Raw genomic sequence first — 57,671 nt, 5'->3', positions numbered from 1 at the left:
GGAGGCCCGCCGCGTGGAACACACCGCACAGCGGCGGCATCGCTTCGTCTACCCGAGCCAGCGCCCGCGCCACGTCCCCAGGGATCGCGACATCGGCCTGGAAGGGCTCCACCCGGGCGCCTGCCTGGCGCAGCTCCGCGAGCGTGCGCTCGGCCTCCGCCGATGGGGCACGGCGCCCGAGCAGCAGCAGGTGACGTGCTCCATGCGTGACGAGCCAGCGCGCCACCTCGAGACCCAGACCGCCGAGCCCTCCCGTGATGAGGTAGGTGCCGTCGGCGCGGAGCAATGTCGCCGGATCCCTGGCGGCCAACGCGTCCGCCGCCCGAGCGAGCCGCGCCACGAGCCGCGTGCCACCACGCCATGCGACCTGATCCTCGAACGCCGTGGACGACAGCTCCCGGAACAGCGCGTGGGCGCACGCGTCCGCGTCACCCTCGAGATCCACGCGGGTGCAGCGCAGCTCGGGCTGCTCCAGGGCCAGCACCTGCCCCAGACCCCAGAGCGGAGCCTGGGCCACATTGACCCGCTCCGGCGCCTTGCCGACGGAGCGCGCGCCGCGCGTGGCCAGCCAGAGCCGGGGTGGATCCCTCCAGCCGGCCCGCGAGAGCGCCTGCACCAGGTGCAGCACGCTGGTGGTGCCGAGCCGCCGCGCGGACTCCAGCGTCGACGGCGTGAGCGCGTCATTCGAGGCGCAATCGAGGCTCCACAGGTGCACCACTCCGCGGCACGGAGGCGCTCCCGCCCCCAGCGCGTCCCCGAACGACTCGCCCGGGGAAACGAGCACGCAGGTCTCGCCACGCTCCCGCAGCAACGCGGCCAGTCGCCGGCCCACGCCACCGCCATCGCCGAGAATCAACCAGTTCCCCGGCGAGCGAGCCGTCCACTGCGGCTCCGCCGGCAGCGGCTGCGCCTCCCATTCCACCTGGTAGGTCCACTCGCCGAGCTCCTTGCGTACCGCGGCGCCCGCCTCGAGCCTGTAGACCCGCAGCCCCTCGAGCTCCATCAGCACATGGCCCTGCTCATCCAGGAGCCGGATGTCGAAGGCGTGCTCCCGCTCGCTCGCGGACGCATCACCCAGGGCCTTCACCCACACCCAGGCCGCACGCCCGGGCCGCTGGAGGAGCCGCATCCGCCCGAGCCCCACCGGCACGTGGGTCCCCACCTTCGCCGGCACCGCTTCCGCCGGAGAGACCAGCTCCACCGCGACCTGGAGGCAGGCATCCAGGAGCGAGGGATGGAGTCGATACGCCCCGCTCTCGGAGGACACCTGCTCGGGAAGCTCCAGGCGCCCCACCCCCTCGCGCGCGCTCCGCCAGAGCTGCCGCAGCGATTGGAACGCGGGGCCGTACTCGAGGCCCTGCTCCTGCCTGCGCTGGTAGTGCACTTCGGAGGAGACCTCCACCTCCAGGCGCTCCCGCAGCACCCCGGGCGCCGCGGTCAGCTCCAGGGCGGCGCCCTCCTCCCGGCGCAGACTTCCCTCCGCGTGCTTGCGCCAGGTCTTGTCACCCGCGGCCCGGCTGGAGATCTGGAAGGAGGCCCGGTCCGCGCCCTCCTCGCTCAGCACCACCTGCACGCTCCGCTCCCCATCCGGCGCGAGCGTGAGCATCTCGCTGAGCGAAACATTCTCGAGCACGAGCCCCGTCTCGCCCAGCACCTCCGCTCCGGCGCAGAGGGCCATCTCCACGTAGCCCGCGCCCGGGAAGACGATCTCACTCCACACGCGGTGGTCGGAGAGGTACGGGAACGCCTCCGTGCTCACGGCCCGCTCCCAGAAGTAGGTGCCGGGCTGCACGGATGAGGAGAGCGAGCCACCCAGGAGGGGATGCCCCGGACCGCCCTCGCGCGCGGCGCTCACGTGCCGTGAAGCGGCCGCCGCGTCGTCCACGAGCCAATACCGCTCCCGCTGCCACGGGTACATGGGCAGCGCGACGACGCGCCCCCCCGAGGGGTGCAGCTGCCGCCAGTCGACGGAGCCGCCCCGCGCGTACAGCGCCGCGAGTGACTCCAGCAGACTCCGCCGCTCCTGCGCCTGTCGCCGCAGCGAGGCGAGCGCGAGCCCGTCCCGCTTCGACTCGCGCAGTGTCTCCTCGATGGGGGCGAGCAACACGGGGTGCGGGCTCACCTCGAGGAGCACGCCGTGGCCGTCCTCCAACAGCCGCTCGACGGCGCCATGGAAGAGCACCGGCTCGCGCAGGTTGCTGACCCAGTAGGACGGATGGAAGTCGCTCCCATCGCCCGTCCGCCCCGTCACCGTGGAGTAGATGGGCACCGCCGCGCGCTGGGGAGAGATTCCCTCGAGCGCGCGCAGGAGATCCTCCTTCAGCGGATCCATCTGCGGGCTGTGGGAGGCGACGTTCACCTTCACCCGGCGGCAGAAGACGCCCTGGCCCTCGAGCCGCCGCAGCAGATCCTCCAGGGCCTCGGTGTCTCCGGAGAGCACCGTCGAGCGGGCGCTGTTGCTCACGCCAATGGAGAGCCTTGCCTCGTAGCCGGCCAGCGCCTCGCGGGCCTGCTCCAGGCCGAGCTCCACCACGGCCATGGCCCCCTGCCCGCTCATGCGGCGCAGAAGGAGGCTGCGACGGCAGATGATCCGCGCCGCGTCCTCCAGACCGAGCACGCCCGCCACGTGCGCCGCGGCCACCTCGCCCATGCTGTGGCCCACCACCGCATCGGGCTCGACGCCCCACGAGCGCCACAGTGCCGCCAGCGCCACCTGCATCGCGAACAGCACCGGCTGCACGACGTCGATCTCTTGCAGGCGCGAGCACTGCTCGTCCGCGCCGAGCTCCTCCGTGAGGGACCAGTCCACGTGGGGCCGCATCGCCCGCTCGCAAGACTCGATCGCCGCCCGGAAGACCGGTTCCTCGCGCAGGAGTTGGCGGCCCATCCCGAGCCATTGCGACCCCTGCCCCGGGAAGACGAAAGCGACCCGGGCCCGCCCCTCGGGACCCACCCGGCCCTGACTCACACCGGGACGGGCCTCGCCCCGTGCGAAGGCATCCAGTGCCTCGGCCAGCTCCCGCCGCGAGCTGCCCACCACCGACAGGCGATGGGCATGATGGCTCCGCCGCACCGCCGCCGTGTAGGTGATGTCCTCGAGTGTCGCGCCCCGCGCCGCGCCGTCACCCAGGAAGTCACGGTAGGCCGCGGCCAGCGACTTCAGCGCCTCGGGGCTGCGCGCCGACAGCGGCAGGACCCGCACCGGCTCCTCATGGGCGGGAGCGGTCCCCTCCTCCGTGCCTCCCGTGAAGAGCGCCTCCCACCGGACGTGCTGACCCCGGGCATACAGGACCCCCAGCGTGTCGAACATCACGCCCCGCTCGTCCTCCTGCCGGCGGAGGGTCGGCACGACGAGCCCTTGCTGGCCGGAATGCCGCAGGGTCGACTCGATGGAGTGTTTGACGATCGGGTGCGGGCCGACCTCCAGGAAGGTGCGGTGCCCCTCGCGGAGCGCGTGGGAGAGCGCGCCCGTGAAGAACACGGGCTCCGCGAAGTTCTTCGCCCAGTGGGCAGCATCGAAGCTTTCGCCCTCGAGCGGCGAGCCCGTGACCGTGGAGAGAATGGGGATGAGCGCGCGGCCGGGACGGAGTCCCCGCAGGGCCTCTGAGAGCTCGCCGCGCAGCACCTCGACCTGCGGGCTGTGCACCGCCACGTCGGTCTCCACCTGGCGGCAGAACACGCCTCGCCGCCGCAGGGTGGCGAACACCTCGGCGAGCGCGTCCGGCTCACCGGCCAGCACCGTCGAGTCCACGCTCGCGTCGATGGCGCGGCACAGCCGGCCCTCGTAACCGGCCAGGAGCTCGGCGGACTGCTCCCAGGAAAGCCCCACGAGCCCCATCGCGCCCCGGCCACTGAGCCGGCTCAGCAGCCGCCCCTGGGCGCAGATGACACGCATGGCGTCCTCGAGGCTCAGGATGCCCGCGACGTGCGCGGCCGAGACCTCGCCGATGCTGTGGCCCACCACCGCGGCGGGCTCGATCCCCCAGGAGCGCCAGAGCGCCGCCAGCGCGATCTCCAGTGCCACGACCGCGGGGAAGGCGACGTGGATGCGCCCCAGCCGTGCCGCCGCGTCATCGGCGCTCAGCTCGGCCAGCAGGGACCAGCCCAGGTGCTCCCGGACGAGCCGATCGCACCGCTCCAACGCGGCCCGGAACACCGGCTCGGTCCGCAGCAGCGCCCGGCCCATGCCGGGCCACTGCGAGCCCTGCCCCGAGAAGACGAAGACCGGCTTCCGGGCGTGCTCGGACTCCACCTGCCCCGTCGACAGCCCCGCCCTGGGCTCACCGCGAAGGAAGCCCGTGAGGTGCTCCCGGAGCTCCTTTCGAGAGCGGACGGTCATCGCTAGGCGATGCGCATGTCCGCCGACGTGGGCCACGGCCGAGCGGCACAGCTCGGACAGGGGCACCAGCTCCCCGGGGCCGTCGAGGCGCTCGAGCAGCCGCCGCGCCGCCTCGCGAAGGGCTTCCGGAGTCTCGCCCGACAGGGGCACGAGCTCCGCCCGGGGCGCGTCCGGCTCCTCGACCACGACGTGACAGTTCGTGCCGCCGAAGCCGAAGGAGCTGACTCCCGCGACGAGCTTCCGCTCCGGCTCGGGCCAGGGCCCGAGGGTGCGCTGGACCTCCAGACGCAGCTCCGCGAAGGGGATGTGCGGGTTGGGAATCTCGAAGTGGAGACTCGGTGGGAGCGCGCGGTGCTTGATGGACAGGGCGACCTTGATCAACCCCGCGATGCCCGCGGCGGCCTCCAGGTGGCCGATGTTCGTCTTGCAGGAGCCGATGTGCAGCGGCCTGTCGGCGGGCCGCCCCGCTCCGAGCACCTCGCCCAGGGCCCGGGCCTCCATCGGGTCTCCGAGCTGCGTTCCGGTGCCATGCGCCTCGACGTACTGCACCTCGGAGGGCTCGATGCCCGCGCGCGCATAGGCCTGGCGGAGCATCTCCTCCTGGGCCTTGGGGTTGGGCGCGGTGAGGCCGTTGCTGCCGCCGTTGTTGTTGATGACGCCGCCGCGGATGACGCAGTAGATGGGATCGCCATCCGCGATCGCCAGGGAGAGGGGCTTGAGCACGACCACGCCCGCCCCCTCGCCGCGCACGTACCCATTGGCGCGCGCATCGAAGGTGAAGCAGCGCCCATCGGGCGAGAGGGCACCAACTTTGGACATGCCCACCGTGCTGTCGGGCGCGATGTTCAGGTTCACGCCGCCCGCGAGGGCGAGCGTCGACTCGCCCCTGCGCAGGCTCTCGCACGCCAGGTGCACCGCCGCGAGCGAGGAGGAGCACGCCGTGTCGATGGCGAGGCTCGGGCCCCGGAGACCCAGCACATAGGAAACGCGGTTGGCGATGATGCTGTGGTGGAACCCGGTCGCCGTGTGCTGGGAGATGCGCCGCAAACCGAGCCGCTGCAACAGCGTCTCGTAATCCGTCCAGATCACCCCGAAGCAAACGGCCGTGGGCGAGCCCTGCAGGCGCTCCGCGGCGATCCCCGCGTCCTCCAACGCCTCCCAGGTCAGCTCCAGCATGAGCCGCTGTTGCGGATCCATGTGGAGCGCCTCCTTGGGCGAGATGCCGAAGAAGAGGGGATCGAACCCATCCACCCGCTCGAGGAAGCCACCCCAGCGGGTGTTCGCCTTGCCGGCCGTGGAGAGGTCGCGATCATAGAGCCGCTCGGCGTCCCACCGCTCGGGAGGGACTTCCGTGATGGCATCACGCCCACCCGCGAGCAGACGCCAGAACGCAGAGGGATCCGGTGCCTGGGGATAGCGGCATGCCAGACCGACGATGGCGATGGGCTCATCCGCCGAAGAAGCACGGGAAATGGGCCGCGCGGCCGAGGGACCCTGCTCTCCGGCGAGATACCGGGCCAGGGACTCGAGGGTTGGATACTCCCAGACGAGTGTGGGAGACAACGAGCGCCCGAGCATCGCACCGACCTCGGCGATGAACCCCGTGGCCTTCAGTGAGTCGAGCCCATACCGGCTGAAGCGCTCGCACACGTCGAGCGTACGCGCATCAATTCCCAACCGCTGAGAAAGTGCAGCGGTCAGACGCGCCCGCACCTCAGCCAGACCATTCCTCAACGACCCGTCTTGCGCCGACACCTGAACCTCGTCCCAAACAAGCCGACGACCTCAACGTGACTCTTGAACACGAGAACCGTGGAAAATCCGGTCTCCCAGCAAGCCCACCCAGCCCTTGAAGCGCAGCCTGAGTGTCAAATTCAGCACGCATTGTCCAGCGAAACATTTGCGCGAGATTGTCCGTTACAGGTTGCAACAGCTTCGGTGCCGAGCCTCCTGACTCGAAACCTCGGGGCTCCCGAGATCACCGCGAAAGTAAGCCCATCACGCCAATGGCTTGTCGGCCTGGAACACGATGTATTCCAGTGTCTTATTCATCTTTTGAATGGCCCCCCAACCTGAAACTGCTTGCACAACGAGAAGCTGCGACTCCCTATCCTGAGTGACGGCAGCCTCCGGTGAAAACCCGGTGACGTCCGAGGTTCGGATGGACGGGTGAGGACGAGGTGTATGCCCAGGTGGGGAAGCTGATGGAAGAGATGGTGAAGCACGGTCGCCTCGGACTGGCGGCGACCCGGGCGGGGATGAACCGCAAGACGGCTACAAGCCGAGGCAGCTGCGGACGCAGCAGTGGCGAGTGCGCCACTGGAGAGCGCGGCAGGGGCCGGAGAGATCAGTGGGCTCTGCATGGCCAGCAACTGCCGCTGCACGAAGCCCTCAATCAACGCGACTCACGGAAAGCACCAACCCGAGGAGCACCACACAGCTCGCGGTGAGAATCGCAGCCAGCGGTCCGTCAAGGCGTGGCAACAAGCGTCGAACCAACGCGAAGACCACCGCACCCGCGAGGGCACCGAGAACGAGCCCCGGCCCCACGCCCCAGGGCTCACTCTGACGCGCAGCCCAGCGGAGCGCGTCATAGGCAAGAGAGCGCTCGCGATGGTAAGCGCCGACGAACGCTCCAGAGGTGGCTCCGGGCAGTACTCCGTACACCAAAGTTCTCAGCCAACTGGTCGTCATGGTGAGCGCCTCTCGTGCCTGCGGGACATGCACGCCAGTCACTTCGATACCGCCCCTTCCCTTCTAAAACACCCATTTTCCGGCACCCGACCAAAGCAACAAGACACCTCCACCGTTGTTGGGCCCCATCCGTGCCCTCAAATCCATACAGACACTGCCTCCTCGATCAAATCCGCGACACGCAACCACAATTCAGCCATCTGCACATGCCACCAAGGATCCTTGCGCTGCATCGAATAATCTCGAGAGAGCCATTCATGGGAATCCTGATCGCGCTCGCCTTTCTCTCTCGCAGCAAATGCTCGCATCGCCATTTTCTCTCGAACCAGCCACCGAAGTGGATCTTTGCTGGCTTGACGCACAATAAATTCAGCCATCACGACGCTACTCAACGCTGCCGCAACTTGCTCTGCAATCAACTGCAAAGAAACATCACCCAAAGCAATCCAAAACTCCTCAATTGCATTGATGAAATTACCCGCCCCCGGGAATGCATACCGGTCTTCCTCTTCAGCGAAATTTGCCGGTTTTTTTGGCTTTGCCTGCCCAAACAAAGTGGGCTGACTCAGAAATTCTCTGACCCACGTCACACCAGAGGTATTCCGCTCGAAGTACGGAACAAAATCCAACAGGCATCTCCGGGCCACCTCTAGAGCAATAGCAGGAGGCAACGACTCCAAGAGTTGGTGAAGTGGCTCTTGACGCCGTAGCCAAGAATCGTCACGCCGGATCGCATCACGCCAGTCCTCGAGAAGGGAATGAATATCTTTCATCGGCAACCCCTATGCCTTACCGGCAAACAAACCCTTCGGGCCTCGGTTCGGTATGGATGCATGTCAGATATCGAGCCGCGCTCACCCGAAAGCAAGGAACCCCCAGCCCCTCCAGGAACATCCGCTCCAGCGCCGCATCAATGAAACTCCATGCCCCATGGCTCACTCCAGGCCATACCGACACCTTCAATTCATCCATATTTTTGCCTTGGCTGTTGCTCAGTCCATCCTTCCTCCTGTCTCGAATGGCCGCCAAATAATCCCCCACCTCTTACGCATATAAGGACGCAATCTCCCCATGGCATCCCGCTCATAGAAAACCGACTTTATTCTCACATACTCAATCCCACATCCACACTTGAAAACAGAGCCTCCGTCCTGCCAACCCAAGTACGCATAATCACCAGAGCGGCAGCGGCCTTTACTACAGACCGGCCGAACTGGCAGAACCCCATAGGACATGAGGAGCGCGCTATTGCCCATTCGCAACACAAGAAACCACAAAGCCCCAGCAACAACAAACGCTGCTGCACCAGCACCAGGACCCCAATGTTGGCTCGCAACAACGGCTGCCACGACCGCAACAACCAAGCCCATCACCCAAAAAGCCAGTTCAAACAAATCCATGGCGCGCCATCAGCACAATCGACCATGCGGCAAGTCAGAGCCCATACCAGGACATCTCCTCGGCATGGGCCCTGTTCAAGCTCCCGATCAACCTAAAGAGCGTATCCAGCCCTGCTGTCACTTTGATACCGTCTCTCCCTTTCTAAAACACCCCTTTTCAGGCACCCGACCAAAGCAATAAGACACCTCGACCGTTTTCTGGGCCTCATTCGAGTATGTTCCGCCAAAGCATGAAGGCTCAATGCGTCGGCGCTCCGCTCCCACTTGCATCCAGAATTCGGATCTCAGCCCCTCTCCCCAGCGGGGTTGGGTTGCGGTCTTGATTACGCCTCCTTCGGGCACGACAAGCAGGTACCAGCCATCCTCCATAGGTAGAGGCGGAGCACCGCCTACTTGAAAATGCGCATCAACACAATCATTGAAGTTCTCCGGCAGAACCCATCTAAGCCCTGGTCGTGATTCGCTACAAGCAATCAACACACTGAGAGCCGACAGTCTCCAAGCACTCACCATGAGTCCCCCTACATGCCGTCCACCCGTCCACGAAACCGGAACCCCAAGCAGCGCAGACATTCAACGAAGCCTCACGAATGACCAACGTTCGCTGCGTCAGAATTCAACGCAGCGAACATCCATCCCAAACCAACCATCATGAAGACATCTGATTCACCGTGAGCTTGGATTAGACTCAAAAGAAACGTCACCACTGGGCTCGATCGAAGCCACGATGTTGCTGGATATCCCTCCGGCAACGTAAACATCAAGCCGTTTCGTGATCACTCCGCCACTCGGCGTTGAGTATTCCATAACAACATCGGAATTGCGTGATGGCACAACAGTACAGCTGAATGCTGCACCGGCATCTACCTGCTTGGCATCACACCCACCTCCACCGAAGCTCAGCTTCAGATTGCTGATCGCATGCTCCGTCTTGTTTCGGACCTCCACCGTCGTCGTATTTGAGCGACACCCCACGGACACGAGCAATCCAGCAATCAGCACAAGAAACAAGCTTGAGCCCTTGCCGAGCTGGTAAATTCTATCAGTCATCACCTTAGTACCTCTGGTAAGGCGGATCATTCGCGGGCGTGATGGTAGTCAAGTCGTCTGACAAGGCCGCATCGCGGCATGCTTTCTCGCACGTCTCAAGAGACATTACTCCCAAAGTGCGACCACACAAGTTGTTGTTCAAATCCATCTTTCGCTCGTCCTCCGGCCCTCCCCGATTGTCAATGAACTCGTGACCAAGACCAATAAACCAAGCAGGGTAGCCGCCTATTTGGCGAGTCATTCTGCAATTCCAAAGGCAGTGTCTATACGCGTCGGCGACGCCATTGTGCAGTCCAGGCAATCCCGAGCGCTCTGCATCAAACAGAGTGTCTTCTGCCAACTTTTTGCCCTTCCAATAGGAGTAGCCAGCATAACCAGCCAAACCAACGCCAATGGCGACGAAGATAGGGCTCCTTCCATCGGGATCCACGAATGCAATTGAATTGCTCCCAGCATAGGAGTACGCAAAAACGCCATGCCCCTGTCGCGCCATCTTTATGAGATATAGCGACTCTGCCGCCAACGGCTCTGCCTGCAAATACCTGCCAATGCTTGGATCGTAGTAGCGATTCCAGTTCTCGAACAGGTCCGTTTCTGCATCGTAGTACTGTCCTGGGAAACGCAGCGGCGTCCAGAAAGGCTGCGCCCCCGCTTGGTAGCGCTGGTACTCGTATCCTTCCAGCACCACACCGGATGCTGAGGAAGCGCCAGCGGTCCCGTACCGAGCAAGGCTCACCTTGATGCGTCCCATTGACGGCTGTGCCCAGTCCGACCAGACAGCTCCCTGTCCGGTTCTATCGTAAGGGCCCACCAGCCTCGTTCCGTTGTCTCCGTCGATCAATTCGACATGGCCCACGCCCTTCGTGTCCAGCAGGTGGAAGAGCGTCCGCATCTTCACCGTCACGGACGAGTCCGTGGGCTGCCGCAGTTCCGCCAGCGTAGAGGCACTACCCGTGGTGTTGAGCGGGTGCTCCGTCTCCGCGTTCAGCGCTACCCGGTTGACCTGGCCGAAGGGGTCGTAGTCCGCCGTCCCCGCAACACGGCCACTGCCGTCCAGCATCAGCACGGGCTTGCCAATGTGGTCCGTCACCGGGAAGTACACCCCACACGCCGCCACCTCACCGTTGCGTGAGCAGTCCTCCGAGGTGTCCGACAGCCGCGTCCACGTGTTGCTCAGCTTGCCGCGCACCATCGCCACCGGGCGCCCGTCCAGCCACACGTAGTCGTCCTGCGTGTAGTGCGCCACCGGCGGAGTGGTGCCACTGCTTCCCCGGTCCACCAGCAACTGGTCCCGCACGTCGTGGAAGTACTCGTCCGAGGCTCCCCCGGGGTAGACCTTCGCCCGGCGACGCCCCTTCGCGTCGTAGTAGTAGTTGTAGAAGCCTCCATTCACATTCACCGCCCGGAAGACCGTCTCCGTGGCTACTCCCACCGATGGGCCATACGCGAAGCTCATCACGTGCGTCGGCTGCCCATCCATCTTCCGAGCCCCCTCCTTCCGGGTCACGCGTCCATCCACATCATACGCCAGCGAGTACCCCAGGAGGCTTCCCGTCGTGGAAGAGCTCCAGCCCGTCAGTCTGTCCCCTCGAGGCGAGGCCGCGTAGCTCAGATCGTAGGCGACGCCGTCGCTGCTCATGGAGGTGCGGTTGCCTCGGCCATCGTACCCGTAGGTGCGTGAGCCGAAGGCGCCACCCGTGGCGTCGAAGTTGCCCGCTGGCCGGCTCGCTCCCGTCAGCCGCAGCGTCCTGTCATAGCTGTACGTTTCCGTCTTCGGCGTCGTCTCTCCCAGCAGGCACGTGTCGGTGCGCACCACCTGGTCCGCCTTCCACGTGTAGGTGCGCTGGTAGATGTTCTTGCTCCCCCCGCTCTCCATGGGCGAAGTGACGCGCAGGCTGCGCAGCCGGCCCGTCAGGTCCGAGCCCGCCGCGGACGGCATGGCCGTCGAGCAGCCCGCGGGCGCCACGGAGCCATTGTCCCCCAGAGCGTACTCCACCCTGCTCACCGTGTTCGTCGTGAGGTGGTTCATCGTGTAGCCCCGCAGCCCGCCGTACGGCTCCCAGGTGACGTCGCTCAACAGCAGCAGGGGCTTGGTCGTCCAATTCGTACCGTCATGCAGCGTCATCTCGATGGCCGCCACCCGGTCCTCGTTGCCGCCCGTCCCATACGTGTACGTCACCTTGCGTCCGTTCGGATACGTCACCGATGCGAGGTTGCCGCTAGACGTGTAACTATAGGCAGTCGTCAGGTTGGCATTGGCCGCGGAACCACACGCCAACGTGCCCGCACGCACACCGGACTCGAGAACGACGCGACCTTCCTCGTCATACTGGTACCAGGTCTTTCCAAAGGAGTCTTCCCGGTAGCGCACCCGGCCCAGCGTATTCAACGGGCTCGGGCACCCGCGTGGAATGGCTCCCCCGTCCGCGTCATAGACGAGGCGGTACAGGACATCGATCCCCGTCGAAGGGCGGGAGTAGCGACGTTCCGCCGTCTTCAACCGGGAGAGCATGTCATAGGTGAAGGCGAGGTACTCGCCAGCCTGGCGCATGGCCTCCGTCTCCTTCACCACCACGTTGCCCAGCGCATCATACGCGTAGCGCACAGGGCCATCCGCGTGCGGAAGAGAGACCTCCACCACCTTGCCGAAGTCATCGTACGTATACGTGGCGGCCGGCTGCACACAGGTGTCGAAGCTGTCCGTGGCCCCGCATCCCGTCTTCACCCCAGACACGTTGCCCTGAGCGTCGTACTGGAACAGCGTGCGCTGGGCCACGCCCTCCGCCGGGTACTCGTCTACCTGCACCAGCCGGTTGGCCCTGTCATACGCCATCGAGGAGCACAGCTGGGACAGCGGCGTCCCGTCCAACTCCGGGCTCACGCCCCGCCTCACTCCTCCACACCAGGCGGGCGGATCGTTGAAGGGCAGTCCCAGGCCCGTGAGGTTGTCCGCTCCATCGAAGGACTTCGCCGAGCTGAAGCTCCCCACGCCCTCGCCCCACTTCTGCCACGTGGGCCTGCGGTGCGCGTCCGCCGCGTACTTCAACACCCGCCGCGTCTCCACCGTCGTGCCCGTCTTCGACAGGTAGCGCTCCTCCTTCAGCGTCCCGTCCGGCCAGTACGCATACACCACCCGCTCCGTCCACCCGGTACCGTCCTGGAGCGCAGCCTTCGCCTTCCATTGCACCTTGTCCGTCAGCGTCCCTCCATGACAGGTCTCTCCCGTCCCCTTCCGGTAGCAGAACACCTCGACACTCTTCGAGGGGTACTGCACGGCGGTCAGATGCTGGCCATCCGCGTAGAAGTAATAGGTACTCGGCTGGCCCCCAACCTCCTTCTCGGTCAGCCGATCCTCCTCGTAGGTGAGGGTGGTCAACACCCCGTTCGGCTCCGTCGTCTTCGTGACGTGCCCGCGCTTGTCGTACTCGCTGAACAGTGTCTTCAACGGTTTCGTGGTGGTGCGGGTCGGGTAGACCTCCACCGACGCCAGCCGGTTGCGCTGATGCACTCCCACCGTGCTGCTATTGGCGTGGTAGGAATACCGGGTCAGCGGGTAATCGGACAGCTCGCAATCCGTGGCGTCCTCGCGCGTGACGATGCAGGGTCCATGGACCTCCATCGTCCGGCCCAGCGGGTCTGGCGTCGTCACCCCCAGGGACACATGCGAGGTGAAGGAGAACGTCCCCACGAGGCGCGGCTTCGTCGTCCAGGAGCCATCGCTGGCGCGCTCCCGGGTCCAGCCCCTCTCGATGACGGCCTTCCTCCGGTTGCTGCCGGCCTCGTACACATTCAACGTACGCCTGTGCTCTCCCGAGCCCCCCAACACGCTCCGCTCCTCGATGGTCCGCGGCAACTGCTCTCCATTGGAACCGTAGGTGTAGCTGAAGGTCTGCTCCTCCAGCGCTCCCGTGCCCAGCATGTCCGAGGCGCCACGCTTCACGCGGGTCCGCTCCAGCCGTGGCTGCGTGTCCGTGGGCAGCGAGTAGCCATACACCTCCCAGTTGTCCCGCTTGTCCTTGCGCGCCGCCTCATGGCCAGGTGTGCCGGCCGACGAGCACGCCCACTCCGTGCGCTCCGAGCCCGGACTGCACGCCTCGCCAGGCGTACATGACTCCGTCGTCTGGTACAGGCGCGGGGCCATCTGCTGTCCGTAGTTGGAGAGCGTCTCGTAGGTGGACGTAAGGAAGGCCGAGCCCTCCGTTCCATCCCCTCGCCCCACCCCGTAGTCCGTTGCCTGTCTCACCTGGGGCACCCTGCCGCAGCAGTTGGAGCCCAGCTGGCAACTGCCTACCGTCGGATCCCAGGAGATGGACACGGCATGCCCCTCCGCCTCCACCGACCCCACCCGCCTGTCCGCTCCGTAGGTGTGCCGGACCAGCTCCACCCCCATCTGCGAACGCCGGAACTCTCCCGACGTATACAGGTACTCATCCAGCCGGTAGCGATACCGGGCGTTGGCGATACGCCCGGGCCGCTCGTCTCCATTGCCCGCGTAGGTGTACTGGACCTCGGGCTCACCGATGCCCCCGTCCGACGCCGCACCGCCCAGGTTCACCGCGGTGATGACGCACTCGAGTGCCCCGTCCGCTCGCCTCAGCGCGCGGTAGCTGAGGCTGAACATGCGCCCCGCCGCCGTCCGCACGGACGACAGATAGGGCACTCCCGGACTGCTCCCGGACGCCCCCTGGGGACAACCCCCCACGGGCGGCACCGCATACGTGAGCAACGCCTGGTCCACCCCCGTCGATGACACGACGCGCGAGAGGAAGTAGCGGTTGCGCCCACCCGGCGCCGCCACGAAGCGTCCCTCGAAGACGAGCCGGGACCCATCCGCCTGCACCAGCTCGTAGCCCGAGGCCGTCCGCCACAAGCGCTCATGGTGGCTGGGCGTCCCCTCCGTCAGGGAGGCCTGGCACGGCACCCCCGCGCAGGGAGTGAAGCGCAGCAGCCGCCCGTCCCTGTCCCGCACACTCCAGTGCTGCTGGTGCTCCACCACCAGGCTCAGCCAGTTGTGCCACCACTCCACCGAGCCCGCGTTGCCGGGGCTGGCCCCAAACGGCTTGGGCACTCCCACCAGCGGCGAGTCATGCACCCACTCGTCCCCCCGCGAGCTGAAGGTCCGCTCGAAGCTCAGCGTCGCCACTTCATCGAAGACCTCCACATCCTTGATCCGCTCGTAGCTCGTACCCGTGACGATATTGACGGGATCGAACAGGTTCGTGCCGTCGCATCTGCATTTCGGCCCGCTGCAGGAAGGCGGAGCCCCACCATCCGGCTCGACCGGCGCGCAATCCTCGTTCACCTCCCCGTCACAGTCATTGTCCACGTCGTCCCCGCAGAGCTCCTCACCGCAGGACGAGCCTCCGTCGGTTCCACCATCGCTCCCCACGACCGCACAGCCCTCGTCCACTGCCCCATTGCAGTTGTTATCGAACTTGTCCCCACACACCTCCGGCGGGTATTCGCAGTGCGTGCCTTCCCCTTTCAGCACCGTGGCCGAACCACCGCCCAACGACAGCGTCACGGTATTCCCAACGCACTTGCCACAAGTAGAGCAGTCCGCATCGCGTCTACACGCCCACTCCTGATCCCCCGGACATGCGTCGATGGAACTGACATAGGTCGTCCTCGGCTTGTTACGGATGTTATAGGAACCGGCCCCGAGACACTGCGTCTTGCTCTCCAGCGAGCAATCGCCGACAGTCTGCCCGGGACATGCTGGGGAGCGGCTCGAGCAGTTGTAGCAGGTCTGGGGTTCCTCCCCTGGACAGACACACGAATAGGCTCTGTACAGATCCCCATAGGCGGACGGATTGTCGCTCTCTCTCACGAACTGCAAGATCTCGTACTTCGCCTGAGCATGAGAGGTCACGGGACTCAGCAGGCCCACGAGCCACAGGAACGCCACCAACCCCGCCCCCCATCGGCCACGGCTGTGAAAGGCACGCCAGCAATACAAGAATGGATGTGAATGATTCATGTTTCACTCGTGAGAAGAGAGAGGAGGGACGCACAACCGGCCGTCGGGCGTCGGATACACCTGGGCGCAGCGCCAGTCGGGCGGGCACTCCTGATCACCCTGACACGCACGGCTGCAGACGTAGCCTTCTTCCCGGCCAGGCTTCACGTGAAGGCAGACACCGGACAGGCACGCACTGGCGCCATTCTCCGTGCAATCCTCCCCCACCTGCTTCGTCGCCTTTTCGGCCCGCAGCGCGCGGTGCTCCGTGAGGAGCTCCGGTACCACCCCCTCGGCGGGCCCGGGCTCCACTCGCGTGCCACTACACCCCGCCCATGCTCCCGCTGCGAGCACCAGCATCCAGACAGTACGACGCACACAAGACCTCGACGGATGAGACCGCGGAAATGCGGTTGCGTCCGCCGTGGCAAACGGGGGGCCAGGGGCCCCGTCCCGTCACTTCAAGGCCTTATGCGTGGGTACTCGGAAACGACGTCCCGGTTCGCGGATGACACGTCCACGGGACGAGATGAGGGCACCGCCGTCAGCGCATCCCCACCGCGTCGATGAGCCAGAGTCCCCACACGAAGAACGGCGCATGCTCGGGCACGCGGCGGTCACTGAGCTCCCGAAACGCCAGGGCCTGCTCCAGCTCACCCAGCAGGTGGTGCTCGTTCAGGCGTCCCGCCCACTGCCTCCGGAGCTCCGGTGCCTCCGGTTCCGTGTACCCGCAGTTGCCAAGGCCGCTGATGAGCCCGCCATCCCCCACGTCGAAGCCGAGGAATCTCCAGCCATCCCCTCGCACCGATGGCATCGTCCGCTCACGGTAGGGAACCCCGGGCCAGGTGCCTTCCGCGGGTCTTCCGTCCCAGTACACGCTCACCGCGATCAGGGCGTGCGGCTCTTCCTTCACCGCTCCGAGCGTTTCCAGGCAGCCCTTCATCCGCTCCAGATCGTCCCAGAGCGGCGCGTTCGGACCCCGCCAGGCCGGCAGCTCCGCCTCGCGCAGCCCGAGCCGCTCGCACTCGCTCCCAGGGAGTCCCTCTCCAAAGAGTGACGGCCAGACCGCCGTGTCCACCGCCAGCGGCTTCCTCACGTCCTCCCGGAGCAGGTACAGCCCTCGCCGGGACTCGGGCCACTCGCGCCCCACGTCGAGCCCCAGCTCGCGTACGTCGAAGCCCAGGAGCCACTCCTCCACCGGGCCCCGCTCGCTCACGAGCAGACCCGGTTCCGGCCCGACGCCTTCGCCTCGTACAGCTTCGCGTCCGCCGCTCGCTTCAGATCCTCTGGATCCCTGTGCTCCGCCTCCAGCACCGCCACCCCCAGCGAGATCGTCACCGGGATCACGTTCTTGTCGAACTCGAAGCGCTGCTTCTCCACCAGCTTCCTCGACTTCTCCGCCAGCTTCACCGCCCCCACCACGTCGATCTCCGGCAGCAACAGCCCGAACTCCTCCCCCCCGTACCTCGCGAACACGTCCTCCCGCCGGATCTTCGTCCGCAGCGTCGACGCCAGCTGCTTCAACACGTAGTCCCCCGCAAGGTGCCCGTACCGATCGTTCACCTGCTTGAAGTGGTCCACGTCGAACATCACCAGCGCCAGGCTTCGCTCGTACCTCCGAGACCTCGACACCTCCCTCTCCAGCGCCTCCTCGAAGTACCTCCGGTTGTAGATCTGCGTCAGCCCGTCCATCGTCGTCAGCCGGTAGATCTCATCGTGGTACGCCGCCTCGATGTTCCCTCCCGCGATGTACTTGAAGATCGTCCTCCCGATCTTCACCAGATCCCCGTTGTGCAGCGCCTTCTCCCCCTGCACCGCCTCGTCGTTCACGAACGTCCCGTTCGTCGACTCGAGGTCCTTGATGTGCACGCCCCTCGTCGTGTTCGTGATGCACGCGTGGTTCCGGCTGATCGACTCCTGATCCACCTGGATGTCCGCCTTCGAGGAGCGCCCTATCAGGATCTCCTCCTTCGCCAGCTCGTACTTCCGGCCCAGATCCAGGCCGTAGATCACCACCAGCGCCGCATCCAGATTGACCGGCCGCTCCGAAATCTTCGAGATGACTGTGACGACCGTCTCGTTCTGCGCCATACCGGATAGGACGGTACCACCCGTAAATCGCCGTGAGCCAGCACACCTTCGTTTCCGTGCGCGGCTACACCGTGTACCCCTGGGCGACTGGCAGGCGATTGGGTACGCCCTTGTCCCCGCTGGACCCCTACCAACCCTCTCCCGGCCGACCCTCACCCCAGCCCTCTCCCAGAGGGAGAGGGGGCATACACGGGGCCCTCGATACCCTCACCCCGACCCTCTCCCGGAGGGAGAGGGGGAGTTGGCGAGGGTGGGGCTGGATTTCAGGGGGTGATTGTCACGGATCTCGTGCTCGTCACCGCGGGACGTAGGGTGTTGCCCTCCGGATCCACCAGCGTCGCCGTCAGCTGCACGTCCGTTCCCCTACAGCCCCCAGGCAACAACAGCTCCACCTCTCCCCTCCCCTGCGAGTCCACCACCTGCCCCTTCTCCACGTTGCCCACGCACCCCGTCCCTCCCATGAACGTCAGCTTCACGTAGCCCTCGTCCTGGTTTCCGCTCCCCACCCGGAAGGACTGCACCCTCACCTTCACCTTCGAGCCTTCCTTCACGCTCTGGCCATCCTCCGCCGGCGTCACCCACGTCACCAGCGGCCTCCCGTAGTCCAGCACCGAGTACGCCACCGTCAGCTCCCCCAGGTGCTCCAGATCCACCCCGTCCGCCTCCACCAGCCCGTTCAGGTCCACCTCCGCTCCCGCCGACGTCCCCGTCCGCCTCGTCACCAGCGCCTGCATCCCGAACGGCGCTCGCGACCCCGTGACGTCCCCGTAATACGTCCGGTCCTCGAAGGGCGCCGGTGGCACCGGCAGCCTCACCCCCACGCTCGCCCTCGCCACGTCCATCAGCACCACCCACCGGTGCTCCTCCCGGTTCGTGAACACCGCCCGCAGCACCGTCGACACCGGCAGCGTCATCGACTCGGGTGACAGCGTGAAGCGCAGCTGCCTCCCCTCCAGTCCTCCCGCCGCATCCCCGTTGTAGTTGTAACGGAATCCCTCCGGCACCGGCAGGAAGGGTCCGCCCACCGTCACCGGCGCTCCTCCCTTCGGATCGAACGGCAGCTTCTCCAGCGTCCGGTGGATGAGCACGCTGGACGCCGCTCCCGCCGTCGCGTCGTTCGCCGCCGCCGACGACGAGGCCGTGAGAATCACTTCATACGGGCTCCCCTCCAGCCCATGGTGCGCTGGCGCCATCCGCACGTTCACCAGCCCCGGCCCCGGTAGCCCCGCCTGCGTGTCCGTGTTCGGGTCCGCCGGCATCGTGTTCGCCCCCATGCCCAGGCCCAGCGGCACCACGCCACGCCCCGCCACCCGCGCCACACCCAACACCGCCGCGCTGTCCATCCACACTCCCCGGTACTTCGGCAGCGCCGGCACCCGCACCGCGAAGTGGAAGCCCAACGGCAGGCTCTGGCCCTTCGCGAAGTCGTGGTCCACCCCCGTGAAGTGCGTCTGGTCGCTGTAATCCGGCGCCCCCGTGCCCGTCCGCGGCGTCTCCTTCAGCCGGAACTGCACGTCCCGCTTCACCGAGGAGCTGAAGGTGCGCAGCAGCGGAATCGTCCGCGCCAGCAGCTGCCCCACGTCCACCGCGCCCGTCACCGAGCCCGGCGACAGCGCGGTGAGCGGAATGTCCCCCCCCAGTGCCCACGCCGTCCTCGTGCCACACGCCCCCGCCACCATCGCCTCCTCCGGATCCGTCACCCCCGCCAGCGTCGCGTCGCACGCGCCCGCCAGCCCCTGCGCCGAGACGTCCGTCGCCGACAGCGTCGTGCCCGGCAGCACCACGTACGCCCCCGCCGGCAGCGTCGCCTCGCGCGTCTGCCCCTGCGACGTGAAGCTCACCCTCCGCGTCTGCCCCACCAGCAGCGACGCCGACAGGTCCGACACCGCGTCCGGCGACGACAGCCCCGCCAGCCCCGCATGCATGTCCTGCGTCGTCGGCATGTGCAGGAACGTGCCCTTGTAGCCCCCGTACCTGTCCGCCGGGTTGCGCCTCAGCGGCAGCGCCAGATCCCTCGGGCTCCCCGTCCCCTCGTAGGCCACCGTCAGGTAGCCGTACGCCTCATGGAAGACGGACACGCTCCCCTCCTCCTCCAGCTCCGCCAGCAGCGCCACGCCGCTCGCGTCCGTCGGCGCCGTGCTCTTCACCGCCCCCTGTGCGTCCGCCGTCACCACCACCGCGTCCGCAATGGGACGGCCCGTCTGCTCGTCCGTCACCACCACACGCATCTGCCCCGGTGCCACCGCCACCCCCAACACCCCCACGCGCGCCGTGCAGGTGGCATTTCCCACCCGCGCCACCACCGCCTCCGCCGGCTCCTCCGTGGGCTCCGCCAGCACGAACGAGGCCTCCACCCCCGTGCCGCTCCCCCTCACGCTCTCCCCCTCCGCCGTCCACGTCGCCCCCGCGGGCACCACCACCGGCACGCCCGCCGCGTCACTCGCCAGCACCGAGAAGCGCGCCGACGTCCCCTCCCTCCCGATGACGAAGTCCGGCGTCACCCGGCACGACGCCACCGCGCTCGCCGCCGGTGCCGGCATGCACTTCCCATCCCTGCACACCTTTCCCGACGCCGCGCACTCCGCGTCCGCCGAGCACAACGCCACCTCGCACCGGCTGTTGTCACACCGGCAGCCCAGTGGGTTTCCGTCGCACTCCGCGATCCGGTACTCCCCCCGCTTCGCCGCCGTGCAGTCCTCCTGCGTCCGGCAGGCCGCCAGGCAGCGCGACGTCACCGTGTCGCAGAAGAAGAGCCCGGGATCCGGGCAGTCCTGATCCACCTGGCACACACCCGGCTCGACCGGCGTCGGCGGCGTGGGCCCGGGTGGCTCATCCGGACCTCCCGCGGCACAACCGGTCCACAGCAGACTCGTACACAGCAGGACGGCGCATAGCGCCTGACGAAGGGGGGGGTTCATCGGCGGCTCCAGTCGGAGGGGCAGGGAAACGGCTCCCCTCGGACCTTGTCAAGCGGGGGGCTCTCCCTCCTCCTAGCCAGCTCCATGCCGGGCCCGGATTCCAAGGGGTTGCACGCCCAACATCCCCCCGGCCCCATGACATCCATGCCCTGCATTCCCCCGTTGGCATTCACCCCTCCCCGGCCGATGATGCCTCCCACCATGGCCCGGCGTGACCCGCAGACCCTCGAACAGCTCCTCCCCCGCGTCCTCGCCCGCCTGGCCGAGCAATCCGGGAAGGCCCAGTCCCTCGTCCCCGTTTGGAACGCCACCGTGGGACCTCACATCTCCAAGCACACCCGGCCCTACACCCTCGAGGGTGGCGAGCTGGTCATCACCGTGGCCAGCGCCGAGTGGGCCCACACGCTGTCGCGGCAGGAGTCCTCCCTGCGCGAGCAGCTCAACGCCCGGCTGGGCACCGGCGCCGTGTCCGCCCTCGTCTTCCGGCTGGAGTAGCGATGCTCGCCCTCGCCCTCACCGCCCTGCTGGCGGCCACGCCCCTCTCCCCCACCACCATGGAGCAGCAGGCCTCGCGGCACGTGCTCCAGGAGTTCGAGCGCGTGGGCCGGCGCGCACCCCAGGCCGATGCCGCCCTCACCCAGGCCGCGCGCAAGCTGGCCCGCGAGGCGCTCGAGGACAGCCCCTCCGGCGCCGTGGAGCTGCTCGCCCTCACCGAGGCCGTCAGCGACGCGGGTGGGATCGATCCCAGCCCCCGCTCCTACGTCATCCGCGCCTGGGCTCGCGAGCACACCGTGGCCACCCTGCTCGAGCGCAAGGATCTCTCCCAGGAGCCCGCCACCCACATGGGCGTGGGCGTGGAGGTGGAGGGCGAGCGCGCCGCCCTCGTGGTGCTGCTGGCCGAGCGCAAGACCACCCTCCAGCGCTTCCCGCGCACCTTCGACAAGCCCGGCGCCAGCCAGAGCCTGTGCGGCGAGCTGGAGGCCCCACTGCGCTGGGCCGAGGTCTACGTCACCCTCCCCGATGGCCGCGTGGAGCGCCCCGCCCTCACGCGCGAGCAGGGCCCCTCCTTCTGCTCCCGGATCCTCTTCCCCACCGCCGGCCGCTACACCGTGGAAATCATCGGCCGCGGCGCGAAGGGGCCCGAGGTCGCCGCCCTCTTCCTCGTGGACGTGGGCGCCACCCGGCAGCGCGGCAAGGGCGAGCGGCTGGTGGAGCCCACCACCGTGGAGGGCGCCCGCGTGGCGGTGCTGGCCCGCATCAACGCCCTGCGCCGCGCCCATGGCGCACGGGAGCTGGCGCTCGACGACACCCTCAACTCCGTGGCCCAGGCCTACAGCGAGCGCATGGCCCGCGAGGGCTTCTTCGCCCACGTGGCCCCGGATGGCTCGGACCTGCGCGGGCGCCTGGCCGCCGCCGGCTCCACCTACCGCACCGCCGGGGAGAACCTCGGCCTGGCCTCCGGGCCCCTCTCCGCCCACTTCGGCATCGAGCACAGCCCCGGCCACCGCAGCAACCTGCTCGGCACGCACTTCACCCACGCGGGCATCGGCGTGGCCTTCCAGAAGCTGGACGGCCGCGACCAGGCCATCCTCACCGAGGTCTTCTCCTCCGCCGGGGCCGACAGCCGACAGCCGGTGGACCCGCTCCAGGAGGCCTACCAGACGCTCGCCTCCCACCGCGCCGCGCGTGGCCTGCCCCCGCTGCAGCGCAGCCCCGAGCTGGAGCGCATCGCCCTGGACCATGCCCGGCGTGCCCTCGCCCAGGACGAGCCCAAGGTGCAGCTGCCCGGCTCCAAGGTGCACGACCGCGTCTTCGGTGCCCTCGAACAAGCCAGGAGCGCCTCGGTGGACTTCTACGTGGCGGAGAGCCCGTCCCTGCTCCCGGACTCCAAGAGCCTCGGGGACCGCAAGAACACCGTGGTGGGGGTGGGCGCCGTCCGTGGGGACTCGCGCACCTACGGCAAGGGCCAATACTGGATGGTCGTCATCTACGCGGCCACGCGTTGAGGGTGGCTCCCGGCCGCACAGCCGGGAGCCCGCTTCGCGTTCGGCCTGACAGCGGTTTCAAATCTCAGATGGCGCGCCGCTGTGTAGCGTACGCCTCGATGCCCATCTGCGGCGGAGCCACCTGCTGGTTCATCGGGCACTTCACGCAGGTGAAGGACTGCCACCCCCGGCGCACCGCCTCGTCGAGGCAGTTGTCGTAGTAGTTGCAGTTGAGGTTGCGGTGCGTCTCGACGCCAGCCCGCTTGGGCCCGGCCTCGGGGTTGATGGTCTGCGGCAGATCAGTCGGACACGGCTTCAGCATGGAACGGAGCCCTCCCTGGTAGAGCTTGTTTCCCCCCCGAACGCATGGGACCGCGAACGGCCCGGAACGCAGATCACCTCATCGGCGACCTTTCAGGTCATGCCCTGAAAAGGCGGCACAACCTAAGAAGCGCCCCCTTTTGACGCAACCGGACAGGGCCGATTTCACGCAATAAAACTCACTTCAAGGATCTCTCCGGCAAATGCACTGACCGCCGGTGAACAACCCCTGCCCTGCCGTTGCGGGGGCCGATCTAGGGCTTGTCGGCCCGGCTGTCAAACCGCACCCTGTGTGTGCGAATTCCGACCTGGACCTCAAACAAGTTGGGAATGGAATCTCCGGGTCTGCTGTTACCCGTCCCTCGCTCACGCGATGAGAGTCTTGGAACAAAAGGAGAGGCACATGCGGCGGTGGACCGGGCTCCTGACGGTGTTGGTGGGGACAGGTGGGGCATGGGCGCAGTCCCCGGAGACGCTCGAGTCCGTCCGGCTGCATCGCTCCGACGCCCGGGAGCTCGCCCGCAAGGACCTCGAGGCCTGCGTGGCGAAGAAGTGCCCCGACGCGGGCCGTATCGCCCTGCTCGCGGGAACCCTGGCCTTGGCCGAGGGGGATGTGGCAGAGGCCCGCACCCTGTTGACCGGGGCCACCGTGGCCGAGCCGCTCCAGCCCTACCTGGCCTACTACCAGGGTCAGGCGCAGTTCTACGCGGGAGATCCGGCGGCGGCGGCGGTGGCCTTCGCCCGGGCGGCGCCGAAGGCGTCTCCGGCCCTGGCGCCGAGGGTCCAGGCCCGGCTGGGCGAGGCGCTGCTGGCCGCGGGCAAGGCGAAGGAGGCCGCCCAGGCGCTGGAGGCCGCCGCCACCGAGGATCCCTCGGCGGAGCTGCTCTTCCAGCGGGCCCAGGCGCGGCTGGCGGTGGGCAACGCCACGGGCGAGCGGGCGGACTTGAAGGCCGTGGCGCTGCGCTACCCGGCACACCCGTACGCGGACGAGGCGCTGGCGAAGCTCGAGGCGCTCAAGCCCCCGCTGAAGCTGACGCTGGCCGAGTACCTGCAGCGCTCGCGCGGGCTGCTCGACGCCGGTGAGGCGAAGCGCGCGCTGGAGGAGCTGGAGAAGGCCGAGGCCCAGAAGCTGGTGCGCGCGAAGCAGGACAAGGCGCAGGTGGCGCTGGTGCGCGCCCAGGCCCTCTACGCCACGGGCAAGAAGGACGAGGCGGAGCAGGCGCTGGCCGTGGCGCGCCAGGGGCCTACCTCCGTGGCCGCCGAGGCCGCCTACTTCACCGCGCGCCGCGCGCTCAAGACCGATGACAACCTGAAGGCCCGCGAGCTGATGGCGGCCGTGGAGAAGGGCTGGCCCAAGGAGGGCGTGGCCGACGACGCGGGCTTCTACGTCGGCTGGTTGGACCTGCAGGCCGGGCGCTTCGAGGACGCGGTGAAGTCCTTCACGGCGTTCGACCAGCGGCACGCGCGCTCGCGCAAGCGCGACGAGGCCATGTGGTTCCGCGCGCTCGCGCACATCCGGCTGAAGCAGTACGGGCCAGCGCGCGAGGTGCTCGACACGCTGGTGGACACCTTCCCGCGCAGCAGCCTGGTGCCGCAGGCGCGCTACTGGTCGGCCCGCGGCCACGAGCTGGAGGGCTCTCCGGCGGCTGTCACCGGGCCCGCGTACGAGGCCGTCATCTCCAGCGCGCCCAACTCCTACTACGCCCTGCTGGCCTCCGAGCGGCTGCGGGAGCTGGGCCGCGAGCCGCCCGCCGCCTTCCCCGAGGCACCCAAGCAGCTGGAGCGCGCCGAGGTGCCGCCGGAGCTGAAGCTGGCGATGGCACTCACCGAGGCGGGGCTGTTCCGCGACGCGGCCGAGGAGGTGCAGGCCCGCACCTCGCGCATCCACAACCAGGAGCAGGCGATGGCCTTCGCGCACGCGCTGCTGCGGCTGGGCGAGTACGGACACGCGCACGCGGTGGCCGCCCGACACCTGTGGGGCCGGGCCTTCGGGGCACGGCTGCCCGAGGCGCTCGCCGCCTTCTACCCGCGCGCCTTCGCCAACGCGGTGGAGAGCGAGGCCACGCGCTACAAGGTGAGCCCCTTCTTCGTCTGGGCCATCATGCGCCGCGAGAGCGCCTTCCGGCCCGAGGTCGCCAGCGCCGCCGACGCGCGAGGGCTGATGCAGGTGATTCCGCCCACGGCCCGGGCCATCGCGAAGCAGCTGGCGGAGCCGGCCCCGGCGCCCGCGGAGCTGTTCTCGCCCTCGCTGAACATCAAGTACGGGGCGTGGTACCTGTCCCAGCTGATGAAGCGCTTCTCCCACCCGGCGCTCGCGGCGGCCGCCTACAACGCGGGGCCCGAAGCGACGGTGCGGTGGGTGAAGGAGAAGGGCTCGCTGCCGCTGGATCTGTTCGTCGAGGAGATTCCGTTCCGCGAGACGCGCGGCTACGTGAAGCAGGTGCTGGCGGACCTGTACCTGTACCAGTCCTTCTACGGGAAGGACGCCGCGCCGCAGCGGCTGTCGCTGACGGTGCCCGCGCCAGCCACCGAGGGCGTGAGCTTCTGAGGCCGTGTAGAACACGGATATGGCCACCGAGCCCCATCGCGAGTACTGCAGACGCCAGCACCGCCTGCTGGCACATCACCTCAGCATCGAGGCGTGGTGTGCCGGCGATGATTGCATCCTCCTGGAGCGCGACCAGTTGGAGGAGTTCCTGAAGCTCGAACGCTTCAAGAGCACTCGCATCCAATGGCTCCTGGAGGATGTCGAACCCTGGTTCAAGCACACCTACCCCGTCTACTCCGGGAGCGCCCTGGACACACTTCAGGCGCTCTATCTGTCCCGGATTCCCATCGACGGGAAATTCATTGTCAAACACGATGACGTGGAGGATGTCGAAGAGCTCATCCTGTGGATGAGGAATCACGGCATCCGCATCAGCCTGCTGTATTCGATCAGCAAGCTGATTCCTCTCACGGAGGAGCAGATCGTCCCCCGGCTCGCGTTGCTCGCCTCTGGACTGGCGGAGCCCTGACTCTCGGAGCCCCGCGGTTCCTCACGGAAGGATGGCGAAGGCGCGCGCTGGGAAGCCGAACCCGTTCTCCACCTTGGGCCAGGACACCACGATGAGTGCCCCCGTGGGCGGCACCTGGTCCAGGTGGGCCATGACCTCGATCTGATAGTGCCCCTGCTCCAACACCCACTTCTGTGACTCCATCGTCGGCGTGGTGTCCGTGTCCATGGATTCATGCCCGATGGCCGTGATGTTCCGCTGCTCGAAGAGGAACTTGATGGCCGCCAGCGACCACGCGGGGAACGGGTGGCGCTTGAATCGCTCGGGGTTCGTGGTCCAGTCCTTGGACATGTCCGTCCTCAGCGCGGCGAACGCCCCCGCTGGCACCCGGCCGTTCTTCTTCTCCCATGCCTGGATGTCCTGCACCGTGAGCGCGTGGTTCGGATCCTTGGCGAGCAGCGGCGTGATGTCGATCACCACCAGCGGCAGGATCATCTCCTTGAGAGGAATCCGATCCATCGTGATCCCCTTCGCGTGGAAGTGCGCGGGCGGATCCACGTGGGTGCCGTACTGGCCCACCATGGAATAGTAGGTCGTCCGGAAGCCATCCTGCTCCAGGCTGTAGGGCCGGTACGTCTTCGGATCCGACGCGGTGGTGAAGCTGGCCTGCCCGAAGCCCTGCCACACCGGAGTGCTGGGGCTGAAGCTCTGGGTGAGATCGACGAACTTGCGCGTGGAGATGACCTTGTAGGCCTCGGCCAGGCTCATCCCATCCGCATGCGCCGCCATGGAACCCAGGGCCAGGAGCACCGCGAGCAGGTGTCGCGCCGGGGCCCTCTTCTCGAACTGACGATTGAACACGAACATGGAGACCTCCGTTGAAAGAGGTCCCCAGGCTACGTCATGCGCCCCTGTCAGAGGACCCGATTCATGTGCCTCTCAGGCCACGCTCCGGGCCGGCTGAAAGGGCAGCTCCAGCGTGAACGTGGCCCCTCGCCCCGGACCGTCGCTGTGCGCCGTGAGCGAGCCGCCCAGCTCCTGGGCCGCCAAGGCACTGGAGTGCAGACCGAAGCCATGCCCCTCCTCGCGCGTGGTGAACCCGTACTGGAAGATCCGGGTCAGCATCTCCGGCTCGATGCCCATTCCGTTGTCGCGGACCTCCAGGCGGAAGCGCTCGGCGGCGTGCGTCTCCAACCGCACCGTCAGGCGGCGCTCGTCCGGTGACACCGCGTCCAATGCATACCGGGCATTGCTGATCAGGTTGACCAGGATCATCAACGCCTTGTGCTTGTCGGTCAGCACCGGAGGCAGGGCGGCCAGATGTTTCTCCACCCGCACGTGGTGCTGGGTGAGCCCGGCCGAGTTGATGCGCAGGGCGTCCTCCACCAGCTCCGGCAGGAGCACCGGCTCGTGCATCCGGGGCGTCCTGGCGTAGTCCTGCTGCACCTTGACGATGTCTCCGATGTGCTCGGTGTACCGGCTCACGTCGTCGAGCAACGAGAGGATGCCCTGGCGCTCCTCCACCAGGTGCTGCCCCAGCTTGTCCAGGAACGGGAGGATGTGCCGGCCGCGCTCGTCCCGGCTGAGGAACGTGGCGAGGTCGTCCTGATTCGACTGGAGCAGGCCCGCCACCCGGCCCACCTGCTCGAACCGCGCCCGCCCCAGGCGCTCCTTGGCGACCTGCGTGGAGGTGTAGACGCTGTTGAGCACGTTGCCCACGTTGTGCAGCACGTTGGTGGCGATCTCCGCCATCCCCGCCCGCCGGGCCGAATCCACGAGCCGTTGGTGGACTTCCTTCAGCTCCCGCGTGCGCTCCTCGACCCGATGCTCCAGTCCCTCGTTGGCCTGCCGCAGCTCCTCCTCGCGCCGCTGCACCTGGTCGGCCATCAGCCGGAAGGCACGTGCGAGCTGCCCCAGCTCGTCGTCGCGCGAGGTGTCCAGCTCGACATGGAAGTCCCCGGCCGCCACCCGGTCCGTGGCCTGGGCGAAGGCCGCCAGTGGACGGGTGATCTGCTGCTTCATCACCCAGTACATGATGGCCAGCTCCAGCAGCAGCGACGCCAGGCCGAACAGCAGCACGTAGCGCGCCGCCGCCAGCGCGGGCTGGGACACCACGCGCTCGGGCAGCACCGTGACGAAGTCCCAACCGGGGCCCTCGAGCCGCGCGTGGGACAGGTACTCGCCGTACTCCGGCAGCTCCATCACCACCTGGCCCGGCGGCGCGGCCCTCAGCCGCTCGAAGATGCGCCTCACGTGCAGCCGCTGCTCCTCCGTGCCCAGGGTGCCAACCGTCCCGTGCTGTCCATCGCCGTGGGAGGCGTCGCTGGCGCCCTCTGGATTCAAATCGGGATGGGCGATGGGCGCCCCTTCCTCGCCGAGGATCATGTTGTACGCGCCCGGCATGTGGTCGCGGATGGCGCGGGCCATCAACTGCTCCAGCAGCACGTCGTGGCCGAACGTCGCCACGTGGCGGCCGTCGACGTCCAGCGGCGTGGAGACCGACACCATCGGCTTCCGGGTGCCCGGATCCGCGTAGATGCCGCACCAGACCGTCCGCCGCCCGGCGTTCTTCTCGGGCAGGCTCCGGATGAAGAAGTCGAGCGCGACGACCTCGAAACCGGTCTCCGCCTCCTGGCACCATTGGGGGCGCTCCGGCCAGTAGAGCACCAGCACTCCTTCCGGGAGCACGATGAACGTGTTCGTGAAGCGCGTACGGAAGGCGGGCCCGTATTGGGCGAGCACGTCATACGAGGCCAGGATGCGCCGGCGCAGCTCGGCGTCGAGCTCCAGCTTCCCGGGGATGAAGACGCCCGGCATGCGCGTGCCGTCGAAGACCTCGGGACGGTTGCGGAGGGTGCCATCGGGCATCCGCGCGAAGAGGCTGTCGAAACGTGCGCTCACGTCCTCCTGCCGCGAGGCCTGGAGCTTCTCCGCGAGGGCCTCCTTCAGGACGGCGTGATTGTCCTGCGCCAGGAGGAAGATGCCCTGCTCGCGCTGGCCGCGCTCCACGACATACCGCTCCAGCCGCCCGAGGTTCTCGGTGCGCACCGAGTGCAACACGTGGAGGTAGCTGAAGAGCGTGGCCAGGGCGACGACCCCGGCGATGCGCACGCCCATCTTCACGAGTGTCGAACGGGAGAGGGAGGCCGCCGGACGGTGGGAAAGCAGCATGTCGCGCTCTGCCTCGGCTGAGGGGTCCGCTATTGGACATTACTCGGAGCTTCTCGAGCAGTACGAGAGACTCTCAGCCGCGCTCCCTGGCCACCAACGACTGCACCAGCTCGCGCAATTCTTGCGCGGAGAAGGGCTTCTCGACCCGGTGGTTGACGACCCGCTCCAGGAAGGCGCGGGCGTTGGGCGTGAAGGCGCCTCCGGTCAGGAACACCATCCGTCCGGCCAGTTCGGGTGAGCGGCGCTCGAGCTCCTGATGCAGCTCCATCCCGCTCATCTCCGGCATCATGATGTCGCACAGGATGACGTCGAAGCGCTCGCCGCCCAGGAGCCGCGCACAGGCCTCGCGCGCGCTCGTCAGCGTCACGACGTCGTGCTCCCGCTGGAGCGTCCGGCGGATCGACACTCCCAGCATGGGCTCGTCATCCACGACCAGGATCCGGCCCCTCCTCGGTGCCGCGGGGGCCTCGCTGGAGGTCCGCGACCCAGGGACCTGGAGAGAAGCGGCCGGAGACGGGGCCTCCCTCGTCGCGGCGCGCAGGATGACCCGGAAGGTGCTCCCCCTGCCCACCTCGCTCTCCACCTCCATCCGTCCACCGAAACCGCTCACGATGCCGTGGCAGATCGGCAGCCCGAGCCCCGTTCCCACTCCAATGGGCTTGGTCGTGAAGAACGGCTCGAACAGCCGCTCCAGGTGCTCCGCCGGGATGCCCGAGCCCGTATCGCGCACTTCGACCACCACCTCCTCGGCATGGGGCCGGGAGATGACGCGGATTTCATTGCGCTCCACCTGCCCCTCGGGGATGGCCTGCGCGGCATTGACGAGCAGGTTCAGGAACACCTGTCCGATCCGGCTCTCGTTCGCCTCGACCACCAGCCCCTCCGAGAAGTCACACACCAGCCGCGCGCGGTGCCGGATCTCGTTGGAGGCCATGCGGATCGCCGTCTCCAACACGCCCCGCACCTCCACGGGTCCCGGCCGCGCGTCCTCGTCCGCGCGCGAGAACAGCTTCAGCTGCCGGACGATGTCCCGGACGCGGCCCGCCCCCATCTGCGCGTCGGCGATCAGCTTGCGCAGCTCGTCCTGCTGCGTTCCCGACCGGGGGAGGACCTCTGTCTCCACGTGGCCCAGGGTGGCGATCGTGTAGGCGAGCGGGTTGTTGATCTCGTGCGCGATTCCCGCCGCGAGCGTCCCGAGCGAGGCCATGCGGTCCGAGAACATCAGCCGGGACTGCATCTGCTTGCGCTCGGTGAGGTCCCTCACGATGCGGACCAGCCCCGGCCGGCCATCGAACACCACGGGCGTCTGGGCGAGCTCCACGGAGACGAGGCCCCCCGTCTTGCGCAGGAGGCGGACCTCCCCTGGCGGCATCGCCCGCCTCGCCTTCGTCGCCTCGCGGAGACCCTGGAGGAGCTGCGGCTGATCCTCCGGGTGGATGAAATACTCCTCCAGCTCGGTCACCCGTTTCCCCACGATCTCGTCCGGTGACGAGCACCCGAGCAGCGAGAGGAGCGCCAGGTTGGCGTAGAGCAGGTGCGTTTCATCCAGCACGGCGATTCCATCGGGCAGCCGCTCGGTGAGCTCCCGGAAGCTCTCATGAGAGCGGCGCAACTCCTCCAACGTGCGCGCGTGCTGGAGCGCATAGCGGATGGAGCGATCCAGGAGCGTCGGCGTCAGCTGCGACTTCTCGAGGAAGTCGGCGGCCCCGGCCTCCATCGCCTGATGGTCGAGCGCGTCATCCCCCAGCGAGGTCAGCAGGATGACCGGGCCACGCCACCCCCTGCGCCGCGCCTGCTCGAGCAGCTCGAGCCCGGTGAGGGCTCCGAGGCGATGGTCGAGCAGGCACACGTCATGGCGCCCCGACGCCATCTCCTCGAGCGCCTGCTCGCAGGTCCGCGCCCATTCGAGCACCATCCTCCGGCGCGGGCCCAGGGGCCGCAGCGCTTCACGCGTCAGGAGGTAATCATCTTCATCATCCTCGACGAGCAGGACGCGGATGGGACGTGAGGCTTGCTCCGGGTCAGACCGCATGGGGGACAATCGGCTCTCTCCACTTCAGGAAGCTCACCTGTCCGAGTGTTGCTCGAGCGGTAGCGTGACGATGAATGCCGCCCCCTCCCCGGGCGAGCTGTGTGCCGTGATGCTTCCGCCGTGCCGCTCGGCGATCTTGCGGCAGATCGCGAGACCGATCCCCGTGCCCTCGTACTTGCTGGTGCGCCCATGCAGGCGCTGGAAGACATTGAAGATGCGGTCGACGTACTTCACGTCGAAGCCGATGCCGTTGTCCTGGACCACCAGCTCGCACCGGCCGGCCTTCTCATCCACCGTGCCGCGAATGGAGATGGAGGGCGCCACGTCCTCGCGGCGGAACTTGAGGGCGTTGCTCACCAGGTTCTGGAGCAGTTGCCGCATCTGTATCGGATCGGCATCGAGCACGGGCAGCTCGCCTATCGTGACGGCCGCCCCCTGCTTCTCGATGGCCGTCTCGAGATCTCCCAGGACATCGCGTGCGATCTCCGCGAGCTCCACGCGGCTGAAGGGTTGCGCCTTCGAGGCCACCCGGGAGAAGGAGAGCAGATCGTCGATCAGCCGGCGCATGCGGGCCGATGCGCCATACATCCGCTCGAGGTAGCCGAGCCCCTCGGGGCCCAGCGCGGCGGAGGACGTCGCCTTCAAGCGCTCCGCGAAGGTCTGGATCTTCCGCAGCGGCTCCTGCAGGTCGTGCGAGGCGACGTACGCGAAGCTCTCCAGCTCGCGGTTGGACTGCTCCAGACGGAGCTGGGTCCTCTTGAGGTCGGTGATGTCGGTGAGGATCACCGTGAAGCCGACGATCTCCTGGCCCACCTTGATGGGACCCACCCGGGCCGCGTACCACTCGGCGCCGGTGGTGGCCGAGGGCCGGGCCTCGTAGCCGTCGGGCACTCCCGTGGCGAGCACCCGCTGGATGGCGGCGCGGGCATTCTCCACCGACTCCGGGGCGATGAAGTCATAGAGGTTGGCGCCCACCACGTCCGCCACCGTCTGCCCGGGAATGGTGAAGTTGAGGAAGCGGATCCTCGCGTTCACATCACAGGTGAACATGATGTTCGGCGACTGCTCGATCAGCGCCTGGATGCCGAACGCATCCTCCACCCGGGTATGGCGTGTCGCGAGCTGGGCCGCCAGGTGATGGAGTGCCTGGGCCAGCGGAGCGAGAGGACCTCCGCTGGTGCGGCACTGCGCGTGAGGCTCGTTCGCCGCCATCCGGGAGACGAGCTCGAGCAGGTCCTCGAGCGTCGTCTCGTTCGCGGGTGCGGTCCCGGGATTTTCGTTATGAGGATGAACGCCCATGATGCCTTCTCGGCGCTCCATCCAGACGAATCGTCCCCCATCACGAGCCGCTGTCGTGGAGCAACCCCGGACTCCCACAGCCAGGTGGATTCGTATGCACACCTAACACAGCGCCCAAACATGTAAAGTGGCTGACACTTTACATGTCCGCACGTCCGCCGGGCAGCGCATCAGGCGCAGCGCTCAGGTGCGTGCCTGGGCGTAGGCCACCGCGAGCTGCCCCGCGAAGCGGGCGTTGTTCGTCAGCAGCGCGAGGTTGGCGCGCAGGGTTTTACCGCCAGTGCGCCGGGCCATCTCCGAGAGCAGGAAGGGCGTCACCGCCTTGCCGCGGATGCCCTGCCGGTCGGCCTCGGCCAGGGCGGAGGCGATGTGCAGCTCCACCTCGTTGCGGGGCAGCGACGTCTCCTCGGGCGGAGGCAGCGTGAAGAGGATGCCGCCCTGCCCCAGCGTCTCGAAGCGCGCCCGGGCGACGCGCGCCGCCGCCACCGCGTCCTCCACCTGGTGCTCCAGCATCAGCCCGGACGAGCGGCTGTAGAAGGACGGCAGCTCGTCGGAGCCCACGCCGATGACGGGCACCGCGGCGCTCTCCAGCGCCTCCATCGTCTTGGGCAGATCCAACACGGACTTGGCCCCGGCGCACACCACGGCCACCGGGAAGCGCGCCAGCGCCCAGATGTCCTGGGAGATGTCCAGGTGCTCGGCCACGCCCCGGTGCACGCCGCCGATGCCGCCCGTGGCGAAGACGCGGATGCCGGCCGCCGCCGCCAGCTCGCACGTGGCGCTCACGGTGGTGCCGCCGGTGGCGCCCCGGGCGATGGCCACGGCCAGGTCCCTCGAGCCCAGCTTCAGCAGGCGCTCACGGCCCTCGGCGAGCCGGCGCATCTGGATCTCCTCCAGCCCGATGCACACCTGCCCGTCCACCACGGCGATGGGCGCGGGCACGGCGCCCGCCCGGCGCACGGCCTCCTCGCACGCCCGCGCGGCCCCGAGGTTGTCCGGGTACGGCAACCCCTGCGCCACGACGCTCGTCTCCATCGCCACCAGCGGCGCGCCCTGCTCCTTCGCGCGCCGGACCTCTTCGGAATAACGCAAGTCCATATGTCCGGCATATACGCCACGGGCGGCCGGACAGGACAAGCAAGGAGGCACGAACCGTTGGTGGTGCACGCACCTGCTGTCCATTGCCAGCACAACCCGGGGGCTGTATGCCGCACCCGCCTTGAGCTCCCCGAGCACCACCGCCGCCGCTCCCGTTTCCGCAGACGCCCCCCGCGCGCTCTCCCTCTCGGATCTCGCGCTCGTCCTCGTCGTCATCATCTGGGGCACGAACTACACGGTGGTGAAGGAGGCGCTGGGCTCCTTCCCGCCGCTGGCCTTCATGGCGCTGCGCTTCGCCATCGCCGCGGTGGCCATGGCCGTGGTGCTCCACACGCGCGAGGGCTGGAAGCCCCTGCCCCGCTCCACCCTGCTCAAGCTCGTGGGGCTCGGGTTCGTGGGCAACACGCTCTACCAGCTCTGCTTCATCCTGGGCCTCTCGCACACCACCGCCGCCAACAGCGGGATGCTCACCTCGGGTACGCCCGTGCTGACGGCGCTGCTGGGCGCGGCGCTGGGCGTGGATCGGATCCGCAAGCCGCTCGCGATGGGACTGGTGCTCGCGGTGCCGGGCATGCTGCTCATCGTCAGTGCCCGCGGCCCCGAGCTGGACGCGGCCACGCGCCAGGGCGACCTCCTCATCCTCGGCGGCTCGCTGTGCTGGGCCCTCTACACCGTGGGCCTCCGCTCGCTCGGCGCCGAGCTGTCCGCGCTGCGCATCACCGCGCTCACGATGATCACCGGCGCGCCCGGGGTCATCCTGATGGGCCTGCCCTCGGTGGCGGATCTGAAGGTGGAGAGCATCGGCCCGGGCGCCTGGTTCGGCCTGGTGTACTCGGCGCTCATCCCGCTGGTGCTGGCCTATGTCGTCTGGAGCCGCAGCGTGCAGGCGGTGGGCAGCAGCCGCACGGCCATCTACAACAGCGGCACGCCCGTGGTGGCGGCCGTCACCGCGTGGCTGGTGCGCGGCGAGCAGCCCACCGGGTGGCAGATCCTCGGCGCGGGGCTCGTCATCTCCGGCGTGCTCGTCAGCCGCAGGCGCTGAGGCCTCGGGGGCTCACACGCGCCGCCGCGCCACGGTGAGGCCGTAGTCCTCGATCTTCTTGTCCAGCGTGGGCCGGCTGATGCCCAGCATCCGGGCGGCGACGATCTTCTTCCCGCCGGCCGTGCGCAGGGCCTCGGCGATGGCGTCGCGCTCCAGCCGGGTGACGCGCTCCTGGAGGGTGAGCGGCGAGGACGAGGCACTGCCCTGCTGGATCTCCGGCGGCAGGTTCAGCGCGTGGATCTGCGAGCCGGCGTGCACTTGCGCGAGCCGCTCGGCGAGCAGGCTCAGCTCACGCACGTTGTGCGGCCAGTCGTAGTCCACGAGCAACCGCCGGGCCTCGGGGGTGAGCACGGGAGGTCCCATCCGGGTGGCACGCGCGCCCCGGGTGGCGAAGAGCTCGAAGAGCATGGGGACGTCGGCGCGGCGCTCGCGCAGGGGGATGACCTGCAGCTCGATGCCCGCGAGCTGCCGGACCAGCGAGGCCTCCACCTCCCCCTTCGCGGCGAGCACGTGAAGCGGGGCGCTGGTGGTGACGATGAGGCGGAAGTCCACGGGCTCCTCGCCGCCCCGCCGCGCCGGCGCCGTCTTGCGCGCGAGCAGCCGGGCCAGCCGCTCCGCCATGGCGTGCGGGAGGGCCTCCACGTGGTGCAGCACCAGCGTGCCCCCGTCCGCGACGAGCAGCGCCGAGGACACCGGAGGCTGGCCGGAGCCGCTGGAGCGTCCGAAGAGCACCTCCTCCAGGGAGGCCGCCGCGTCCCGGCAGTCCACGCGCACCAGGGGGCCGAGGGCCCGGGGCGAGCGCGAGTGGATGTAACCCGCGCACAGGCTCTTGCCGGAGCCGGGCTCGCCGGAGATCACCACGGGCGCGGCGCTGGCGGCGGCGCGGCGGGCCTGCTCCACCACCTTGCGGAAGGGGCGCGAGTTGCCGGCCATGTCCACCCGGGGCGGTGCCCCGGCGCGCGAGCGCACCGCCACGTAGGCCTCGCCCGCGAGCCGTCCCAGCATGGCCGCCAGCCGTCCATCGGCCTCGGAGAAGGGAGGCTCGGAGCGCTCCACGTACAACAACCCGAAGGGCTGCCCGCCCGAGGCCACCAGCGGTGAGCACAGGGCATTGGCCGTGCGTCCCTGCTCGGAGCGCTCCAGCGCGGTGAGGGCCATGTCGCGGGGCACCTCCACGGAGGGCGCGCCCACCACGGCCGCGGTGAGCAACCCCTTGATGCTCCCGAGGAGCGCCGCCGCCGCGTCCGCGTGCAGCGCATGCAGCGCTTCCTGCGCGGCGAGCCGCAGCACCATGGCCTCGCTGGTGGCGCCCAGCAGCGCCGCCCCCGCCGAGTACAGCGCCGCCTCCGCGCCCACGTGCGGCAGCACCTCCTCGATGGGGAGGTGACTCGCGTCACCCGGGGCCGAGCCCACCAGCGCGGCCGCGCCGAGCGGCTCCACGAGCACCGTCGTCTTGCCCACCAGGACGCGATCGCCGGGGTGGAGCACCACCTCGCCGGAGATGCGCTCGCCATTGACGGCCGTGCCGTTGCGCGAGCCCAGGTCGGTCAGGCGCACCTGTCCATCCACCACGGCGAAGCGCGCGTGGCGGCGGGACATCTGGTCGTCCTCGGGGAGGGGAATCTCACACGAGGGGCTGCGGCCGATGGTCGCCTCCGCTACGACCTCGTAGCGAAGGCCGGCGGAGGGGCCGGAGAGGAGCAACAGGGCGGGCATGGGGGCGGGCCGCGATGCTACACCGGCCCTCTACATCGGTCGCTCGGCATTCAGCAGGGCACGGACCTCTTCCTCGTCCAGGGTACGGCCTTCGCGGCTGAGCGCCAGCGCGTTGATTTCGGCCTCGGGGACCTCGACGTGGGCGCCCTTGCGCCACTCGGTGGTGTGCACTGCCCCGTCCACCAGGCGGCCGACCACGATCCCCTCGTCCCAGGAGAGCACCTCCATCCACAGCTGCTCCGTCACCGTATTGCCCTCCGGGTGGGTCTCGAAGGGGGAGCGCACCACGAAGGTGAGCGGCTCCATCAGGCCCCGGCGCAGGAAGCGCGCCTTGAAGGCCGGCAGGAGCGCCTGGGTCTCCCGTTGCATGGACTCGGTGCGCTCGGTCGGCTCCTGGGCGAAGCGCTCCCGGAAGGGCCTCAGCAGCTCCGCGGTGTTGTGCCGCCCCTGCGGCGACACCACGGTGAGGAACAGGCCCTCATGGCCCTCGAAGGACTCCAGGGGCACCCCGAGCAGGTTCGTCCGCGCCTCCTCCGAGGGCACCAGCATGAAGGTCTGCCCCTCGCTGGTTCCCATCTCCGTGCGCAGCGCCGGCACCTGCCCGAAGGCCAGGTCCGTGCACAGCTCGTGGAGGAAGGCCTCGGCGGGAAGCAGGTCCTGCTCGCCCAGGTGGAAGATCTCCAGATCCCTCGCGCCGAACTTCTCCATGCCGTGCGAGTGCACCCATAGGGGGGTATCCCCCTCGATGACCTCCACGGCGTGGAGGTTGAGGTGGTCGCGGATGTCGAAGTCCAGCTCGGTGAGCTCCGCCACGTCCTCGGCCTCGTGGACCTTGGACGAGGTGATGTCCACCAACACACCCTCCGCGTGCAGCAGGAGGATTCGGGCGCACATCAGCGCCACGAAGACGGGGACGGTGGGCTGGGGCGAGCCCACCTCGAAGGCGAAGCGGTAGAAGCTCCGGGCCCGGCCGAGCGACGACAACGCGGGCTCGCTGCCGGAGAACAGGTCCGACGTCCACTCCTGGGGCGTGGGCCGCTGCTCGAAGACGACCTCCACGCGGACGCCCTCGGCCTCCACGTTGAAGCCCTTGCCGTCCGCTCCGGGGAGGAAGGTCATCTCCTCGGATTCGAAGGAGGCGCGCAGCGCTTCCAGGGACACAGGCGAACCGCGAGAGCTGGCGACGAGGTAGACCTCCTTCACAGGTGCTTCTCGATCTGTCGGAAGAGGTCCACGCGATCCACCAGGTTGGTCAGATAATCCAGCTTGTCCGTCGGGAGAACGAGAATGGGGGACAATTTGTAGCCAGTGAACCATTCCTCGTACAGGTCGTTCAGCCGCTTGAGGTACGAGGTGGGGATGTCCTGCTCCATCTCCCGGCCGCGCAGACGGATGCGCTGGCGCAGGGTCCGTACGGGACACCGCAGGTAGATCATCAGATCCGGCGGGGCGAGCGTCTCGGAGATGGACTCGTAGAGCTCCCGGTACATGCCCCAGTCGCGCTTGTCGATGTAGCGCTGCCGGTAGAGGTTCTTGGCGAAGATCTCCGCGTCCTCATACAGGGTGCGATCCTGCAGGGCGGTGCCAGGGGAGCGTTCGAGCTGGCGATGGAGACGGAACTTGGCCGTGAGGAAGAAGAGCTGGGAGCGGAACGCCCAGGTCTTCATGTCCTTGTAGAAGTCGGCGAGGTAGGGATTCTCCTCATTGGGTTCGAAGAAGGGAGTGAGGCCGTACTTCCGGCAGAGGAAGGACGTGAGCTCCGTCTTCCCGGCCCCGATGTTGCCCGCGATCGCGATGAACTTCTTCCTGGCCAAGGCGCCTCGCTTGTACCCCCACCGGGCGGCACACACCAGAGACAAGGTGACATGGTACATACGGAACAGAGGCCGGAGGCTCCACTGTTCGTGCGTTTCCGGCGGTACAGCGGGGGCCAGGGCCCGTGTGGTGGGCTGCCCCTAGGACGAAGCCGAGGTCGTCAGGATGCTCCGCAACCTGTTGTGCATAGTGGTCACGGTGATCGCCACCGCCATCTTCTTCCCCATGACCGTGGTGGTGGCGCTCGTCACCCTGGATCCGGGGGCCACGGTATGGGTGGCCCGCCGGCTGTGGTCGCCCATCCTCATCCTCACCGGTGGGGCACGCGTGGTGGTGACGGGCCAGGAGAACGTGGACCCCAAGCGGCCCACCATCTACGTCTCCAACCACCAGTCCACGCTGGACATCCCCATCCACTTCGTGGCGGTGCCGGTGAACTTCCGCTACGTGGCCAAGCACCAGCTCAAGTACGTGCCGCTCATCGGCTGGTACCTGTGGATGGCCGGGCACATCTTCATCAACCGGGGCAGGCGCGACAAGGCGATCGCCTCTCTGGATGACGCGGCGCGGAAGATCCGCGGCGGCACGAGCGTGTTCCTCTACCCCGAGGGTACGCGCTCGGACGACGGCCGCGTGCTGCCCTTCAAGAAGGGCCCCTTCGCGCTGGCCCTCAAGTCCCGGGTGCCCGTGGTGCCCATCACCATCGAGGGCTCCGGCAGGGTGATGCCGAAGAACTCCTGGAACATCCAGCCCGGCCCCGTGTACGTGAAGATCGGCAAGCCCATCGACACCACGGCCTTCGACGAGGACGACCGCGAGGGACTGGCCCGGGCCGTCCGCGACGTCATCATCGCGCAGAGCCTCGAGCTGGGCGGCAAGGGAGGCGATCCCGAGCGCGCCGTCGCCGCCGCCGGTGTCGAGGGTGAATCCCGCTCCCGCAGCGCCTCCTGAGGAGACCGATCCCCCGTGCGACTTCCCCCCTCCGATTCCCGCCGCGCCGCGCGCCGCCTCACCACCTGGGCCGGAGTGGCCGTGCTGGGCCTGGGCCTCGCCAGCGGCTGCGGCCATGGCACCGCCGCCGAGCGCTCCCTCGATCCTCGCGACCAGGCCCGTGCGTACCTGGCGAAGAACCAGCCCGAGCGCGCCGTGCCGCTGCTGGAGGCCGAGCTCGCCCGGGCTCCGGAGGACCTGACGCTGGCGCGGGCCCTCACCGAGGCCCAGGTGAAGGCGGGCCACACGGACGCGTGGATCGCCGAGCTGCAACGCCGCAACGCCCAGGCGGAGCGCGCGGTGAACCACTACATGCTGGGCCTGGCGTACTTCTCGCGAGCCTCGGACGCGGGGAGCCCGGCGGTGGCGGCCTTCGAGCGGGCCCTGGCGCTGAAGCCGGACGAGCCCGAGTTCCACTACCGCCTGGGGCTCGCCCGGGTGGAGTCCGAGCAGTACGCGGAGGCGGTGGGTCCGCTGCGCCGCGCGGCCGAGCTCGCCCCGGAGCGCGCCGGCGTGCGCCTGCCGCTGGCCAAGGCGCTGCACCACACGGGGGACGCGGCGGGGGCGGTGGCGGCACTGGGGGCGCTGGTGAAGATGGAGCCGAGCCCCTCCGAGGTGGCCAGGGCCCGGGTACTGATGGATCAGATCGCGGACCCCTTCGCGCGCTTCCCCAAGGCGGCCGAGCCGAAGCTGGAGGAGGCCATGCGCTACCTGCAGGAGCTGGACGCGCCGCACCCGGCCATCGTGAACTTCGAGGAGATCCTCCGGGACTACCCGGACCTGGCGGTGGTGCACGCGCTGCTGGGGCTGGCGTGGCAGCGACTGGACGACGCGGGCCGGGCGGTGGAGGAGTTCAAGCGGGCCATCGAGCTGGCGCCCGAGGACGGCAAGAACCACTTCTACCTGGGCGAGCTGTACCTGGGGCGGCAGAGGCCGGAGGCGGCGAGGCCGTACCTGGAGAAGGCGGTGGAGCTCAACCCGCTGCTGGACACGGCGTGGCTCCGGCTGGGAGACCTCCACCTGGAGCGCAAGGACCTGAAGGCGGCGGGAGAGGCCTTCCGGGTGCTGACCCATCTACAGCCGGACGCCGTGCCGCCAAGGGGCAAGCTGGCGCTGGTGCTCCAGCTGGAGGGCGACTGGGCGGGCGCCGAGCGCGAGCTGATGCGGGTGGTGGACAGGGACCCGGAGAACCTCGAGTTCACCCTGCGGCTGGGCATCCTCTTCACCGAGCAGGCGAAGCAGTCCTCGAAGCCCGAGGAGCGCCGGGTAGCGGCCGAGAAGGCGGAGCGCTGGCTACGCAAGGTGCTGGAGGCCCAGCCGGAGAACGTGGTGGCCTCCCGGGCGCTGCAGCAGCTGAAGACCCCCGGCCAGTAGCCAGCGGGAGCCCGGGCCTTCTACACTGGAGGCCCGATGAGTGAAGGTGCCAACAAGCCCCAGCAGCCGCAGCGCGGGACTCCGTCGTCGTCGAACGTGCCGCGCGTGTCTCAGACGAACCTGCGTGTGATGAGTGCCACGCGAGCGGCGCCCCTGCCGAAGGACAAGCAGCAGGAGGCACTCAGCCAGCGGCTGAAGTCCGAGTCCGCCAACGTGGCCCTCAACGCCGTCTCCGTCGTGAAGGAGAAGGTGGAGGAGTTCCGTCAGCAGGACCGTTTCTTCAAGTACAAGGCCTTCATCGTGGCCGGCTGGGTCCTGATCTCCGCCGTGACCGTCGGCGCCACCTGGGCCCGGGGCACGAAGGACACGGGAGACTTCGGCGCGACGCTCGTGGAGTACCGCGAGCGCTCCACGGTGATGATCATGAACAAGAGCGAGGAGCCCTGGACGGACGTCCTCGTCATCGTCAAGGACGCGAGAGGCGCGGAGTGGCGTGCCTCGGTGGCGCGCGTGGAGCCCGCCAGTGAAGTCACCATCACTCCCAAGCAGCTGTTGGGAAGTGGCAGCAAGGCGGCGCCCGCGAATATCGACATCAAGGGTGTGGAGATGCGGACCTCCGAGGGCCGCGCCACGCTGCTCGAGAACGGCAAGAACCTCACCGTCGAGTAGGACCCAGGGGGCCGTCAAAGGCCCCAGAAAGCGCGAAAGCGCCCTTCCCGGAGGAAGGACGCTCTCGTGCACTACCTTGCCGACGGTGGTGGACTACCCCTCCGTCTTGGGCTCCGTGGCCTGAGGAGCGGCCTCTTCGGTGCCCTCGGGCTGAACGGCCTTGGCGGGACGATCCACCAGCTCCAGCAGGGCCATCTCGGCGCCGTCACCCTTGCGGAAGCCGAGGCGCACGATGCGGGTGTAACCGCCCGGGCGATTGGCGTAGCGGGTCTTGTACTCGCTGAACACCTTCTGGAGGATGGCGCGGTTGCGAACCGTCCGCTCCGCGAGGCGCACGTTGGCCAGACCACCGCGCTTGCCGAGGGTGATGATGCGCTCGGCGAGAGCCCGGGCCTCCTTGGCCTTGGGCAGCGTGGTGCGGATGGCCTCGTGCTCGAGCAGCGAGGTGACCATGTTGTGGAGCATCGCGAGCCGGTGGCTCGTGGTGCGGTGGAGCTTCCTCTGTCCGACCTTGTGACGCATGGGCTGACTTTCCGGGTCCTCAGTGGACCCACCACTCCGGCCGTATGAGGTACCGGGTGGGAAGGATGGAACCGGCACGGGCTCCACCGTTGCTGTGTTGGGCCCGCGAAGGCCCCCTCCTCCCGCGAGGCATGCGGCGGTGCCGCCCCGTGGGAGGAGGTGCTGCGGAAACGACTAGGCCTTGGGAGCGCCCGGGGGCACCGCGGGCGCACCCGCCGCCGCGGCCGCCGCCGCGCCAGCACCCGGAGCGGGAGCGGGCGGAGGGGTCTTCGGAGGCCAGTTCTCCAGCTTCATGCCGAGCGACAGGCCCATCTCCGCGAGGATCTCCTTGATCTCCTTCAAGGACTTGCGGCCGAAGTTCTTGGTCTTGAGCATCTCGGCCTCGGTGCGCTGCACCAGGTCGCCGATGGTCTTGATGTTGGCCTGCTGCAGGCAGTTGGCCGAGCGAACGGAGAGCTCCAGCTCGTCGACGGAGCGGAAGAGGTTCTCGTTGAGCTTGGCCTCCTCCTTGGGGGCCTCCACCGCCACGGGCTCCTCGGTCTCGTCGAAGTTGACGAACACCGTGAGCTGCTCCTTGACGATCTTGGCCGCGTAGGCGACGGCGTCCTGAGGGGTGACGGAGCCGTCCGTCCAGACCTCGAGGGTGAGCTTGTCGAAGTCGGTGACCTGGCCGACGCGGGCGTTGGTCACCTGGTAGTTCACCTTGCGGATGGGCGAGAACAGCGAGTCGATGGGGATGGTGCCGATGGGCGAGCCCGCGACCTTGTTGGCGTTGGCCGGCACGTAGCCCCGGCCGCGGCGGCAGGTGAGCTCCATGCGGACCTTGCCACCCTCGGAGATGGTGCAGATGTGGTGACCCGGGTTGAGGATCTCCACGTCCTGGTCGGCGATGATGTCACCGGCCTTCACGTCCTTGGGGCCCTCGGCCTCGATGCGCAGCGTCTTGGGCTCGTTCGTGTGCATCCGGAGGAGGACCTCCTTCAGGTTCAACACGACGTCCGTGACGTCCTCGGCCACCTCGGGGATGGTGGTGAACTCGTGGTCCACGCCCTCGATCTTCACCGTGGTGATGGCGGCGCCCTGGAGGGACGACAGCAGCACGCGGCGCAGCGAGTTGCCCAGCGTGGTGCCGAAGCCGCGCTCGAGCGGCTCGGCGACGAACTTGCCGTAGGTGGGGGACAGCGAGTCCTGATCGACCTCGAGCCGACGGGGCTTGATGAGGTCGCGCCAGTTCTTCGCGATGAAAGAGTCAGCCATGTCCGTGTACTCCTCATGCCGTGCGCCACCACCGACTTACCCGCCGGATGACGGGAGGATGGGCACGTGGGGTTCTTGGATGAACGGCCCGGCCCGGAGTTGCTCGGGGCGGGCCGGTAGAAGCACGACGCCCCGGCGGTGAGGCCAGGGCGCGTACGACAGCTCCAGCGGCAGCGCGCCCAGCAGGTGGGCGAGCCAGGCCAATTACTTCGAGTAGAGCTCGACGATGAGCTGCTCCTGGATCGGCATGGTGAGGTCCTCGCGGTTCGGAGCGGTGCGCACCGTGCCCTTGAAGGACTTCTTGTCCAGGTCGATCCACTGCGGCACGCCGCGGCGGTCCACGGTCTCCAGCGCCTCGGAGATGCGGAGGATCTTCCGGCTCTTCTCGGCCACCTCGATGGTGGCGCCCGGCTTCACGGCGAAGGACGGGATGTTGACCCGCTTGCCGTTGACCGTGAAGTGACCGTGACGCACCAGCTGGCGGGCCTCGGCGCGGGTGTCCGCGAAGCCCATGCGGAACACCACGTTGTCCAGGCGCAGCTCCAGCTGCTGCAGGAGGTTCTCACCGGTCTTGCCCTTGGCGGCGGAGGCGCGGTGGTAGTAGCCGCGGAACTGGCTCTCCAGCAGGCCGTACATGCGCTTGACCTTCTGCTTCTCGCGCAGCTGCACGCCGTAGCCAGAGAACTTCACGCGACCCTGGCCGTGCTGGCCGGGGGGATAGGGACGCCGCTCGATGGCACACTTGTCCGTGTAGCAGCGGTCACCCTTCAGGTACATCTTCAGGTTCTCACGCCGGCAGATGCGGCAGGCGGAGGCGGTATAACGGGCCACGATGCTTCTCCGTGTAAAGGTGGTCTGGGGCCGCTCCCACGAGGAGAGCGGCCCGGAGTGGAACTAGACGCGGCGGCGCTTCGGCTGACGGCAGCCGTTGTGCGGGATGGGCGTCACGTCGCGGATGAGCGAGATCTTCAGGCCGGCGGCGGCGAGCGCGCGCAGGGCGGACTCACGGCCAGCGCCCGGACCCTTCACCAGCACCGTCACGTTCTTCAGGCCGTGCTCCATGGCCTTGGCCGCGGCGTCACCGGCGGCCACCTGGGCGGCGAACGGCGTCGACTTGCGGCTGCCGCGGAAACCGCGGGCGCCGGCGGAGGACCAGGAGATCACGTTCCCGGACACGTCCGTGATCGTGATGATGGTGTTGTTGAACGTGGACTGGATGTGGACCACGCCGTTGAGGATGCTCTTCTTGCCCTTCTTGCCCTTCTTGCGCGCAGCGGCAGGGGCCTCGCCGGTCGCGGGGGCCGCCTCGGTTGCCGCGGGCGCGTTGGTCTCTTCAGCCATGGAACTCGTTGCTCCTGAAGGTAGGTGATCGACGCCGGCTCCTGGCGGGAACCGGCGCAGGTGGAAGAACTAGCGAGCGCCCGCCGCCGGCTTGGCGCGCACGATGCCGCGCTTGGGACCCTTGCGGGTACGCGCGTTGGTGTGCGTCCGCTGGCCACGAACCGGCAGACCCTTGCGGTGACGCAGACCCCGGTAGCAGCCCAGGTCCATCAGCCGCTTGATGTTCATGGTCACCTCGCGGCGGAGGTCACCTTCGACCTTGTAGTTGGTCTCGATGAGGTCGCGGATCTTCCGCGTCTGCTCCTCGGTGAGATCCTTGGTCCGGGTGGCGAGGTCGATTCCCGCCGCCTCGATGATGTCGTGGGCGGACTTGTTGCCGATCCCGTAGATGTACTGCAGCGAGATCACCGCGCGCTTGTTGGGCGGGAGGTCGATGCCGGCGATACGAGCCATCTTCGTCGTTCCTTCTGGGTGGAGTTGGTCTGGAGCTCAGTCCCTGGGGGACTCAGCCCTGGCGCTGCTTGTGCCGGGGGTTGGAGGCGCAGATGACGCGCACGATGCCCTTGCGGCGGACAACCTTGCACTTGTCGCAGATCTTCTTGACGGACGCCCGAACCTTCATGGCGGTACTTCCCTTCCTTCGCTTTTAGAAAAGAAAAGCCTCGAGGGCCTGTCCGCCATTCCGCGGAACCAGGCCCCTGCTACTTCGCTCGGTAGGTGATCCGGCCCCGGCTCAAATCGTACGGAGACAGCTCCACCTTCACCTTGTCGCCCGGGAGGATTCGGATGAAGTGCATCCGCATCTTGCCCGAGATGTGCGCGAGCACCTTGTGGCCATTGTCCAACACCACGCGGAACATCGCGTTCGGGAGGGGCTCCATGACCGTCCCCTCGACTTCGATGGAATCATCCTTCGGCAATCAGATAACCCTCTTGCGGACCACCTGAACACTGGAAGCGCGGCGGGATAACACTTTGGTCCTGAAGTGGCAAGCATCCTCGCGCTGAAAACCCCGAAATTCTACGAACTCCCTGCGTACACCCTTGTATTCCACGTACCTACCCGGCCCGTCGCCAGATGAGGACTTGCGGCCCCCCTTTGGTGAAGGAGCACCCGAATGCTCCAAGTACGCGGAAAGCTTGTTGTCGAGGGGATCGGCTGTCCAGTCATCGCCGAGGAGCTCCACCTCATCCGTGCCCTGGTTCACCATGGGCTCGACTGGGAGGACCATTCCTGGACGAAGCTCGCCGGACGCCCACTCCGCGCGCCCGGCCCTCGCCTGGTGGCCCGCTGCACGGGTGATCAGGCCTTGCCCGTCGCCTTCTTGATATCCGCGTAGACGCCCTCGGGCGACCCCACACCATCGATGCTCTTGAGCAGCCCGCGTTGCGCGTAGAACTGCTTCAGGGGAGCCGTCTCCGCCTCGTACTTCTTCAGGCGCTTCTCGACGACCTCGGCCTTGTCGTCCTCGCGCTGCACGAGGCTGGCGTCGTCCTTGTCGCAGAAGCCGGCCCGCTTCGGAGGGCTCTGGTAGACATGGTAGACGGCGCCGCAGACAGGACAGGAACGGCGGCCCGAGCCGCGCTCGATGAGCTTCTCGTGCGGCACCTCGAGAGACACCACCGTATCGATCTTCTTGCCCAGACGGGCCAGCATGCGCTCGAGCGCCTCGGCCTGGGGCGTGGTGCGCGGGAAGCCGTCCAGGATGAAGCCGTTGGCGCAGTCCGGCTCCTTCAGGCGCTCCTCCACGATCCCGATGACGATCTCGTCCGGCACGTAGGCACCGGCGGCCATCAACGGCCCGGCCAGCTTGCCCATCTCGGTGCCCTCACGAACCGCCTTGCGGAGGATGTCACCCGTGGAGATCTGCGGAATCTTGAACTCCGAATACAGCAGCTTCGCCTGGGTGCCCTTCCCCGCGAACGGAGGGCCAAACAGGATGAGGTTCATGTATTCCTCTCAGCTCATCAGGAAGGAGCGCGCTGGGGACCACGGCGAACATGCCCCCCGCGCCGCTCTCACACCCCTGGAACAACGAAGCGCCCCTCCCCGGGGTGATGGGGAGGAGCGCCCGAGAACGCCTTCCTCGCTCAGGCCGCCACGCGGACCCGGCCGCGGATCCGGGGACCGCGCGGACCCGCGAAGCCCTCGTAGTTGCGGCTGATGAGGTGGCCCTCGATCTGCTGCACCGTGTCCAGCGCCACGCCCACGACGATCAGCAGCGCCGTGCCTCCGAAGGTGAAGTTGACGCCCAGCATGTTGCTGATGATGGACGGAATCACGCAGATGGCGGCCAGGTACAGGGCCCCGCCGAAGGTGATGCGGTTGAGCACGCCCTCGATGAAGTCCGCCGTCTGCCGGCCCGGACGGATGCCCGGGATGTAGCCGCCCTGCTTCTTGATGTTGTCCGCCACGTCGTCCGGCCGGAAGGTCAGCGCCGTGTAGAAGTACGAGAAGAAGATGATCAGCAGGACGAAGATGCCGTTGTAGACCCAGGGGCTCGACTCGATGCTGCGCTGCACGCCCTGGAGGAACGGGAACCAGGTGCCCAGCGTGGCCGGGAACGACAGCAGCGCGCCGGCGAAGATGGGCGGGATGACTCCCGAGGTGTTCACCTTCATCGGGAAGTACGTGGCCTGCCCGGCGAACATGCGCCGGCCGGCCATGCGCTTGGCGTACTGCACCGGGATGCGCCGCATGCCGCGCTCGACGTAGACCACCACACCGACGACGAGCACCATGAAGAGCAACAGGGCCGCCACGGCCGCCATGCTGACGACCTCCTGCTGGACCAGATCCAGCAGCGTCTTGCCGCTGGGCAGCAGGCCGGACACGATGCCCGCGAAGATGATGAGCGAGATGCCGTTGCCGATGCCGCGCTCGGTGATGCGCTCACCCAGCCACATGATGAACGCGGTGCCCGCCGTCAGGCTGACCACCGTCATGAAGGTGAACCAGACGTTGTCGTTGGGAACGACCACCTGGTTGAAGCCGGACTGGCCCGCGTCGCTGCGGCCCAGCGAGGCCAGCCAGCGCGAGATGCCCACGCCCTGGACGATGGACAGCGCGATGGTGCCGTAGCGGGTGTACTGGTTGATCTTCTGCCGGCCGCCGGCGCCTTCCTTCTGCAGCCGCTCCAGGCTGGGCACCACCACCGCCAGGAGCTGGATGATGATGGAGGCGGACACGTACGGCATGATGCCCAGACCGAAGATCGACATCTGGTTCAGGGCGCCGCCGGAGAACAGGTTGAAGAGCGAGAACAGGCCGCCCGACTGGCGCTGGGCGTCCATGAACGCGTTCATCGCCGCCCGGTCCACGCCAGGCGTGTTGATGAAGATACCGATGCGGTACACCGCGAGCAGCATCAGCGTATAGATGAGCCGGCTGCGCAGCTCCGCGATGCGGAAGACGTTGGCGAAGGCGTTCAGAGCCACGTGGGATCCATCCCCCAGAAAGGTTTCAGCCAGAACAACAGCGCCCCTGTCCGAATTCGGAAAGGGGCGCGGAATCCTACACGGATGGAAAGGCGCGCACCACTAAGAGTGTAACGCGCCCTACCCTCACGACTTCTTGGCCTGCTTGACGCCCTTGCCGGAGTGGGCCTTGGCCGCGGACTCCGGCTTGTGGGCCACCAGGGGGAGCTCCTCCACGGAGCCGCCCGCCTTTTCGATCGCCTCGCGGGCGGTCGCCGAGAGCTTGTGCGCCCGGACGGAGAGCTTCTTGGAGAGGGTGCCGTTGCCGAGCACCTTCACGCCGTCGTAGCGGCCCTTCACCAGGCCCCGGGACTCCAGCGCGGCCACGTCCACCGTGGCGCCCGCGTCGAACCCCTCGAGGTCCGACAGGTTCACCACCGCGTACACGGTGCGGTTGGGGGAGATGAAGCCGAACTTCGGCAGCCGGCGCTGCAGCGGGCTCTGACCGCCCTCGAAGCCCTCGAAACGCATGTTGCCGGTACGGGCCTTCTGGCCCTTGCCACCGCGGCCGGCCGTCTTGCCCAGACCGCTACCCTGGCCGCGGCCCACCCGCTTCTTGCGGTGCCACGAGCCCTCAGGGCGCTTCAGGTTATGGAGCGTAGTCGCCATTGTCTGAACCCTCTCGCACTAGGCCTTCGCGGCCTGGGCAGCACGGGCGCGCGCGGCGTCCCGAGCCCGAATCTTCCGAGGCTTGCGGCGGGAAGGCTTGGGAGCATCACCCTGCACCGTCTCGGACGTCACCAGGTGACGCACCTTGTTCACCATGCCGCGAACCGCCGGCGTGTCCTGCAGGAGCCGCTCGTCGCCGAACTTCTTCAGCCCGAGGCCCCGGATCGTCGCGAGCTGCTCTTCGGACGAGCCCGCGAAGCTCTTCGTCAGCTTGACCTTGAGCGCCATGATTAACCCCTCGCCTCTTCAGACTTCTGGGGACCCACGTCCTTGCCACGCAGGCGCGACACCTGCTCCGGCGAGCGCAGGTTCTTCAGGCCCGCCATGGTCGCCTTGAGCACGTTGTGGGGGTTCCGCGAACCCTGGCTCTTCGTCAGGATGTTGCGGATGCCCGCCGCCTCGAGAACCGCGCGCACCGCACCACCGGCGATGACGCCCGTACCTTCACCGGCCGGCTTCAGGAGCACCCAGCCCGCGCCGAAGTGCCCGAGCACCTCGTGGGGGATGGTGTGACCCTGCAGCGGGACGCGGAAGAGGTTCTTCTTCGCGTTCTCGCCACCCTTGCGGATGGCCTCGGGAACCTCGTTGGCCTTGCCCAGCCCGACGCCAACATGACCGGCGCCATCGCCCACCACCACCAGCGCGGCGAACGAGAACCGCCGGCCGCCCTTCACCACCTTGGCGACGCGGTTGATGTTCACCACCCGGTCGGTGAGGTCGAGATCGTTCGGATTGATCGGAGTTGCCACTTGGGAACTTCCTTATTCGAAAGGTTTCTAGAACTTCAGCCCGCCCTCACGCGCGGCATCCGCCACGGCGGCGATGCGCCCGTGGTACGGGAAGCCGTTGCGGTCGAACACCACCGCGTTCACGTTGGCCGCCTTGCACTTCTCCGCGATCAGAGCGCCCACGCGCTTGGCCTCGGCCTTCTTGTCCCCCTCGTCCTTGCCCTTGAGCTCCTTGGAGAGCGACGAAGCGAAGACCAGGGTGCGGCCCGTGGTGTCGTCCACCACCTGGGCGTAGATGTGCTTGAGGCTCTTGTAGACCGTGAGCCGCGGGCGCTCGGTGGTTCCCGAGATCTTCCGGCGGATGCGGTCCTTCCTCTTGAGGCGCGGATCGAGCTTGTTCGACATGGATGATTCCTTCTCCGTCCGGCGATGATGGGGAATTCCACCGCCGGATGATTGCGCGGCCCCTCAGGGAGCCGCGCGGTTGGGTGTTCACTCCGACTAGGTGGTGCCGGTCTTGCCTTCCTTGCGGCGGATCTTCTCGGTGGAGTACTTGATGCCCTTGCCCTTGTAGGGCTCGGGCGGGCGCAGCGCGCGGATCTTCACCGCGGCGGCCCCAAGGGCCTCCTTGTCCGCCGACCGCAACGTCAGACCCAGCGTGGGCAGACCGTCCTCGGTGCGGGCCGCCTTGTCGACCTCGGCCGTGACACCCTCGGGCAGGTTGAACACCACAGGGTGCGAGTAACCCAGCGACATGTTGATCGTCTTGCCCTTCACCTCGGCGCGGAAACCGACGCCGCGGATGTCCAGGCGACGCTCGAAGCCCGTCGACACGCCCTTGGCCGCGTTGGCCAGCAGCGTGCGGGTCAGGCCGTGCAGGCTGCGGGCCTCGCGCGAATCGTTCTCGCGCTCGACCGTCACCTCGTTGCCGGCGATCTTCACCTTCACGCCGGTGGCGGGCAGCTGGACGACCATCTTGCCCTTGGGACCTTCGAAACTGACCTGGCGGCCCGAAACAGTGGCCTTCGTCTTGTCCGCCAGCTTGACCGGAAGCTTTCCAATCCGACTCATGATTCCCTCTTGCGGTGAGCCCAGGTCGCGGCGCGAGCCGCGGCACCCGGGCTGCTGGCTAGTAGACGGTGCAGAGCAGCTCGCCGCCGACCTTCTGCTTGCGAGCATCGGTGTCCACCATCACGCCGCGGGACGTGGACAGGATGGAGATACCCAGGCCGCCGAGCACCTGGGGAATCTCACGCGAGTTGGTGTAACGGCGCAGACCGGGCTTGGAGATGCGGCGGATGCCGGTGATGGCCGGAGCGCGGTCCTGGCCGTACTTCAGCTGGACGCTGATCTCGCTCTGCGGCTTGCGCTCGTGAACGGTGTAGTCCCCGATGAAGCCCTCGGACTTGAGGACCTTGATGATCTCGAGCTTGAGGTTCGAGTGGGGGATGACGACCTTGTCGTGCCGCGCGCGCGAACCGTTGCGCAGGCGGGTCAGCATGTCGCCGATGGGATCGTTGACGACCGACATGAATGGCTACCTTCCGTGCGGAGCGGCCTGGCCGCCTCCGCGTTCGCAACCGCCGCGCCTGCCGGGCCCATCCCGGGGGTTCGCCACGAATTGCCATGCGTGTCCTGCATTCGGCCCACCCGCTCGCGGGCAGACCAGGCTCCCCGGCCCCCTGTCAGGGACCGGGACGCCCGCGTCCGACTACCAGGACGACTTGGTGACGCCGGTGATCTCGCCGCGGAGCGCGCGGTGCCGGAAGCAGATACGGCACATGTTGAACTTCCGCAGGAACGCGCGGGGCCGGCCGCAGAGCGGGCAGCGGTTGTACGCGCGGACGGAGAACTTCGGCTTGCGCTTCGCCTGGGCGATCTTCGAGAGCTTGGCCATGGATGCGGATCCTCTTACGTGCGGAACGGCATGCCGAAGTGACGCATCAGCGCCAGCCCCTGCTCGTCGTTCTTCGCGGTGGTGACGAAGCTGATGTTGAGCCCCTTCACCTTCTCGATCTGGTCGTAGTTGATTTCCGGGAAGATGATCTGCTCGCGGACGCCGAGCGTGTAGTTACCATTCCCGTCGAAGGCCTTCGGGGACACGCCCTTGAAGTCACGCACGCGCGGCAGGGCCACGGTGATGAGGCGGTCCAGGAACTCATACATGCGATCGCCGCGCAGGGTGACGGCGCAACCGATCGCCTGGCCCTGGCGCAGCTTGAAGTTCGCGATGGACTTGCGGGCGCGGGTCACCACGGGCTTCTGACCGGTGATGGCACCCAGCTGGTCCACGGCGGACTCGAGGATCTTGTTGTTGGCGAGCGCCTCGCCCAGACCCATGTTGACGACGATCTTCTCGAGGCGGGGAACCTGCATGGGGTTCTTCAGCCCGAGGTCCTTCATCAGCGCGGGGACGCCTTCCTTGCGGAAGCGCAGCTTGAGACGCGCCGGCTTGGACTCGAGACCTTCCTCGATGTTCGCCGCGAAGCCTGCCTTCTTGAGCTCTTCCTTCTTGCGGCCCTTCTTCTCCTTCTTCGGAGCCGCTTCCTTCTTCTCTTCAGCCATCGTCTGACCCTCTGCTTCGGAGCGCCGTCGTGGACCCAGTGCGCCGATCAGTACTGCGTGGAAACTGGAAACACCGGAGCCCCTACCGATTCTTCAGGGCTTCCGGTGTGCTCGCCCGCCCTCCCCTCACCCGGGTAGGGCAAAGGGCGCGCATACATGCCCGAACCCGCGCCCCTAGTCAATCAGAGCGTCGCAGTTCTTGCAGAACCGCTTCTTCTTGTCCCCATCCGCCCGGATACCCACGCGGGTCGGCTTGTCGCACTTGGCGCAGACCAGCTGGACATCCGAGATGTGGATGGTGCCCGGCTTGTCCACAATTCCGCCCTCGGGCTGCTGGGGCGTCTTGCGCAGGTGCCGCTTGACCAGGCGCACGCCTTCCACGGTCACGCGCTGGGCCTCGCGGTCGATCTTGAGGATCTTCCCGCGCTTGGTCGCCGGGGTCTTCTCCGAGCGCTCGGCGCCGGCGATGACCTGGACGGTGTCTCCAACCTTGAGCTTCTCCATGGTTCCTCTCCCTCCTCGCGGACCGCCTGACGCCCTACTAGAGGACCTCGGGAGCGAGCGAGATGATCTTCATGAACTTGCGGGCGCGGAGCTCACGGGCGACCGGCCCGAAGATACGCGTCCCGATGGGCTCCATGTCCTTGTTGATGAGGACGGCGGAGTTGCCATCGAACTTGATGTAGCTGCCATCCGGACGGCCCACCTCGCGCGCGGTGCGCACGATGACCGCCTTGGCCACGTCACCCTTCTTCACCTTGGAGTTCGGCAGCGCCTCGCGGATCGACACGACGATCACATCGCCGATGGACGCGTACTTGCGCTTGGAACCGCCAAGCACCTTGATGCAGAACACCTTCTTGGCGCCCGAGTTGTCGGCCACGTCGAGCACGCTCGTCATCTGAATCATCTGGAATCTCCTTCTCTAGCTACGGCAGGCCCCTCCGGCGAGGACGGGCACCGCGCGGGCTCGAGCCACGGCCGCGCGCGCCTGAACGGCGGCGCGAGCTCGGACGGCTCAGACGTTCTTGCTCTTCTCCAACACCTCGACCACGCGCCAGCGCTTGTCCTTGGAAGCGGGACGGGTCTCGGCGATGCGCACCCGGTCACCCTCGTTGATGGTGATCTTCGCGGGGTAGTCGTGATCCTCGACGTGCGCCTTGTACTTCTCGCGCATGCTCATGATCTTCCCGTACTTGGGGTGAGCGGCGCGGCGGGAGACGGTGACCACCACCGTCTTCTGCATCTTGTTGGAGGTGACAATGCCCACGCGCGTCTTGGGACGGCCGCGGGAGGTGGTCTTGGCAGAGGTGGATTGAGTCGCTTCAGCCATGGGAAAAGCTCCTAAGCCTTCTTCTCCGCCCGGGTCTTCTCCCCCAGGACGGTCAGGATGCGAGCCAGGTCGCGCTTGTGCTGCGTGCGCTCGGACGGGTTGTCCAGCGAGCCGGTGGCCCGCTTGAGCTGGTCCTGGAACAGCGTGTCGCGCAGCTCGGCCGCCCGCCGCTTCAGGTCGTCCGCCGAGAGCTCCTTGAGTTCCTTCGCAGTCGCCATCTTCTAAATCTCCTCAGAGCCAGCGGGCGGCCCTCTTATCAGGGGCCGCCCGAGGGCGGAACTAGAGCGCCAGCTCGCTGCGGGTGACGATCTTCGTCAGCACGGGCAGCTTCGCCTGGGCCAGCTTCATGGCGGCCGTGGCAACCTCGGGCGTCATACCCTCCATCTCGTAGAGGATGCGACCGGGCTTCACCACCGCCACGTAGTACTCCACACCACCCTTACCGGTACCCATACGGGTTTCAGCCGGCTTCTTGGTGATGGGCTTGTCCGGGAACACCCGGATCCAGATCTTGCCGCCACGCTTGATGTGGCGGGTCATCGCGATACGGGCCGCCTCGATCTGCCGCGAGGTGATCCACCCCGGCTGCAGGGACATCAGACCGTACTCACCATAGGTGAGATCGCTGCCGCGATAGGCCCGGCCGGGCGTGCGGCCCTTGTGCATCTTGCGGAATTTCGTACGAGCAGGCTGAAGCATCGTCGGTGTCCTTCAAGCCCGAGCGAGCCGCCCCTCCCGGGGCGGCTCCCGGGGAGTTAGCGGTTGGCGGCCGGCGCGGCGCCCTGGCCACCCTTGGTGGGCAGGACCTCGCCGCGGCAGATCCAGACCTTGCAACCGATCTTGCCGTAGGTGGTCTTGGCCTCGGCGAAGCCGAAGTCGATGTCCGCGCGGAGGGTGTGCAGGGGCACGCGGCCCTCGCGGTACCACTCGTAGCGAGCCATCTCGGCGCCGCCCAGACGGCCGGAGCAGGAGACGCGGATGCCCTTGGCGCCGAACTTCATCGCCGTCTGCAGCGCCTTCTTCATGGCGCGGCGGAAGGCGATACGGCGCTCGAGCTGGGTGGCGATGTTCTCGGCCACCAGCTGGGCGTCGGTCTCGGCCTTGCGGACCTCGACGATGTTGAGGAAGACCTCGTTCTTGGTGAACTGCTGGAGGTCCTTCTTCACCGTCTCGATGCCGGCACCGCGCTTGCCGATGACGATGCCCGGGCGCGCGGTGTGCACGTTGACCTTCACCTTGTTCGCCGCGCGCTCGATCTCCACCTTGGAGACACCCGCGTGGGCGAGCGACTTCTTCACGAACTCGCGGATGCGGATGTCTTCATGCAGCCACTGCGCGTAGTTCTTGTGCTCGAACCACTTGGAGTCCCAGGTCTTGATGACCCCGAGGCGGAACCCAATGGGATGGACTTTCTGGCCCAACGTGCTTCTCCTTCGAATCGGTTGCGTGGGGGCGCCAGGCGGCAGGCCTTACTTCTTGGCCGCCTCCGCCAGCACCACGTGAATGTGACTGGTCTTCTTGTTGATGCGCGTGGCGCGGCCCATGGCGCGCGGCATGTAGCGGCGCTGGGTCGGCCCCTGATCCACCGAAATCGTCTTCACGACGAGCTTGTCCACGTCGACCTGGCCCTTGGACAGGTCGGTCGCGTTGGCCACGGCGCTCTTGATGAGCTTGGCCACCGGGACGGCCGCGGCGCGGCTGGTGAAACGCAGGATGTTCAACGCCTGCTCCACCGGCTTGCCCCGGACGAGCGCCGCCACCGTGGAAACCTTCCGGGGCGACATGCGCAGGAACCTCAGATGTGCCTTCGACTCCATGTCATCTCCTCTGGCGGACGCCGCCTGTCAGCGGGGCCGGCTACTTGCCCTTGGCGACCTTCTTCTCCGCCGAGTGACCGCCGAACGTACGCGTCGGGGCGAACTCGCCGAGCTTGTGGCCCACCATGTTCTCGGTCACGAAGACGGGGATGAACTTGCGGCCGTTGTGCACCGCGAAGGTGTGTCCCACGAACTCCGGCAGGATGGTGGAACGCCGGGACCACGTCTTCACAACACTCTTCTTGTTCGTCTTGATCATGTCCTCGACCTTCTTGACGAGGTAACCATCGACGAACGGACCCTTCTTGATCGAACGCGCCATTGTGTGAACCCTCGACTACTGGCTGCGCGCGCCCGGACGGCGGACGCTCACGATGAACTTGTCAGTACGCTTGTTCTTGCGGGTGCTGAGGCCCTTGGTCTTCTGACCCCACGGCGACACCGGGTGCGGGTTACCCTGACCGGACTTACCCTCACCACCACCGTGCGGGTGGTCGACAGGGTTCATCGCCAGACCGCGGACGGTGGGCCGGATGCCCAGCCAGCGGCTACGGCCCGCCTTGCCGATGCGGATGATCTCGTGCTCCAGGTTGCCCACCTGGCCCACGGTGGCGCGGCACTCGATGAGCACCATGCGCACGGCACCCGAGGGCAGACGCACCTGGGCGTAGCGGCCCTCCTTGGCCATCAGCTGACCGGAGGAGCCCGCGGAGCGGATGATCTGCCCGCCGCGGCCCGGCTTCAGCTCCACGTTGTGGATGATGGTACCGACCGGGATGTTGAGCAGCGGCAGCGTGTTGCCCGGACGGATATCCGCGTTCTCACCCGCCATGACGGTGTCCCCGACCTTCAGGTCCACCGGAGCGAGGATGTAGCGCTTCTCGCCGTCCGCGTAGTGCAGGAGGGCGATGTTCGCGGAGCGGTTCGGGTCGTACTCGACGGCCGCGACCTTCGCCGGCACGCCGTCCTTGTCCCGACGCTTGAAGTCGATGATGCGGTAGCGGCGCTTGTGACCACCACCCTGGTGACGACGGGTGATGTGGCCGTGGACGTTGCGGCCGCCGGACTTGGTGAGAGACTCGGTGAGCTTCTTCTCCGGCTTGCCCTTGGTGATGTCCGCGAAGTCGGACACCGTCATCAGACGACGGGCGGCGGAGGTCGGCTTGTACTTCTTGATGCCCATGGTGGTTCCTCAACGACGGTCAGCGCCGTGCGCTAGACCGCGCCTCCCTCGAAGAGCTCGATCTTGTCCCCCTCCTTGAGGGTGACGACGGCCTTCTTGAAGTTCGGCCGCTTGCCAATCGAGCGGCCCACGCGCTTCGTCTTTCCGCGGACGATGTTGGTGCGCACACCCTCGACGCTCACCTTGAAGAGCGACTCGACGGCGTGGGCCACGTCGTGCTTGGTTGCCTTCTTGTCCACGATGAACGAGTACTGCCGGAACTTCTCACGGGCCTGGTCCAGCTTCTCGGTGATGAGCGGCCCCTTGATGACGTCGTTGATATTCACGAGAGCGCCCCCTCGATGGCCTTGGCGGCCGCGGAAGTGAGCACCAGGTGCTTGTGGCGGAGGACGGACTCGAGGTTCAGGCCCTCGGGCGGGAGCACGTCGAACTTCGCCAGGTTGCGCACGCTGCGGTGCAGGTTGGTGTTGGTCTTGGCGTCGATGACCAGCGCATCGGCCAGCTTCAGCCGCTTGGTCAGGGCCTCGAAGGCCTGCTTGCTCTTGGGAGCGGACAGGTTGAAGTCGTTCACGATGATGAGCGACTTCTCACGGGCGCGCAGCGACAGAATCGCCTTGAGCGCACCGCGGCGGACCTTCTTGGGGGGACGGTAGAAGTAGTCCCGCGGCTTGGGGCCCATCGCCTTGCCGCCACCCACCCAGTGGGAGGCGCGGATGGAACCCTGGCGGGCGCGGCCAGTACCCTTCTGCTTCCAGGGCTTCTTGCCACCACCGCTCACCAGCGAGGTGTTCTTCACCGCCACCGTACCCCGGCGCCGGTTGATCTGCTGCATCTTCGCGACCTCATAGAAGAGGTGCGCGTTCGGCTCGGCGCCGAAAACCTCGTCGGAGAGCTCAAGCTCCGACACTTTCTTCATATCCAGGTCGACTACGTCGAACTTCGCCATGGCTCTTTCCTCTGGGGAACGGAGTGGAACCGCGAGGGCTCAGCCCCGCTTCCTCAGGACTTGATCTCCACGTCAACACCGGCCGAGAGATCCAGCTTCATCAGCGCGTCCAGCGTCTGCTGGGTCGGCTCGAGGATATCGAGCAGGCGCTTGTGCGTGCGGATCTCGAACTGCTCGCGGCTCTTCTTGTCCACGTGCGGCGAGCGCAGAACCGTGAACTTGTTGATGCGCGTGGGCAGGGGGATCGGACCGGCCACCTTGGCGCCCGTGCGCCGAGCAGTCTCGACGATCTCCCCAGCGCTCTGATCCAGGAGCTTGGAGTCGTACGCCTTCAGCCGGATGCGGATCTTCTGTGTCGCCATTCGCAAAAACCTCTTTAAACGGCCTCTGCCTTCGGGAGGCGCTACGACCAACGTCCCCTGGATGTCACAGAGCCATTTCTTCGAACGAAGGGGCGCGGCTTGTACCACCGGCCCCTGGTGGATGCAACCTTATTCCCACCTCCCCGGACTTTTCTGAACAAAAGACCAGGGAAGTGGGTACGACGGAAACTACGCGATGATCTCGGCCACGACGCCGGCGCCCACGGTACGACCACCCTCACGGACGGCGAACCGGAGTTCCTTCTCCATGGCCACCGGGGTGATCAGCTCCACCTCGATGGCGATGTTGTCGCCCGGCATCACCATCTCGACGTTCTCCGGCAGCTTCACCGTACCCGTCACGTCCGTGGTGCGGAAGTAGAATTGCGGACGGTAGCCCTTGAAGAACGGGGTGTGACGGCCACCCTCTTCCTTCGTGAGCACGTAGATCTGCGCCTTGAACTTGGTGTGCGGGGTGATGGAGCCCGGCTTGGCCAGCACCTGGCCGCGCT

The 57,671-nt window shown here is 67.5% G+C and carries 54 protein-coding genes (1 of these 54 running past the window's edge); 8 read left to right on the top strand and 46 right to left on the bottom strand.

Going from position 1 to position 57,671, the window contains the following annotated elements; translation table 11 throughout:
• The 7 genes from NR810_RS39575 to NR810_RS39545 all read right to left on the bottom strand — a co-directional run.
• Window positions 1-6,052, bottom strand: the 5' portion of a protein-coding gene (locus tag NR810_RS39575; RefSeq protein ID WP_257460223.1) for a type I polyketide synthase. 938 nt of this gene lie to the left of the window's left edge; 6,052 of the gene's 6,990 nt are visible here — the first part of the coding sequence; its start codon is at window positions 6,050-6,052; the stop codon falls past the left edge of the window.
• Window positions 6,053-7,170: 1,118 nt separating this feature from the next.
• Complete coding sequence (locus NR810_RS39570) at window positions 7,171-7,806, bottom strand: hypothetical protein (protein WP_257460221.1); 636 nt, start codon at window positions 7,804-7,806, stop codon at window positions 7,171-7,173.
• 1,293 nt (window positions 7,807-9,099) lie between these two features.
• Entirely contained in the window at window positions 9,100-9,483 is a 384-nt protein-coding gene (locus tag NR810_RS39565) for a hypothetical protein (RefSeq protein WP_257460220.1), read from the bottom strand.
• A gap of 4 nt (window positions 9,484-9,487) precedes the next feature.
• Window positions 9,488-15,007, bottom strand: coding sequence for an RHS repeat-associated core domain-containing protein (locus tag NR810_RS39560; protein WP_257460219.1), 5,520 nt, complete (start codon window positions 15,005-15,007; stop codon window positions 9,488-9,490).
• Window positions 15,008-15,986: 979 nt separating this feature from the next.
• Window positions 15,987-16,658: a hypothetical protein gene (locus NR810_RS39555; protein ID WP_257460217.1), complete on the bottom strand. Its 672-nt coding sequence runs from the start codon at window positions 16,656-16,658 to the stop codon at window positions 15,987-15,989.
• On the bottom strand, window positions 16,655-17,533 hold the full coding sequence (locus NR810_RS39550; protein ID WP_257460215.1) for a GGDEF domain-containing protein: 879 nt from the start codon (window positions 17,531-17,533) through the stop codon (window positions 16,655-16,657). The genes NR810_RS39555 and NR810_RS39550 overlap by 4 nt, the downstream gene beginning before the upstream one ends.
• Window positions 17,534-17,796: 263 nt before the next feature.
• Complete coding sequence (locus tag NR810_RS39545; RefSeq protein ID WP_257460214.1) at window positions 17,797-20,451, bottom strand: carboxypeptidase regulatory-like domain-containing protein; 2,655 nt, start codon at window positions 20,449-20,451, stop codon at window positions 17,797-17,799.
• Window positions 20,452-20,652: 201 nt separating this feature from the next.
• Between NR810_RS39545 and NR810_RS39540 the strand changes: the two genes are divergently transcribed.
• The gene (locus NR810_RS39540; protein ID WP_257460213.1) at window positions 20,653-20,946 is read left to right on the top strand and encodes a DUF721 domain-containing protein; all 294 of its coding nucleotides are present in this window, start codon (window positions 20,653-20,655) and stop codon (window positions 20,944-20,946) included.
• Window positions 20,947-20,948: 2 nt separating this feature from the next.
• Complete coding sequence (locus NR810_RS39535; RefSeq protein ID WP_257460211.1) at window positions 20,949-22,457, top strand: CAP domain-containing protein; 1,509 nt, start codon at window positions 20,949-20,951, stop codon at window positions 22,455-22,457.
• A gap of 64 nt (window positions 22,458-22,521) precedes the next feature.
• Here the strand turns inward: NR810_RS39535 and NR810_RS39530 are convergent, their stop codons facing one another.
• Window positions 22,522-22,755, bottom strand: a complete 234-nt coding sequence (locus NR810_RS39530; protein ID WP_108076015.1) for a hypothetical protein — start codon at window positions 22,753-22,755, stop codon at window positions 22,522-22,524.
• A gap of 405 nt (window positions 22,756-23,160) precedes the next feature.
• On the opposite strand from NR810_RS39530, the gene NR810_RS39525 reads away from it, so the two are divergent.
• On the top strand, window positions 23,161-25,305 hold the full coding sequence (locus NR810_RS39525) for a lytic transglycosylase domain-containing protein (RefSeq protein WP_257460209.1): 2,145 nt from the start codon (window positions 23,161-23,163) through the stop codon (window positions 25,303-25,305).
• A gap of 19 nt (window positions 25,306-25,324) precedes the next feature.
• Window positions 25,325-25,774: a hypothetical protein gene (locus NR810_RS39520; protein WP_257460208.1), complete on the top strand. Its 450-nt coding sequence runs from the start codon at window positions 25,325-25,327 to the stop codon at window positions 25,772-25,774.
• A gap of 21 nt (window positions 25,775-25,795) precedes the next feature.
• Here the strand turns inward: NR810_RS39520 and NR810_RS39515 are convergent, their stop codons facing one another.
• From NR810_RS39515 to NR810_RS39485, 5 genes are all read right to left on the bottom strand, one after another.
• Complete coding sequence (locus tag NR810_RS39515; protein WP_257460206.1) at window positions 25,796-26,620, bottom strand: cyclase family protein; 825 nt, start codon at window positions 26,618-26,620, stop codon at window positions 25,796-25,798.
• A gap of 72 nt (window positions 26,621-26,692) precedes the next feature.
• Window positions 26,693-28,924: a sensor histidine kinase gene (locus tag NR810_RS39510; RefSeq protein ID WP_257460205.1), complete on the bottom strand. Its 2,232-nt coding sequence runs from the start codon at window positions 28,922-28,924 to the stop codon at window positions 26,693-26,695.
• Window positions 28,925-28,997: 73 nt separating this feature from the next.
• Window positions 28,998-30,956, bottom strand: a complete 1,959-nt coding sequence (locus NR810_RS52355; protein WP_306818903.1) for a hybrid sensor histidine kinase/response regulator — start codon at window positions 30,954-30,956, stop codon at window positions 28,998-29,000.
• A 33-nt stretch (window positions 30,957-30,989) separates the two neighbouring features.
• Complete coding sequence (locus NR810_RS39490) at window positions 30,990-32,255, bottom strand: sensor histidine kinase (protein ID WP_257460204.1); 1,266 nt, start codon at window positions 32,253-32,255, stop codon at window positions 30,990-30,992.
• A 183-nt stretch (window positions 32,256-32,438) separates the two neighbouring features.
• Window positions 32,439-33,353, bottom strand: a complete 915-nt coding sequence (locus tag NR810_RS39485) for a pseudouridine-5'-phosphate glycosidase (protein WP_257460203.1) — start codon at window positions 33,351-33,353, stop codon at window positions 32,439-32,441.
• 121 nt (window positions 33,354-33,474) lie between these two features.
• On the opposite strand from NR810_RS39485, the gene NR810_RS39480 reads away from it, so the two are divergent.
• Complete coding sequence (locus NR810_RS39480; protein WP_257460201.1) at window positions 33,475-34,395, top strand: DMT family transporter; 921 nt, start codon at window positions 33,475-33,477, stop codon at window positions 34,393-34,395.
• Between the two features lie 12 nt (window positions 34,396-34,407).
• On the opposite strand, the gene NR810_RS39475 is transcribed toward NR810_RS39480, so the two are convergent.
• From NR810_RS39475 to NR810_RS39465, 3 genes are read right to left on the bottom strand one after another with little or no spacing between them, the layout of a single operon-like run.
• Complete coding sequence (locus NR810_RS39475) at window positions 34,408-36,111, bottom strand: sigma-54-dependent Fis family transcriptional regulator (protein ID WP_257460199.1); 1,704 nt, start codon at window positions 36,109-36,111, stop codon at window positions 34,408-34,410.
• A 30-nt stretch (window positions 36,112-36,141) separates the two neighbouring features.
• Complete coding sequence (locus NR810_RS39470; RefSeq protein WP_257460198.1) at window positions 36,142-37,314, bottom strand: DUF2314 domain-containing protein; 1,173 nt, start codon at window positions 37,312-37,314, stop codon at window positions 36,142-36,144.
• Window positions 37,311-37,925 (bottom strand): deoxynucleoside kinase, encoded by a 615-nt coding sequence (locus NR810_RS39465; protein WP_257460196.1) that lies wholly within the window; start codon window positions 37,923-37,925, stop codon window positions 37,311-37,313. The genes NR810_RS39470 and NR810_RS39465 overlap by 4 nt, the downstream gene beginning before the upstream one ends.
• A 166-nt stretch (window positions 37,926-38,091) precedes the next feature.
• On the opposite strand from NR810_RS39465, the gene NR810_RS39460 reads away from it, so the two are divergent.
• The 3 genes from NR810_RS39460 to NR810_RS39450 are packed head-to-tail and all read left to right on the top strand — an operon-like array spanning window position 38,092 to window position 40,959.
• Window positions 38,092-38,877 carry a lysophospholipid acyltransferase family protein gene (locus NR810_RS39460; RefSeq protein WP_257460194.1) on the top strand — a complete coding sequence of 262 codons (786 nt, stop codon included), beginning with the start codon at window positions 38,092-38,094 and terminating at the stop codon, window positions 38,875-38,877.
• Window positions 38,878-38,892: 15 nt separating this feature from the next.
• Window positions 38,893-40,290, top strand: coding sequence for a tetratricopeptide repeat protein (locus tag NR810_RS39455; RefSeq protein WP_407653876.1), 1,398 nt, complete (start codon window positions 38,893-38,895; stop codon window positions 40,288-40,290).
• A gap of 36 nt (window positions 40,291-40,326) precedes the next feature.
• Complete coding sequence (locus NR810_RS39450; RefSeq protein WP_257460193.1) at window positions 40,327-40,959, top strand: hypothetical protein; 633 nt, start codon at window positions 40,327-40,329, stop codon at window positions 40,957-40,959.
• Window positions 40,960-41,052: 93 nt separating this feature from the next.
• Here NR810_RS39450 and rplQ read toward each other — a convergent pair whose 3' ends face one another.
• The 30 genes from rplQ to NR810_RS39300 all read right to left on the bottom strand — a co-directional run.
• Entirely contained in the window at window positions 41,053-41,481 is a 429-nt protein-coding gene (gene rplQ / locus NR810_RS39445; protein WP_257460189.1) for a 50S ribosomal protein L17, read from the bottom strand.
• 174 nt (window positions 41,482-41,655) lie between these two features.
• Window positions 41,656-42,738, bottom strand: coding sequence for a DNA-directed RNA polymerase subunit alpha (locus NR810_RS39440; protein ID WP_257460187.1), 1,083 nt, complete (start codon window positions 42,736-42,738; stop codon window positions 41,656-41,658).
• A gap of 204 nt (window positions 42,739-42,942) precedes the next feature.
• Complete coding sequence (gene rpsD / locus NR810_RS39435) at window positions 42,943-43,569, bottom strand: 30S ribosomal protein S4 (protein ID WP_204227948.1); 627 nt, start codon at window positions 43,567-43,569, stop codon at window positions 42,943-42,945.
• 63 nt (window positions 43,570-43,632) lie between these two features.
• Entirely contained in the window at window positions 43,633-44,079 is a 447-nt protein-coding gene (rpsK, locus tag NR810_RS39430) for a 30S ribosomal protein S11 (RefSeq protein ID WP_257460183.1), read from the bottom strand.
• Between the two features lie 69 nt (window positions 44,080-44,148).
• Window positions 44,149-44,532 (bottom strand): 30S ribosomal protein S13, encoded by a 384-nt coding sequence (gene rpsM, locus NR810_RS39425; RefSeq protein ID WP_257460181.1) that lies wholly within the window; start codon window positions 44,530-44,532, stop codon window positions 44,149-44,151.
• Between the two features lie 52 nt (window positions 44,533-44,584).
• Window positions 44,585-44,701: a 50S ribosomal protein L36 gene (gene rpmJ / locus NR810_RS39420; protein WP_002633586.1), complete on the bottom strand. Its 117-nt coding sequence runs from the start codon at window positions 44,699-44,701 to the stop codon at window positions 44,585-44,587.
• A 79-nt stretch (window positions 44,702-44,780) separates the two neighbouring features.
• Window positions 44,781-44,999, bottom strand: coding sequence for a translation initiation factor IF-1 (infA, locus tag NR810_RS39415; protein WP_043409051.1), 219 nt, complete (start codon window positions 44,997-44,999; stop codon window positions 44,781-44,783).
• A 383-nt stretch (window positions 45,000-45,382) separates the two neighbouring features.
• Window positions 45,383-46,030 carry an adenylate kinase gene (locus tag NR810_RS39410; protein WP_257460170.1) on the bottom strand — a complete coding sequence of 216 codons (648 nt, stop codon included), beginning with the start codon at window positions 46,028-46,030 and terminating at the stop codon, window positions 45,383-45,385.
• 140 nt (window positions 46,031-46,170) lie between these two features.
• Window positions 46,171-47,517 (bottom strand): preprotein translocase subunit SecY, encoded by a 1,347-nt coding sequence (secY, locus tag NR810_RS39405; RefSeq protein ID WP_257460169.1) that lies wholly within the window; start codon window positions 47,515-47,517, stop codon window positions 46,171-46,173.
• Window positions 47,518-47,643: 126 nt separating this feature from the next.
• Window positions 47,644-48,165, bottom strand: a complete 522-nt coding sequence (rplO, locus tag NR810_RS39400; protein ID WP_257460168.1) for a 50S ribosomal protein L15 — start codon at window positions 48,163-48,165, stop codon at window positions 47,644-47,646.
• 18 nt (window positions 48,166-48,183) lie between these two features.
• Complete coding sequence (gene rpmD, locus NR810_RS39395; protein WP_257460166.1) at window positions 48,184-48,453, bottom strand: 50S ribosomal protein L30; 270 nt, start codon at window positions 48,451-48,453, stop codon at window positions 48,184-48,186.
• Between the two features lie 2 nt (window positions 48,454-48,455).
• Window positions 48,456-48,974 carry a 30S ribosomal protein S5 gene (gene rpsE, locus NR810_RS39390; RefSeq protein ID WP_203404248.1) on the bottom strand — a complete coding sequence of 173 codons (519 nt, stop codon included), beginning with the start codon at window positions 48,972-48,974 and terminating at the stop codon, window positions 48,456-48,458.
• A gap of 27 nt (window positions 48,975-49,001) precedes the next feature.
• Window positions 49,002-49,358, bottom strand: a complete 357-nt coding sequence (gene rplR, locus NR810_RS39385) for a 50S ribosomal protein L18 (protein ID WP_257460163.1) — start codon at window positions 49,356-49,358, stop codon at window positions 49,002-49,004.
• Window positions 49,359-49,454: 96 nt separating this feature from the next.
• Window positions 49,455-50,024, bottom strand: a complete 570-nt coding sequence (gene rplF, locus NR810_RS39380) for a 50S ribosomal protein L6 (protein ID WP_257460162.1) — start codon at window positions 50,022-50,024, stop codon at window positions 49,455-49,457.
• Window positions 50,025-50,082: 58 nt separating this feature from the next.
• Window positions 50,083-50,484: a 30S ribosomal protein S8 gene (rpsH, locus tag NR810_RS39375; RefSeq protein ID WP_257460160.1), complete on the bottom strand. Its 402-nt coding sequence runs from the start codon at window positions 50,482-50,484 to the stop codon at window positions 50,083-50,085.
• Between the two features lie 180 nt (window positions 50,485-50,664).
• A complete protein-coding gene (locus NR810_RS39370) occupies window positions 50,665-50,850 on the bottom strand; it encodes a type Z 30S ribosomal protein S14 (RefSeq protein WP_043409024.1) in 186 nt (61 codons plus the stop codon).
• Between the two features lie 14 nt (window positions 50,851-50,864).
• Complete coding sequence (gene rplE / locus NR810_RS39365) at window positions 50,865-51,518, bottom strand: 50S ribosomal protein L5 (RefSeq protein WP_204227937.1); 654 nt, start codon at window positions 51,516-51,518, stop codon at window positions 50,865-50,867.
• A 174-nt stretch (window positions 51,519-51,692) separates the two neighbouring features.
• Complete coding sequence (gene rplX / locus NR810_RS39360) at window positions 51,693-52,022, bottom strand: 50S ribosomal protein L24 (protein ID WP_204227936.1); 330 nt, start codon at window positions 52,020-52,022, stop codon at window positions 51,693-51,695.
• Between the two features lie 37 nt (window positions 52,023-52,059).
• Window positions 52,060-52,428, bottom strand: a complete 369-nt coding sequence (gene rplN / locus NR810_RS39355) for a 50S ribosomal protein L14 (RefSeq protein ID WP_002625379.1) — start codon at window positions 52,426-52,428, stop codon at window positions 52,060-52,062.
• Window positions 52,429-52,536: 108 nt separating this feature from the next.
• Entirely contained in the window at window positions 52,537-52,851 is a 315-nt protein-coding gene (rpsQ, locus tag NR810_RS39350) for a 30S ribosomal protein S17 (protein WP_204227935.1), read from the bottom strand.
• 11 nt (window positions 52,852-52,862) lie between these two features.
• Window positions 52,863-53,069, bottom strand: coding sequence for a 50S ribosomal protein L29 (gene rpmC, locus NR810_RS39345; RefSeq protein WP_108075877.1), 207 nt, complete (start codon window positions 53,067-53,069; stop codon window positions 52,863-52,865).
• Window positions 53,070-53,130: 61 nt separating this feature from the next.
• Window positions 53,131-53,550: a 50S ribosomal protein L16 gene (gene rplP / locus NR810_RS39340; RefSeq protein WP_204227934.1), complete on the bottom strand. Its 420-nt coding sequence runs from the start codon at window positions 53,548-53,550 to the stop codon at window positions 53,131-53,133.
• 56 nt (window positions 53,551-53,606) lie between these two features.
• Window positions 53,607-54,272, bottom strand: coding sequence for a 30S ribosomal protein S3 (gene rpsC / locus NR810_RS39335; RefSeq protein ID WP_204227933.1), 666 nt, complete (start codon window positions 54,270-54,272; stop codon window positions 53,607-53,609).
• Between the two features lie 48 nt (window positions 54,273-54,320).
• Window positions 54,321-54,668, bottom strand: a complete 348-nt coding sequence (rplV, locus tag NR810_RS39330; RefSeq protein WP_257460152.1) for a 50S ribosomal protein L22 — start codon at window positions 54,666-54,668, stop codon at window positions 54,321-54,323.
• 40 nt (window positions 54,669-54,708) lie between these two features.
• Window positions 54,709-54,990, bottom strand: a complete 282-nt coding sequence (gene rpsS, locus NR810_RS39325) for a 30S ribosomal protein S19 (protein WP_002625385.1) — start codon at window positions 54,988-54,990, stop codon at window positions 54,709-54,711.
• Between the two features lie 15 nt (window positions 54,991-55,005).
• Window positions 55,006-55,851: a 50S ribosomal protein L2 gene (gene rplB, locus NR810_RS39320; protein WP_257460151.1), complete on the bottom strand. Its 846-nt coding sequence runs from the start codon at window positions 55,849-55,851 to the stop codon at window positions 55,006-55,008.
• A 32-nt stretch (window positions 55,852-55,883) separates the two neighbouring features.
• Window positions 55,884-56,177, bottom strand: a complete 294-nt coding sequence (locus NR810_RS39315) for a 50S ribosomal protein L23 (protein ID WP_257460150.1) — start codon at window positions 56,175-56,177, stop codon at window positions 55,884-55,886.
• Window positions 56,174-56,797: a 50S ribosomal protein L4 gene (gene rplD, locus NR810_RS39310; RefSeq protein ID WP_257460149.1), complete on the bottom strand. Its 624-nt coding sequence runs from the start codon at window positions 56,795-56,797 to the stop codon at window positions 56,174-56,176. The genes NR810_RS39315 and rplD overlap by 4 nt, the downstream gene beginning before the upstream one ends.
• A 53-nt stretch (window positions 56,798-56,850) precedes the next feature.
• Window positions 56,851-57,159: a 30S ribosomal protein S10 gene (gene rpsJ, locus NR810_RS39305; RefSeq protein ID WP_002625389.1), complete on the bottom strand. Its 309-nt coding sequence runs from the start codon at window positions 57,157-57,159 to the stop codon at window positions 56,851-56,853.
• 189 nt (window positions 57,160-57,348) lie between these two features.
• Window positions 57,349-57,671: EF-Tu C-terminal domain-related protein (locus tag NR810_RS39300; protein ID WP_456062041.1), on the bottom strand; the 323-nt coding region annotated here is incomplete at its 5' end.

Source organism: Archangium lipolyticum (genome assembly GCF_024623785.1).
GTDB lineage: Bacteria > Myxococcota > Myxococcia > Myxococcales > Myxococcaceae > Archangium > Archangium lipolyticum.
The sequence above is the reverse complement of the archived record's forward strand: the minus strand, read 5'-3'. Positions and strand labels throughout refer to the sequence as shown.

Coding starts and splice junctions, on each gene's coding strand:
- NR810_RS39570 (WP_257460221.1), bottom strand. CDS start 7,806: ATGAAAGATATTCATTCCCTTCTCGAGGACTGGCGTGATGCGATCCGG.
- NR810_RS39565 (WP_257460220.1), bottom strand. CDS start 9,483: ATGACTGATAGAATTTACCAGCTCGGCAAGGGCTCAAGCTTGTTTCTT.
- NR810_RS39550 (WP_257460215.1), bottom strand. CDS start 17,533: ATGGCGCAGAACGAGACGGTCGTCACAGTCATCTCGAAGATTTCGGAG.
- NR810_RS39545 (WP_257460214.1), bottom strand. CDS start 20,451: ATGAACCCCCCCCTTCGTCAGGCGCTATGCGCCGTCCTGCTGTGTACG.
- NR810_RS39540 (WP_257460213.1), top strand. CDS start 20,653: ATGGCCCGGCGTGACCCGCAGACCCTCGAACAGCTCCTCCCCCGCGTC.
- NR810_RS39535 (WP_257460211.1), top strand. CDS start 20,949: ATGCTCGCCCTCGCCCTCACCGCCCTGCTGGCGGCCACGCCCCTCTCC.
- NR810_RS39525 (WP_257460209.1), top strand. CDS start 23,161: ATGCGGCGGTGGACCGGGCTCCTGACGGTGTTGGTGGGGACAGGTGGG.
- NR810_RS39520 (WP_257460208.1), top strand. CDS start 25,325: ATGGCCACCGAGCCCCATCGCGAGTACTGCAGACGCCAGCACCGCCTG.
- NR810_RS39515 (WP_257460206.1), bottom strand. CDS start 26,620: ATGTTCGTGTTCAATCGTCAGTTCGAGAAGAGGGCCCCGGCGCGACAC.
- NR810_RS39510 (WP_257460205.1), bottom strand. CDS start 28,924: ATGCTGCTTTCCCACCGTCCGGCGGCCTCCCTCTCCCGTTCGACACTC.
- NR810_RS52355 (WP_306818903.1), bottom strand. CDS start 30,956: ATGCGGTCTGACCCGGAGCAAGCCTCACGTCCCATCCGCGTCCTGCTC.
- NR810_RS39490 (WP_257460204.1), bottom strand. CDS start 32,255: ATGGGCGTTCATCCTCATAACGAAAATCCCGGGACCGCACCCGCGAAC.
- NR810_RS39485 (WP_257460203.1), bottom strand. CDS start 33,353: ATGGACTTGCGTTATTCCGAAGAGGTCCGGCGCGCGAAGGAGCAGGGC.
- NR810_RS39475 (WP_257460199.1), bottom strand. CDS start 36,111: ATGCCCGCCCTGTTGCTCCTCTCCGGCCCCTCCGCCGGCCTTCGCTAC.
- NR810_RS39460 (WP_257460194.1), top strand. CDS start 38,092: ATGCTCCGCAACCTGTTGTGCATAGTGGTCACGGTGATCGCCACCGCC.
- NR810_RS39450 (WP_257460193.1), top strand. CDS start 40,327: ATGAGTGAAGGTGCCAACAAGCCCCAGCAGCCGCAGCGCGGGACTCCG.
- rplQ (WP_257460189.1), bottom strand. CDS start 41,481: ATGCGTCACAAGGTCGGACAGAGGAAGCTCCACCGCACCACGAGCCAC.
- NR810_RS39440 (WP_257460187.1), bottom strand. CDS start 42,738: ATGGCTGACTCTTTCATCGCGAAGAACTGGCGCGACCTCATCAAGCCC.
- rpsK (WP_257460183.1), bottom strand. CDS start 44,079: ATGGCTGAAGAGACCAACGCGCCCGCGGCAACCGAGGCGGCCCCCGCG.
- rpsM (WP_257460181.1), bottom strand. CDS start 44,532: ATGGCTCGTATCGCCGGCATCGACCTCCCGCCCAACAAGCGCGCGGTG.
- rpmJ (WP_002633586.1), bottom strand. CDS start 44,701: ATGAAGGTTCGGGCGTCCGTCAAGAAGATCTGCGACAAGTGCAAGGTT.
- NR810_RS39410 (WP_257460170.1), bottom strand. CDS start 46,030: ATGAACCTCATCCTGTTTGGCCCTCCGTTCGCGGGGAAGGGCACCCAG.
- rplO (WP_257460168.1), bottom strand. CDS start 48,165: ATGGCGACTACGCTCCATAACCTGAAGCGCCCTGAGGGCTCGTGGCAC.
- rpmD (WP_257460166.1), bottom strand. CDS start 48,453: ATGGCGCTCAAGGTCAAGCTGACGAAGAGCTTCGCGGGCTCGTCCGAA.
- rplR (WP_257460163.1), bottom strand. CDS start 49,358: ATGTCGAACAAGCTCGATCCGCGCCTCAAGAGGAAGGACCGCATCCGC.
- rplF (WP_257460162.1), bottom strand. CDS start 50,024: ATGAGTCGGATTGGAAAGCTTCCGGTCAAGCTGGCGGACAAGACGAAG.
- rpsH (WP_257460160.1), bottom strand. CDS start 50,484: ATGTCGGTCGTCAACGATCCCATCGGCGACATGCTGACCCGCCTGCGC.
- NR810_RS39370 (WP_043409024.1), bottom strand. CDS start 50,850: ATGGCCAAGCTCTCGAAGATCGCCCAGGCGAAGCGCAAGCCGAAGTTC.
- rplE (WP_204227937.1), bottom strand. CDS start 51,518: ATGGCTGAAGAGAAGAAGGAAGCGGCTCCGAAGAAGGAGAAGAAGGGC.
- rplX (WP_204227936.1), bottom strand. CDS start 52,022: ATGGAGAAGCTCAAGGTTGGAGACACCGTCCAGGTCATCGCCGGCGCC.
- rplN (WP_002625379.1), bottom strand. CDS start 52,428: ATGATTCAGATGACGAGCGTGCTCGACGTGGCCGACAACTCGGGCGCC.
- rpsQ (WP_204227935.1), bottom strand. CDS start 52,851: ATGGCTGAAGCGACTCAATCCACCTCTGCCAAGACCACCTCCCGCGGC.
- rpmC (WP_108075877.1), bottom strand. CDS start 53,069: ATGGCGACTGCGAAGGAACTCAAGGAGCTCTCGGCGGACGACCTGAAG.
- rplP (WP_204227934.1), bottom strand. CDS start 53,550: ATGCTTCAGCCTGCTCGTACGAAATTCCGCAAGATGCACAAGGGCCGC.
- rplV (WP_257460152.1), bottom strand. CDS start 54,668: ATGGAGTCGAAGGCACATCTGAGGTTCCTGCGCATGTCGCCCCGGAAG.
- rpsS (WP_002625385.1), bottom strand. CDS start 54,990: ATGGCGCGTTCGATCAAGAAGGGTCCGTTCGTCGATGGTTACCTCGTC.
- rplB (WP_257460151.1), bottom strand. CDS start 55,851: ATGGGCATCAAGAAGTACAAGCCGACCTCCGCCGCCCGTCGTCTGATG.
- rplD (WP_257460149.1), bottom strand. CDS start 56,797: ATGGCGAAGTTCGACGTAGTCGACCTGGATATGAAGAAAGTGTCGGAG.
- rpsJ (WP_002625389.1), bottom strand. CDS start 57,159: ATGGCGACACAGAAGATCCGCATCCGGCTGAAGGCGTACGACTCCAAG.